51 protein-coding genes, 1 tRNA gene, 3 pseudogenes and 1 riboswitch (2 of these 56 cut by a window edge) are annotated in these 57,671 nt (G+C 64.3%); of the genes and pseudogenes, 9 read left to right on the top strand and 46 right to left on the bottom strand.

All coding sequences use genetic code 11. The features are described 5' to 3' along the window. The 4 genes from MSTE_RS11545 to MSTE_RS11530 form a co-directional block, all read left to right on the top strand. Positions 1–320, top strand: partial view of a hemolysin family protein gene (locus MSTE_RS11545; RefSeq protein ID WP_057963447.1) — the 3' portion only. It extends 1,030 nt beyond the left edge of the window; the window shows 320 of its 1,350 coding nt (coding positions 1,031–1,350); its start codon lies off the left edge, out of view; its stop codon occupies positions 318–320. Positions 321–325: 5 nt separating this feature from the next. After that, the gene (locus tag MSTE_RS11540; protein WP_096505757.1) at positions 326–1,381 is read left to right on the top strand and encodes a hemolysin family protein; all 1,056 of its coding nucleotides are present in this window, start codon (positions 326–328) and stop codon (positions 1,379–1,381) included. Positions 1,382–1,481: 100 nt separating this feature from the next. After that, positions 1,482–3,677 carry a malate synthase G gene (locus MSTE_RS11535; protein ID WP_096501317.1) on the top strand — a complete coding sequence of 732 codons (2,196 nt, stop codon included), beginning with the start codon at positions 1,482–1,484 and terminating at the stop codon, positions 3,675–3,677. 201 nt (positions 3,678–3,878) lie between these two features. Next, a complete protein-coding gene (locus tag MSTE_RS11530; RefSeq protein ID WP_096501315.1) occupies positions 3,879–5,747 on the top strand; it encodes a vWA domain-containing protein in 1,869 nt (622 codons plus the stop codon). A 55-nt stretch (positions 5,748–5,802) separates the two neighbouring features. On the opposite strand, the gene gcvP is transcribed toward MSTE_RS11530, so the two are convergent. The 14 genes from gcvP to MSTE_RS11460 form a co-directional block, all read right to left on the bottom strand. Then, complete coding sequence (gene gcvP, locus MSTE_RS11525) at positions 5,803–8,631, bottom strand: aminomethyl-transferring glycine dehydrogenase (protein WP_096505756.1); 2,829 nt, start codon at positions 8,629–8,631, stop codon at positions 5,803–5,805. 185 nt (positions 8,632–8,816) lie between these two features. Continuing rightward, positions 8,817–8,914, bottom strand: a riboswitch (glycine riboswitch). 62 nt (positions 8,915–8,976) lie between these two features. Continuing rightward, positions 8,977–9,600, bottom strand: coding sequence for a MerR family transcriptional regulator (locus MSTE_RS11520; RefSeq protein WP_096501313.1), 624 nt, complete (start codon positions 9,598–9,600; stop codon positions 8,977–8,979). Positions 9,601–9,824: 224 nt separating this feature from the next. Continuing rightward, entirely contained in the window at positions 9,825–10,328 is a 504-nt protein-coding gene (locus MSTE_RS11515; RefSeq protein WP_030097968.1) for a bifunctional nuclease family protein, read from the bottom strand. Between the two features lie 45 nt (positions 10,329–10,373). Beyond that, entirely contained in the window at positions 10,374–11,117 is a 744-nt protein-coding gene (ftsR, locus tag MSTE_RS11510; RefSeq protein WP_096501311.1) for a transcriptional regulator FtsR, read from the bottom strand. Beyond that, on the bottom strand, positions 11,114–11,587 hold the full coding sequence (gene garA / locus MSTE_RS11505; protein ID WP_030097970.1) for a glycogen accumulation regulator GarA: 474 nt from the start codon (positions 11,585–11,587) through the stop codon (positions 11,114–11,116). The genes ftsR and garA overlap by 4 nt, the downstream gene beginning before the upstream one ends. A gap of 227 nt (positions 11,588–11,814) precedes the next feature. Beyond that, the gene (gene gcvH / locus MSTE_RS11500; protein WP_030097971.1) at positions 11,815–12,210 is read right to left on the bottom strand and encodes a glycine cleavage system protein GcvH; all 396 of its coding nucleotides are present in this window, start codon (positions 12,208–12,210) and stop codon (positions 11,815–11,817) included. Between the two features lie 53 nt (positions 12,211–12,263). Beyond that, positions 12,264–13,043: a DUF881 domain-containing protein gene (locus MSTE_RS11495; protein ID WP_096501309.1), complete on the bottom strand. Its 780-nt coding sequence runs from the start codon at positions 13,041–13,043 to the stop codon at positions 12,264–12,266. Positions 13,044–13,047: 4 nt separating this feature from the next. Continuing rightward, a complete protein-coding gene (locus tag MSTE_RS11490) occupies positions 13,048–13,380 on the bottom strand; it encodes a small basic family protein (protein WP_005058551.1) in 333 nt (110 codons plus the stop codon). A 36-nt stretch (positions 13,381–13,416) separates the two neighbouring features. Beyond that, positions 13,417–14,361, bottom strand: coding sequence for a DUF881 domain-containing protein (locus MSTE_RS11485; RefSeq protein ID WP_096501307.1), 945 nt, complete (start codon positions 14,359–14,361; stop codon positions 13,417–13,419). Position 14,362: 1 nt separating this feature from the next. After that, on the bottom strand, positions 14,363–14,959 hold the full coding sequence (locus MSTE_RS11480; protein WP_096501305.1) for a CDP-alcohol phosphatidyltransferase family protein: 597 nt from the start codon (positions 14,957–14,959) through the stop codon (positions 14,363–14,365). Between the two features lie 56 nt (positions 14,960–15,015). After that, positions 15,016–17,340 carry an accessory Sec system translocase SecA2 gene (gene secA2 / locus MSTE_RS11475; protein WP_162291411.1) on the bottom strand — a complete coding sequence of 775 codons (2,325 nt, stop codon included), beginning with the start codon at positions 17,338–17,340 and terminating at the stop codon, positions 15,016–15,018. A 59-nt stretch (positions 17,341–17,399) separates the two neighbouring features. Further along, positions 17,400–18,233 (bottom strand): GNAT family N-acetyltransferase, encoded by an 834-nt coding sequence (locus MSTE_RS11470; RefSeq protein ID WP_096501303.1) that lies wholly within the window; start codon positions 18,231–18,233, stop codon positions 17,400–17,402. Between the two features lie 40 nt (positions 18,234–18,273). Beyond that, positions 18,274–19,545, bottom strand: coding sequence for an acyl-CoA dehydrogenase family protein (locus MSTE_RS11465; RefSeq protein ID WP_096501301.1), 1,272 nt, complete (start codon positions 19,543–19,545; stop codon positions 18,274–18,276). Between the two features lie 46 nt (positions 19,546–19,591). After that, on the bottom strand, positions 19,592–20,068 hold the full coding sequence (locus MSTE_RS11460; RefSeq protein WP_030097979.1) for a type II toxin-antitoxin system Rv0910 family toxin: 477 nt from the start codon (positions 20,066–20,068) through the stop codon (positions 19,592–19,594). A gap of 248 nt (positions 20,069–20,316) precedes the next feature. On the opposite strand from MSTE_RS11460, the gene MSTE_RS11455 reads away from it, so the two are divergent. Then, positions 20,317–21,843 (top strand): ABC1 kinase family protein, encoded by a 1,527-nt coding sequence (locus MSTE_RS11455; protein WP_096505752.1) that lies wholly within the window; start codon positions 20,317–20,319, stop codon positions 21,841–21,843. Here MSTE_RS11455 and MSTE_RS11450 read toward each other — a convergent pair. The 13 genes from MSTE_RS11450 to MSTE_RS11390 all read right to left on the bottom strand — a co-directional run bounded on the left by MSTE_RS11450 (position 21,827) and on the right by MSTE_RS11390 (position 36,249). Beyond that, the gene (locus MSTE_RS11450; protein WP_162291628.1) at positions 21,827–22,456 is read right to left on the bottom strand and encodes a TetR/AcrR family transcriptional regulator; all 630 of its coding nucleotides are present in this window, start codon (positions 22,454–22,456) and stop codon (positions 21,827–21,829) included. The genes MSTE_RS11455 and MSTE_RS11450 overlap by 17 nt on opposite strands. Positions 22,457–22,539: 83 nt before the next feature. After that, positions 22,540–23,898 carry an ABC1 kinase family protein gene (locus tag MSTE_RS11445; RefSeq protein ID WP_096501297.1) on the bottom strand — a complete coding sequence of 453 codons (1,359 nt, stop codon included), beginning with the start codon at positions 23,896–23,898 and terminating at the stop codon, positions 22,540–22,542. A gap of 109 nt (positions 23,899–24,007) precedes the next feature. Next, entirely contained in the window at positions 24,008–24,406 is a 399-nt protein-coding gene (locus MSTE_RS11440) for a hypothetical protein (RefSeq protein ID WP_096501295.1), read from the bottom strand. A gap of 122 nt (positions 24,407–24,528) precedes the next feature. Further along, positions 24,529–25,992 carry an FAD-binding protein gene (locus MSTE_RS11435; RefSeq protein WP_096501294.1) on the bottom strand — a complete coding sequence of 488 codons (1,464 nt, stop codon included), beginning with the start codon at positions 25,990–25,992 and terminating at the stop codon, positions 24,529–24,531. Beyond that, entirely contained in the window at positions 25,989–26,504 is a 516-nt protein-coding gene (locus tag MSTE_RS11430) for a VOC family protein (RefSeq protein ID WP_096501292.1), read from the bottom strand. Before MSTE_RS11430 ends, MSTE_RS11435 begins: the two co-directional genes overlap by 4 nt. 36 nt (positions 26,505–26,540) lie before the next feature. Further along, positions 26,541–27,179, bottom strand: coding sequence for an SRPBCC family protein (locus MSTE_RS11425; RefSeq protein ID WP_096501290.1), 639 nt, complete (start codon positions 27,177–27,179; stop codon positions 26,541–26,543). Beyond that, the gene (locus tag MSTE_RS11420; RefSeq protein ID WP_096501289.1) at positions 27,176–27,538 is read right to left on the bottom strand and encodes an ArsR/SmtB family transcription factor; all 363 of its coding nucleotides are present in this window, start codon (positions 27,536–27,538) and stop codon (positions 27,176–27,178) included. The genes MSTE_RS11425 and MSTE_RS11420 overlap by 4 nt, the downstream gene beginning before the upstream one ends. Positions 27,539–27,584: 46 nt before the next feature. Then, positions 27,585–28,361, bottom strand: a complete 777-nt coding sequence (locus tag MSTE_RS11415) for an APH(3'') family aminoglycoside O-phosphotransferase (protein WP_096501287.1) — start codon at positions 28,359–28,361, stop codon at positions 27,585–27,587. Next, the gene (locus MSTE_RS11410; protein WP_046253635.1) at positions 28,346–28,921 is read right to left on the bottom strand and encodes a hypothetical protein; all 576 of its coding nucleotides are present in this window, start codon (positions 28,919–28,921) and stop codon (positions 28,346–28,348) included. The genes MSTE_RS11415 and MSTE_RS11410 overlap by 16 nt, the downstream gene beginning before the upstream one ends. 228 nt (positions 28,922–29,149) lie before the next feature. Then, positions 29,150–30,571, bottom strand: coding sequence for a mechanosensitive ion channel domain-containing protein (locus tag MSTE_RS11405; RefSeq protein WP_096501285.1), 1,422 nt, complete (start codon positions 30,569–30,571; stop codon positions 29,150–29,152). Further along, complete coding sequence (locus MSTE_RS11400) at positions 30,571–32,637, bottom strand: adenylate/guanylate cyclase domain-containing protein (protein ID WP_096505751.1); 2,067 nt, start codon at positions 32,635–32,637, stop codon at positions 30,571–30,573. Before MSTE_RS11400 ends, MSTE_RS11405 begins: the two co-directional genes overlap by 1 nt. 328 nt (positions 32,638–32,965) lie before the next feature. Continuing rightward, a complete protein-coding gene (locus tag MSTE_RS11395) occupies positions 32,966–35,068 on the bottom strand; it encodes a glutamine synthetase III family protein (protein ID WP_096501284.1) in 2,103 nt (700 codons plus the stop codon). 3 nt (positions 35,069–35,071) lie between these two features. Continuing rightward, positions 35,072–36,249, bottom strand: a protein-coding gene (locus tag MSTE_RS11390; RefSeq protein ID WP_408645809.1) for an IS3 family transposase whose coding sequence is annotated in 2 segments (ribosomal slippage) — positions 35,072–35,980 and positions 35,983–36,249 — 1,176 coding nt in all. Because the reading frame shifts where the segments join, the coding sequence is not laid out codon by codon here. Positions 36,250–36,616: 367 nt separating this feature from the next. On the opposite strand from MSTE_RS11390, the pseudogene MSTE_RS11385 reads away from it, so the two are divergent. Then, a pseudogene (locus tag MSTE_RS11385) lies at positions 36,617–36,706 on the top strand (P-II family nitrogen regulator); the annotation flags it as partial. Positions 36,707–36,784: 78 nt separating this feature from the next. Next, a complete protein-coding gene (locus MSTE_RS11380) occupies positions 36,785–37,753 on the top strand; it encodes an NAD-dependent epimerase/dehydratase family protein (protein ID WP_096501283.1) in 969 nt (322 codons plus the stop codon). Between the two features lie 34 nt (positions 37,754–37,787). On the opposite strand, the gene MSTE_RS11375 is transcribed toward MSTE_RS11380, so the two are convergent. Then, positions 37,788–37,861 (bottom strand) — tRNA-Pro (locus MSTE_RS11375). A gap of 162 nt (positions 37,862–38,023) precedes the next feature. Here MSTE_RS11375 and MSTE_RS11370 point away from each other — a divergent pair. Beyond that, positions 38,024–39,388, top strand: a complete 1,365-nt coding sequence (locus MSTE_RS11370) for an HNH endonuclease signature motif containing protein (protein ID WP_096501282.1) — start codon at positions 38,024–38,026, stop codon at positions 39,386–39,388. An 87-nt stretch (positions 39,389–39,475) separates the two neighbouring features. Here MSTE_RS11370 and MSTE_RS11365 read toward each other — a convergent pair whose 3' ends face one another. The 18 genes and pseudogenes from MSTE_RS11365 to MSTE_RS11280 all read right to left on the bottom strand — a co-directional run bounded on the left by MSTE_RS11365 (position 39,476) and on the right by MSTE_RS11280 (position 56,769). Next, complete coding sequence (locus MSTE_RS11365; RefSeq protein ID WP_046253634.1) at positions 39,476–40,039, bottom strand: LysM peptidoglycan-binding domain-containing protein; 564 nt, start codon at positions 40,037–40,039, stop codon at positions 39,476–39,478. A gap of 200 nt (positions 40,040–40,239) precedes the next feature. Further along, positions 40,240–41,649: a ribosome biogenesis GTPase Der gene (gene der, locus MSTE_RS11360; RefSeq protein WP_096501281.1), complete on the bottom strand. Its 1,410-nt coding sequence runs from the start codon at positions 41,647–41,649 to the stop codon at positions 40,240–40,242. Next, a complete protein-coding gene (gene cmk / locus MSTE_RS11355) occupies positions 41,646–42,320 on the bottom strand; it encodes a (d)CMP kinase (protein ID WP_096505750.1) in 675 nt (224 codons plus the stop codon). The genes der and cmk overlap by 4 nt, the downstream gene beginning before the upstream one ends. 8 nt (positions 42,321–42,328) lie before the next feature. Further along, positions 42,329–43,069: a pseudouridine synthase gene (locus MSTE_RS11350; protein WP_096501279.1), complete on the bottom strand. Its 741-nt coding sequence runs from the start codon at positions 43,067–43,069 to the stop codon at positions 42,329–42,331. A gap of 3 nt (positions 43,070–43,072) precedes the next feature. Next, positions 43,073–43,813 carry an SMC-Scp complex subunit ScpB gene (scpB, locus tag MSTE_RS11345; protein ID WP_096501277.1) on the bottom strand — a complete coding sequence of 247 codons (741 nt, stop codon included), beginning with the start codon at positions 43,811–43,813 and terminating at the stop codon, positions 43,073–43,075. Further along, complete coding sequence (locus tag MSTE_RS11340) at positions 43,810–44,670, bottom strand: segregation and condensation protein A (protein WP_408645917.1); 861 nt, start codon at positions 44,668–44,670, stop codon at positions 43,810–43,812. Before MSTE_RS11340 ends, scpB begins: the two co-directional genes overlap by 4 nt. Before the next feature lie 26 nt (positions 44,671–44,696). Then, positions 44,697–45,578, bottom strand: a complete 882-nt coding sequence (locus tag MSTE_RS11335) for a ParA family protein (protein WP_096501273.1) — start codon at positions 45,576–45,578, stop codon at positions 44,697–44,699. Positions 45,579–45,694: 116 nt separating this feature from the next. Further along, on the bottom strand, positions 45,695–46,642 hold the full coding sequence (xerD, locus tag MSTE_RS11330) for a site-specific tyrosine recombinase XerD (RefSeq protein ID WP_096501271.1): 948 nt from the start codon (positions 46,640–46,642) through the stop codon (positions 45,695–45,697). Further along, positions 46,639–47,283 (bottom strand): NUDIX domain-containing protein, encoded by a 645-nt coding sequence (locus tag MSTE_RS11325; RefSeq protein ID WP_096501269.1) that lies wholly within the window; start codon positions 47,281–47,283, stop codon positions 46,639–46,641. The genes xerD and MSTE_RS11325 overlap by 4 nt, the downstream gene beginning before the upstream one ends. 7 nt (positions 47,284–47,290) lie before the next feature. After that, a pseudogene (locus MSTE_RS11320) lies at positions 47,291–48,970 on the bottom strand (CTP synthase); the annotation flags it as partial. A 142-nt stretch (positions 48,971–49,112) separates the two neighbouring features. Continuing rightward, the gene (locus MSTE_RS11315; protein WP_096501265.1) at positions 49,113–50,045 is read right to left on the bottom strand and encodes a copper transporter; all 933 of its coding nucleotides are present in this window, start codon (positions 50,043–50,045) and stop codon (positions 49,113–49,115) included. Between the two features lie 7 nt (positions 50,046–50,052). Continuing rightward, positions 50,053–51,237 carry a putative cytokinetic ring protein SteA gene (steA, locus tag MSTE_RS11310; protein ID WP_162291409.1) on the bottom strand — a complete coding sequence of 395 codons (1,185 nt, stop codon included), beginning with the start codon at positions 51,235–51,237 and terminating at the stop codon, positions 50,053–50,055. A 127-nt stretch (positions 51,238–51,364) separates the two neighbouring features. Continuing rightward, positions 51,365–53,134: a DNA repair protein RecN gene (recN, locus tag MSTE_RS11305; RefSeq protein ID WP_096501261.1), complete on the bottom strand. Its 1,770-nt coding sequence runs from the start codon at positions 53,132–53,134 to the stop codon at positions 51,365–51,367. A 2-nt stretch (positions 53,135–53,136) separates the two neighbouring features. After that, a complete protein-coding gene (locus MSTE_RS11300; protein WP_096501259.1) occupies positions 53,137–54,057 on the bottom strand; it encodes an NAD kinase in 921 nt (306 codons plus the stop codon). After that, on the bottom strand, positions 54,057–54,863 hold the full coding sequence (locus tag MSTE_RS11295) for a TlyA family RNA methyltransferase (RefSeq protein WP_096501257.1): 807 nt from the start codon (positions 54,861–54,863) through the stop codon (positions 54,057–54,059). The genes MSTE_RS11300 and MSTE_RS11295 overlap by 1 nt, the downstream gene beginning before the upstream one ends. Positions 54,864–54,865: 2 nt before the next feature. Next, the gene (locus tag MSTE_RS11290) at positions 54,866–55,075 is read right to left on the bottom strand and encodes a hypothetical protein (protein WP_096505749.1); all 210 of its coding nucleotides are present in this window, start codon (positions 55,073–55,075) and stop codon (positions 54,866–54,868) included. A 49-nt stretch (positions 55,076–55,124) separates the two neighbouring features. Beyond that, entirely contained in the window at positions 55,125–56,129 is a 1,005-nt protein-coding gene (locus tag MSTE_RS11285) for an HAD-IIA family hydrolase (protein ID WP_096505748.1), read from the bottom strand. After that, entirely contained in the window at positions 56,122–56,769 is a 648-nt protein-coding gene (locus tag MSTE_RS11280; protein WP_162291627.1) for a hypothetical protein, read from the bottom strand. The genes MSTE_RS11285 and MSTE_RS11280 overlap by 8 nt, the downstream gene beginning before the upstream one ends. A gap of 340 nt (positions 56,770–57,109) precedes the next feature. On the opposite strand from MSTE_RS11280, the pseudogene MSTE_RS11275 reads away from it, so the two are divergent. Further along, a pseudogene (locus tag MSTE_RS11275) lies at positions 57,110–57,671 on the top strand (ATP-binding cassette domain-containing protein); it runs 1,009 nt beyond the window's last position.

Below are 57,671 nucleotides of genomic sequence, written 5' to 3'. Positions count from 1 at the left end.
AACACGATGACGCCACCCCCGACGTGGTGTCCTCCGGCGGCGGCTGGGTGGTGTCGGGTCTGCTGCGGATCGACGAGGTTGCCGCCGCGACCGGATACCGCGCCCCCGAAGGCGAGTACGAGACGATCGGCGGCCTGGTGCTACAGGAGCTCGGTCACATCCCGACGGTCGGCGAGACCGTCGAGTTGTCCGCGGTGGTGCCGGACCATCCGTTCGCGGAGTTGCCCCGCTGGCGGGCTCGGGTGGCGAGCATGGATGGCCGCCGGATCGACCAGATCGAGCTTGTCGAGCTGACCGACGCCGACGGTCGGGGGGAATGACCGCGATGGGCAGCGACATACTTGGCGTACTCCTCACCGCCGCAATGCTTTTGGCGAACGCCTTCTTCGTCGGCGCCGAATTCGCGCTCATCTCCGCTCGCCGGGATCGACTCGAGGCGCTGGCAGAGGCGGGAAAGAAGCGCGCCGTGACCGTGATGATGGCCGGTCAGAACCTGTCTCTGATGCTCGCCGGAGCCCAGCTCGGTATCACGATCTGTTCAATCCTGTTGGGCCGCATCGGAGAACCGGCCGTGGCACATCTTTTGGAGCGGCCATTCGAGCTGCTGGGCGCGCCACCCGCCCTCACGCACACCATCGCATTCGTCGTCTCGCTGTCCATCGTGGTGTTGTTGCACGTGCTGCTCGGCGAAATGGTGCCCAAGAACATCGCCATCGCGGGGCCAGAATCCGCGGCCATGCTGCTGATTCCGCCGTACCTGGTTTACATCCGGCTGGCACGGCCCCTGATCGCCTTCTACAACTGGTGCGCCAACACCGCCTTGCGGCTGGTCAAGGTGCCGGTAAAGGACGAGCTCGAGGTTACCGTGTCCACCGTGGAGCTTTCCGAGATGATCGCGGAGTCGCTGTCCGAGGGGCTTCTCGACGAGGAGGAACACACCCGGTTGCGTCGCGCGCTACAGATCCAGCACCGTGTGGTCGCGGACGTGGTCGTGCCCGCTAACCAGATTCGATCCATCGCGGTATCGGGTTCAGCGCAGGCGCCTTCGGTGACCGCCGTGGAGCGCGTGGTGGCGGAAACTGGTTACTCACGTTTTCCAGTCATCGGGCCCCACGGGGATTACCTCGGCTATCTGCACATAAAGGACGTCCTGACCATGGGTGACGATCCGGACGCGATTGTCGACCCCGCATTCATTCGACCGCTCCCACGTCTGCACGGCTCGGTTCCACTGCCGGAGGCACTGTCGGCACTACGTCGCAGCAACAGTCATCTGGCCCTCATGTCGACCACCGACGGCAGCGTAGTGGGCCTCGTCACACTCGAGGATTTGGTGGAGGATCTCGTCGGCACCGTGCGTGACGGAACTCACCGCATATAGAGCGGTTTCGGGGTACATGGCTACCAGTGAGTAGGATCAATGTTCACCGAATCGCAAGAGCGTCCGGTCCCAGACCCCCTAACAACACAGAGGAGTTGCGATGAGTGATCGCGTCGATGTGGGCAACCTTCGCGTGGCGCGGGTGCTGTACGACTTCATCACCAACGAGGCCCTTCCGGGCACCGGTGTGGATGCCGACGCTTTCTGGGCCGGGGTCGACAAAGTAGTGACCGATTTGGCTCCGCGGAACCGCGAGCTTCTCGAGCGGCGGGACGACCTGCAAACTCAGATCGATCGCTGGCACCGGCAGCGCGCCATCGAGCCGCTGGACCAGTCGGCGTACCGGGAGTTCCTCACCGAGATCGGGTACCTGGTCCCCGAGCCCGAAGATTTCACCATCACCACCGCCAACGTGGATGACGAGATCACCACGACTGCCGGGCCGCAGCTGGTGGTTCCGATCCTGAACGCTCGCTTCGCACTCAACGCCGCCAACGCGCGCTGGGGCTCCCTGTACGACGCGCTCTACGGCACCGATGTCATCTCCGAGGCCGATGGCGCCGAGAAGGGCTCGTCTTACAACAAGATCCGCGGCGACAAGGTCATCGCCTACGCCCGCGAGGTTCTCGACGGCGCGGCCCCGCTGGCGGGCGGCTCCTGGAAGGACGCCGTCGGCCTGAAGATCGACGACGGTCAGCTGCTCGTCGAGCTGGGCGACGAGCTCTCGGTGGGGCTGCAGAACCCCGATCAGTTCGTCGGCTACACCGGCAAGCTGGGCAAGCCGCAATGGTCGGTGCTGCTCGTCAACCATGGCCTGCACATCGAGGTTCTGATCGACCCCGACTCCCCCATCGGATCCACCGACAAGGCCGGCATCAAGGATGTCGTGCTGGAATCGGCGATCACCACGATCATGGATTTCGAGGACTCCGTGGCTGCTGTGGACGCCGAGGACAAGGTGCTCGGGTACCGAAACTGGCTGGGACTCAACAAGGGTGATCTGTCCGAGGATGTTTCCAAGGGCGGCAAGACATTCACCCGGGTGCTCAACGAGGACCGCGTGTTCAACACCCCGGACGGCAAGGGCGAGCTGACCCTGCCGGGCCGCAGCTTGCTGTTCGTCCGCAACGTCGGTCATCTGATGACCAATGACGCCATCGTCGATGCCGCGGGCAACGAGATGCCCGAGGGCATCCAGGATGCTTTGTTCACCAGCCTGATCGCCATCCACGGTCTGCGTTCCGGCAAGAAGAGCGGCCCACTGAAGAACAGCCGCACCGGGTCCATCTACATCGTGAAGCCCAAGATGCACGGGCCCGAGGAAGTGGCCTTCACCGCCGAGCTGTTCGGCCGTGTCGAAGAGGTGCTCGGACTGCCGCACGCCACCCTCAAGGTCGGCATCATGGACGAGGAGCGCCGCACCACCGTCAACCTCAAGGCCGCCATCAAGGCCGCCTCGGATCGGGTGGTCTTCATCAACACCGGCTTCCTGGACCGCACCGGCGATGAGATCCACACCTCGATGGAAGCCGGCCCGATGTGCCGCAAGGCCGTCATGAAGTCGCAGCCGTGGATCCTGGCGTACGAGGACCACAACGTCGACACCGGACTGGGTGCCGGTTTGGCCGGTAAGGCGCAGATCGGTAAGGGCATGTGGGCCATGCCCGACCTGATGGCGGACATGGTCGCGCAGAAGATCGCGCAGCCCCGCGCGGGAGCCACCACCGCCTGGGTGCCATCGCCCACTGCCGCGACGCTGCACGCGCTGCACTATCACCAGGTCGACGTCAAGGCTGTGGACCAGGAGCTCGCCGGTAAGCACCGCGCCGAACTGGAGTCCCTGCTCACCATTCCGTTGGCCGAATCGCGTCATGACTGGACCGCGGAGGACATCCGCGAGGAAATCGACAACAACTGCCAGTCGATCCTGGGTTACGTGGTCCGCTGGATCGATCAGGGCGTCGGCTGTTCCAAGGTTCCAGACATCCACGACGTGGCGCTCATGGAAGACCGGGCAACCTTGCGTATCTCCAGCCAGCTGCTGGCCAACTGGTTGCGTCACGACGTCATCACCGACGCCGACGTGGTCGAGGGACTCAAGCGGATGGCACCGGTTGTCGATCGGCAGAACGCCGGCGACAAGGACTACCGCCCGATGGCTCCGGACTTCGACAGCAACATCGCCTTCCAGGCCGCCAAGGAGCTGATCCTCGAGGGTAAGGACCAGCCGAACGGATACACCGAACCGATCCTGCACCGGCGTCGCCGCGAGTACAAGGCCGCGGCGGCCAAGTAGCGGACGGATTGCCTGACGTGCCTGGACCTCGTCGGGGGTCGTTGCCGTCCCGGCCTGTTGAGTGTCGGTTTGGCTGCGGTTTGGTGTCGCGTGCCGTGGTTCACGGGGTCTGAGACAGTAGACTCAGGCCGACGCACAGCAGGGCTCTCATGCAGCCGCTGGACAAGTACTTAGACACGATCAGAAGGGTCGCGACAACACATGGGCAGGCACAGCGCATCTGGGTCAGGTAGCCCAAACGATCGCGACGACAACGACGGTTGGGATGCCGATGCGGCGCCGGATTACGAATCGGCCTCCGGCTCCGAGAACTCTGGCTCCGAAACCTCCGGCTCCGAGTTCGACACGGGTAGCTGGCAGCGGTCGCATCGCAGCGGTGGCAGCAACTGGGGTGTCAGCAAGGGGCTGATCGGAGCACTCGCGGCCGTACTGGTGGTCGCGGTATCCATCGGACTGTGGTGGTACTTCGACCGGCGGACCACCGACAACCAGGCAGAGGCATCTGCCACCTGTGTGCACGGCGACAACGCCATCGCCGTGGTCGCCGACCCGTCGATCGCGGACCGTATCGGTGAGCTGTCCGAACGGTTCAACAAGAAGCACGAGGTGATCGGCGACTACTGCTTCACCGTGTCGGTGCGTCCGGCGGACACGACCAACGTGATCAAGGGGCTGACGGGTCAGTGGCCCGCCGAGCTCGGTGATCAGCCGGCCTTGTGGATCCCGGGCAGCTCGATCTCCTCGGCACGTCTGAAGGCCGCTTCCAAGACCAACATCGTCAATGACAGCCGGTCTCTGGTCAGCACCCCCGTCGTCATCGCGACGACACCCCGGCTGCGTCAGGCCATTCCCAGTGACAAGAGCTGGGCGGATGTGCCTGCGCTGCAAAATGTTCCGAACTCGCTCGACGGCGTCGGTCTGCCCGGCTGGGGTTCGCTGCGGTTGGTGCTGCCGTCGAGCGGTAATGGCGATGCGGCGCAGCTCGCCGCCGAGGCGGTGGCCGCGGCCAGCGTTCGCCCCGGCGACTCGCCCGAGCTCGGCGCGGGTGCGGCCGCATCGTTGACCGCCGCAGCTCCCAAGCTGCCCGCGAACAACTTGTCCGACGCCATCGGCGCGCTGCTGGACGGCGGCGAGCAGCCCGGTGCCGCCGTGCACGCGGTGGTGACCACCGAACAGCAGCTCTATGCCCGCACGCGTAGCAATGGCGACGCCAAGAAGGTGATTGCCGCATGGCAGCCCGCCGGAGCGACACCGATCGCCGACTATCCCACCGTTCAACTGGACGGTCCGTGGCTCTCCGAGGAACAGCACACCGCGGCAAGTCAATTCGCACGTTTCCTTGGAGACAAAGAGCAGCTCAAGGATTTGGCGGCCGCCGGTTTCCGCGCCGAGGGCGCGGATCTGCCCAGCAGCGATGTGGTGAGTTTCGCCAAGGTCGACAAGCCGCTGAGCATCGAGGACAAGATTCGGGTCGCGCTCGCCGATGGCACCTCAACCGGCGCCGGGGCCACCACCATCATGCTGGATTCCTCGTTGTCCTCCGACGCGGTGAAGCTGTCCGATGTGACCGGGGCGCTTGCCAACCGGGTACGCACCATCGCCCCGAGCTCGGGAGTCGGGCTCTGGACCTACGACGGCCGGGAAGGCAATACCGTCGTGCGGCTGGGTACCGCCTCCGACGATGTCGAAGGTGTGCCCAGGTCGCAGAGTGTGGCCGACGCGTTGACGGCGCTGCAGCCGACCTCCAACGGTGCGGTGGCGTTCACCACGTTGCGCAACGTGTACCAGGAAGCGGTCAACAGCTTCCGGCCGAATCAGGTCAACTCGGTGCTGATCGTGGCAGGCCGCTCGCATACCGACCAGAGCTTGGACAGTGCCGGCCTCATCGACACGATCAATCGTCAGAAAGATCCGGCGAGACCGGTTCGGATCAATGTGATCGACTTCGGCAACGACTCCGATCAGCAGACCTGGCAGGCGTTAGCTCAGCAGACCGGCGGCGCCTACCAGAACCTGGCGGCCTCGAACAGCCCCGAGCTGGCCGGAGCCATCACCCGCTTCGTGTCGTAACGTCGTCCTCTGCGAGTGGGCCCGCACTCTGGTGGGGCCCACTCGCCAGAGATCGCTACTGGGCGAAGGCCTCGATCGGTGGGCAGGAGCACACCAGGTTGCGGTCACCGTATGCACCATCGATCCGCCGTACCGGTGGCCACACCTTGGGGCGGAAGCCCTTGCCCAGCGGATATGCGGCCTCGGTCCGGCTGTAGGGATGGTGCCACTCGTCGGCGGTGAGGGACTCGGCGGTGTGCGGCGCCCCGCGCAGCGGGTTGTCCTCCACCGGCCACACCCCGGAGCCGACCTTGTCGATCTCGGCCTTGATCGCGATCATCGCCTCGCAGAAGGCGTCCACCTCGGCCAGGCTCTCACTTTCGGTGGGCTCCACCATGAGCGTGCCGGCCACCGGGAAACTCATCGTTGGCGCGTGGAAACCGTAGTCGGCCAAGCGCTTAGCCACATCGTCGACGGTGACGCCGGTGTTCTTGGTGATCTCCCGTAGGTCCAGGATGCACTCGTGGGCCACCATGCCGTTATCGCCGGTGTAGAGCACCGGGTAGTACTCGTCGAGACGGCGCGCCAGGTAGTTGGCCGAGGCGATCGCCGTGAGCGATGCCGCCCGCAGGCCGTCCGGCCCCATCATCCGGATGTAGGCCCAGGTGATCGGCAAGATCGATGCCGAACCGTAGGGCGCCGCCGACACCGGCGGGCCCGAGGGCAGTTCCGGGGCGTACGGGTGCCCCGGCAGATACTGCGCGAGATGGCTGCGCACCGCGACGGGGCCAACACCGGGCCCGCCGCCACCGTGCGGGATGCAGAAGGTCTTGTGCAGGTTCAGGTGACTCACATCGCCGCCGAAGTGCCCGGGGCGGGCAAGTCCGACAAGGGCATTCAGGTTCGCGCCGTCGACGTACACCTGTCCCCCGGCGTCGTGCACGGCCGCGCAGATGTCGGCGATGTCGTGCTCGTAGACACCGTGGGTGGACGGGTAGGTGATCATGATCGCCGAGAGGGCGCTGGCATTCGCCGCGATCTTGGCGCGCAGGTCGTCCAGGTCGACATCGCCGTTCTCGCGACAGGCCACCACGACAACCCGCATGCCTGCCAGCGCAGCCGAGGCGGCGTTGGTGCCGTGGGCACTTGACGGGATCAGGCAGACATCGCGAGCGCTCTCGCCGCGGTCTATGTGGTACTGCCGGATGGCCAGCAGGCCCGCGTATTCGCCCTGGGATCCCGCGTTGGGCTGCAGACTCACGCTGTCGTAGCCGGTGATATCGGCCAGCCAGCCCTCGAGGTCGGCGATCAGCGTGCGCAGACCGCGTGAGTCGCTTGCCGGGGCGAACGGGTGTTGTGCGGCGAACTGCGGCCAGGTGATGGGTTCCATCTCGGCGGCGGCGTTGAGTTTCATGGTGCACGAACCGAGCGGAATCATGCTGCGGTCCAAGGCAATGTCCTTGTCGGACAGCGCACGCAGGTAGCGCATCATCTCGGTTTCGCTGTGGTAGCGGTTGAACGCCGGGTGCGTCAGGTAGTCGGAGTCGCGGGTCGCGATATCCGAGGTGTCGGACGTTCCGCCACCGAAATCGGACCCAAACGCCCGTAGCACCGAGACCAGGTGCGGCAGCGTTGTCGCCTCATCACAGGCGATCGAGACGTGGTCGCCGTCGGGACTCCAGATGTTGACACCCTCGGCCTTGGCGGCGGCCTGGATCTCGGCGGCCTTGCCCGGAACGTGCACCAAAACGGTGTCGAAGAACTGGTCGTGCACCACGGTGTGGCCGCCGCGAGTCAGCCCGGAGGCCAACAGCTGCGCGTTGCGGTGCACCCGGGTGGCGATGGCACGCAAGCCTTCCGGGCCGTGGTAGCTCGCGTACATGGCGGCCATCACGGCCAACAGCACCTGCGCGGTACAGATATTGCTGGTGGCCTTGTCGCGGCGGATGTGCTGCTCACGGGTCTGCAAGGAGAGCCGGTAGGCGGGTGCGCCATCGGCATCCACCGATACCCCGACGAGGCGCCCGGGCAGCTGCCGGGCGTGGGCGGTGTGCACGGCCAGGTAGCCGGCGTGCGGTCCACCGAATCCCATCGGCACGCCAAAACGTTGCGTGGTGCCGAAGGCGACGTCGGCACCGATGTCTCCGGGCGGGGCGATGAGGGTCAGGGCCAGCAGGTCGGCGCCCACCGCTACCAGCGCACCGCGCTGATGTGCCTCGGAGATGAGCGCTGACCAGTCGCGTACCACTCCGGACGCACCGGGCAATTGCACGACGACGCCGAAGAACTCGCCGTCAGGCAGTCCCCGGGCGAGATCGGCGGTCACCACCTCGATGCCGAGTGGTTGAGCGCGGGTGTCGATCACGGCGGCGGTCTGTGCGTACACGTCGGCGTCGACGATCAGACGGTTGGACGCAGACTTCACGGCGCGGTGCATGAGTGTCATCGCCTCGGCGGCGGCAGTGCCCTCGTCCAGCATCGAGGCATTCGCGATGTCCAGGCCGGTGAGCTCGGAAACCATGGTCTGGAAGTTCAGCAGCGCTTCCAGGCGTCCCTGACTGATTTCCGGCTGGTACGGCGTGTAGGCGGTGTACCAGGCCGGATTCTCCAGAATATGCCGACGCAGCACGGGCGGAGTCAGCGTTTCGAAGTAGCCCTGCCCGATCATCGATACGGCAATCGTGTTGTGGCTGGCCAGTTTCCGTAACGCATCGAGAGCCTCGTGCTCGGATGCCGCTGCGGGGAGCGCGTCGAGGCCGGTGGCGAGGCCGCCGTGCAGCTCATCCAGGATGCTGGCCGGAACCGCCTTCTCGGCGAGCTGGTCGAGGCTGGCCACGCCGATGGTGGCGAGCATGGTGTCGATATCGGCGGCGGTGGGACCGATATGGCGATCGGCGAAAGACATGACACTCCCGAAGGGCCGAGTCGCGCGGCGGGCACACGACAGCATCTCCCCTCCCTCTGTCATCAACCCGGTGTGGGCGCCTGAGAGATTCGGTCGTCTCACCGGGCAGTTTCCCGGATGAGAGCCTTTCCCCGTCGGCGGGTGATCCGGTCACAAGGTCGGATCACCGCTTTTCAGAGGCATCGGGGCCGAGAGCGGTTCGGGGGCCTGAGAGATTGACGGAGAGGTGTTGCTCCTTCGGCGGCCATGACTGGCGGTCATGACACTCTCCCGCCCACGGGCGATGCCTGACCAGCTTACGCGAGTTAACCCACGGGTCCAGACAGCCGAGTTGGTACGGGTGAATCAGCCGATCTTGCGAGCACGATCCTTGCGGCGGGAGGCCAGCTCGTCCTCGGGCGCCTCGATGGTCTCGCCGCCGTCGGCGCGCTCCCCCGGGAACTCGGCGATGGCGCCGGTCAGTTCGCGCATGGCACCGCTGACCGCGATGCCGAACACACCTTGCCCGCCCTGGAGCAGGTCGACGACCTCTTCGGCCGACGTGCATTCGTACACGGTGGTGCCATCGGAGAACAGCGTGATGTTAGCGAGATCCTCGACTCCACGCTGACGCAGGTGCTCGACGGCGACCCGGATGTTCTGCAGCGAAATTCCGGTGTCCAGCAGTCGCTTGACGATCTTGAGAACCAGGATGTCCTTGAAGGAGTACAGGCGCTGGCTGCCGGAACCGGCGGCGCCACGGATCGAGGGAACCACGAGCGAGGTACGGGCCCAGTAGTCCAGTTGGCGGTAGGTGATACCAGCAACCTGGCAGGCACTGGGTCCGCGGTAGCCGACGAGCTGGTCGGGAACGGAGTCATCCGGGAAAAGACCCGGCTGGACAGGCCCGGTAGACGCGGAGTCGACGGAACCGGTGGCGCCGTTGTCCAATGTCATCTCCAGCTGCCCCTGCTGCGGCTCTTCAACCACTTCTGCTCCCTCTCGCGATCGCTTCTCCGGCTACCGTCCTGTGGTTCTCAGTTCGCCGGTAGTGCGTTCGTCCAAGCACGAATCCTCCGAGCATACGCCCTTTGCGCTGCCCCGTGCCGGCCGCTGAGTCAAATTATGGCCCCCGGGAAATCACGGTCAATGCGACGCGCCCGGGCCGTGACCGTAAAGCTCAGGTTGAGACTTACTCGTTACTTAAGGCCCTGTTACGGGCCTTCCGTGGCCTTGAAGTCGTCGGGCGACACGCTGTCGAGGAATTCCTTGAACTTCTCCACCTCGTCTTCTCGCAACGCTCCGCCAGAATCCTCATCGTCCTCATCGGGAATGATCAGCCCTGCCTCGGCCAACACGGCTTCCTCGACGTAGATCGGAACTCCCACGCGCAGCGCGATTGCCACCGAATCCGATGGGCGTGCCGACACCCGGATATCGCTGTCGAAAACCAGGTCCGCGTAGAACGTCCCCTCCTGAAGATCCACGATCCGCACCTCCTTGAGCGAATGCCCAAGGGCGGCAATGAGATCACGAATCAGGTCATGGGTGAGCGGCCGCGCCGGTTCTACCCCCTGTTGTTCCAGGGCGATGGCCGCGGCCTCGGACTGACCGATCCATATCGGCAGGTAACGATCGCCGGCAGACTCCCGCAGCAACAACACCGGCTGGTTCTGGGGCTGTTCCACGCGGATTCCCACGACTCGAACTTCGCTCATCGGGCCTCCAACACCAGTACTTCTGTCGTACCGCGAGTCTAGTCCTCAGCGATCGAGGACGCCGCGCACCGCGGACTTGATCATCGCGCCGTGGAGCGCGATCGACAGCGCCGCCACCTCCCGGATCAGGTCATCGGCGCGGTCGCGGGCTCCTGCCTTGTTGGCTTTGACGGTTGGGCCCACAATCTGGGCGATCAGATCGGTCTCTCGGTCGACCGCGGAGCGGAACGTGCGCAGATGACGCGGCTCGACGCCGTAATCGGCCAGCTCGGCGGCGCACTGAACGATCAGGACCGTGTACTCGTCGAAGAAACCGCCGGGTCCGGCGGTGATGATCCCCGCCTTGATGAGCGAGGTCAGCAGCACCTCATCGGCACCGGAACGCGACAACAGGTCTTCACGGCTGAGCCGTGTGGGGCGCGTAGATGGAATTCCTTGACGGGCAACACTGTTGGCGCTGTCGCCATCGGTGATGGCAAAGAGACGCGGGCCGCCGGTGAAACCCGCCACATCGGGCAGCGCTCCGTCGGGCTGCGCATCAAGCTGCTCCTTGATCACCTTCAGCGGCAGGTAGTGATCACGTTGCGCGGTGAGGATGAACCGAAGCCGTTCGGCGTCATAGGCCGAAAACCGGCGATACCCCGACGCGCTACGCGACGGGGTAACCAGTCCCTCTGATTCGAGGAATCGAATCTTCGAGATCGTGACGTCCGGAAACTCCGGACGCAACAGGTCGAGTACCGACCCGATCGACATTCCGGTGAGAGCCGGCCGGTCGGGAGCTGTCACTGGCCACCCGGGGCGGTGTCATCGCCTGCCGACTTCGGCCCGGTCAGGAAGACCAGACGGAACTTTCCGATCTGCACTTCGTCGCCGTTGGCGAGCACCGCCGAATCCACCGGCTCGCGGTTGACATAGGTCCCGTTGAGGCTGCCCACGTCGACTACCTGGAATTCATCACTGTCAAGCCGGAATTCGGCGTGACGGCGGCTCACCGTGACGTCATCGAGAAAAATATCGCTGTCGGGGTGCCGTCCGGCGGACGTGGTTGCTTGATCGAGCAGAAAACGCGATCCCGCGTTGGGTCCACGCTTGACCACCAACAGTGCCGAACCGGCAGGCAATCCCTCGACACCCGACACATCGTTACCGGCCTGCGCGGGCGCTTCCAGCTCGGTGGCGAAATCGGCGCGGAACACCGAGGTCGTCTCCGCGGTGACCTCGCCTGACGTGTCGTCCTTGTCGTTATCGGTCACCATCGCTCCTTCTTCCTCGCCCCTGGAGGATTCGATTGTCAGTGCGGATCTCGTTGAGCATGACGCCCTTCGCGACCCTCATCTGCCCTCATGCTCTTCGCGGCGAGCGCTCATCGTCGCTCATTTCCGACCGTACCGTCTGACTGCCCGTAACGGGCCACCTCTGCCGTATCCGCCAGTGGTCCACCCGAAATTGTGGTCATCGGACTGTTTGGAGAACTGGTGCCCTCCTAATCGGTGGCGTCACCATATCCCGATGCGTCTAAGAGGTCATTAAGAGCCGCGTCGAGATCGGCCTCGCTGGCGACCTCAAGATCGACCAACCAGCCCTCGCCGTACGGATCAGAATTGACCAGCTGCGGGTTGGAATCCAAATCGCCATTCGCGGCAACAACTTTCGCGGTGATCGGCGCGAAAAGGTCCGACACCGACTTGGTGGACTCCACCTCGCCGAACGTCGAGCCGGCACTCAGGTCCGAGCCCACATCCGGCAGCTGAACAAACACCACATCACCGAGCTGCGACTGTGCGTAGTCGGTGATTCCGATACGCACGGTGCGCTCACCGGTGCGCCGCACCCATTCGTGTTCCTCGGTGTAGTGCAGGTCGGCAGGAATTTCGGTCACGGTGAATCATCCTTGCTCTCGGTCAGTGGTCTGCGTGGTCGCTGGCCTGGGGGCTACTTGCCGGGCTGAGCGTATTGGCGCGGTTTCGGTTCCCGCAAGGTGGTGATGTCTACGCGCGCCGGCTGGTCGATAGTAACGCCGCCGCCAACCCGCGAGACGGTGTCGACGGCACCGCCCGGAATGTTCATCGCCGCCGCGAGTGTCGGTGGATCGCCTATCGCCAGAACCGAATACGGAGGTGTGAGCAGCACGCCGTCGACGATGAGCTGTCCCGCGGCCCCGGTGACCCAGGAATCGGCCCCGATGCGCACCGACTGGTCGCCCGACTTGATCTCGATGGCCTCGGCGCCGGCGGCCCGCAGCTCGTTGATGATGTCCAGTAGGGCTTCCGCACCCAGGCCCTGCCCCGGATCGTCAATGGTGAGGATCACACCGGGACCGGTCGCCCCGACGGTCCCCGCCATGATGGACAGCGCGGACAGTCGAGCCTTCGCGTCGTTGATCACGGCCTGGTTGCCGGTTCCGCTGGCGCGCATCGTGATAAGGCTCTGCTGCAGATCCGCGATCTCCTTGTTCAGGTTGGCGTCGCGCTGTTGCAAGGAGTCCAGCAGCACCAGCAGGTCGGCGGGTCGCGCGGCGTCCAGGCCATCACCGGATTCGGTTTGGCGGACCTGGGTGGTGATGGCCAGGCCCAGCAGCGCGCACAGCGCGACGCCCAACACTCCAAAGATGACCTGGGTACGCGTCGGCGGCCGGCGCGTTTTGGGCATCTCGTGCTTGCCGGGGTGCGGTTCGGGCCGTGGATCCGGCTGTGCGGGATGGGATTGGTTCACTGGCTTATGCCCCAAACAACCTGCGTCGCAGGGCGGCTGCGTTTCCGAAGATCCGAATGCCGAGAACGACGATGATGGCCGTGGACAGCTGCGTACCCACTCCGAGCTGGTCGCCCACGAACACGATCAGCGCCGCCACCAGCACGTTGAACACGAAGGAGACCACGAACACCTTCGAATCGAAAATCTGGTCCAGATAGGCCCGGGCGCCGCCGAAAAGGGCATCGAGCGCCGCGACCACCGCGATCGGCAAGTATGGGGCGACCGCGTCGGGCACGTTCGGGTGAAACACCAGCCCCAAAACCACGCCGATCGCCAGCGCGACTATGCCGATCATCGATTACTTCCTCTCCTGTTCACCGTCCGGGTCACCTCAACGGCCTCCTGCTGGAATTTCTTTGGCGTACTTGACGTCCCGATTGACTGCGGGAGCCAATTGGACGTTCTCCTGGGTGCCCAGGGTTAGTCTGATGCCGTACGACTTCTGCAGAAGCCGCATCCTAGCCATTCCCGGGCTGCGCTCGAATGAGGCTTTCATCGTATTCGCGGGGCCGACGGCGACGATCCGGTACGGCGAACTGATGGGCTGGTTGTCCACCAGGATCGCTCCCCCGGCCTGACGCATCGTGACGTTCGGGCCTATCCGGACATCCGATACCGAAATCGCCTCTGCACCACTGTTCCACAGCGAGTTCACGACGAGCTGCATGTCGCGGTCGAGAATGACCTGCTGGCTGCGCGGGATGCGTTCCTTCGAGACGTCCGAGAGGTCGCCCGCGCTGCCCGGGTCGGCCAGCGTAACGATCAGCGCGGGTCCGCGTACCTCGGTGCTCGCCGCCGCAAGACCCAACTGGTCCAACCGATTCAGCAGTTCCTTACCCTGCTCGTTGCCTTCCAGCTGACTACGCCGAGCTCCGGCCACCTCTGCCGCCAGCTGGTCTCGCGTCGACTCCAGGGCTCCCGAGTCACGCTGTTCACTGCGGATACTCGCCAGCAGTCCCTGCTTTTCCTGCATGACGCCGGGCGCGATACGGGTGGTTTGGGCGATCGCCGCCGCGAAGACCGCGGCAATGGCGACGGCAGCGACTGCCTGCCAACCCCATTCGGCCAGGCGTGAGCGCGGTGCGGCCCCGTCGCGGCGCGCTGCGGCCGCCTCGGCGTATCCGGCGTCCAGGTGATCGGAAAGCAAGGTGCGCAACAGCGACGGCACCGGGTTGCGCTTGGGCCGGTTCGCACTGTGGTGGCCCAGACCCTCCTCGGGTTCGAAACCACCCATGAGATGCGGCCCGTTGCCGTGTATCGGGTCCTCGGCACTCATGTCAGATGCTGACCTTCGGCAGCTGCCGGACCACCATCACGATCTGGGCGACGTAGAGCACGAAAGTCCAGAGATACATGCCCAGACCCCAAATGAGGAATGCCCATCCACAGGGTCCGATTATCCTGCCCCACAACGAGTCCCATTCACCGACGAGAATCAGCGGAAATGCCGACATCAACGCGAAGGTCGCGGCCTTGCCGATGTACATGACCGGCAGCGCCTCGATTCCGCGACTGCGCACGATGGGCAGTCCGAGCGTGAGAATGAGGTCGCGGGCCAGCAGGGTGAGGACGATCCACCACGGAACGATGTCCCGGATCGCGAAGGCGATCGGTGTGGTCACCATGTACAGCCGGTCGGCAGCCGGGTCCAGGAGCGTGCCCAGGTGCGACGACTGGTTCATCAGCCGCGCGATCTTGCCGTCGGCCCAGTCGGTGAAGCCGCTGAGCATCAGAATGGCGACGGCCCAGCCATCGGCGTGTCTTACCAAGAGCAGGTACAGAAACAGCGGGATGAACGCCAACCGAATGACGCTCAGCACGTTGGGGACCGTCAGTATCCGGTCGTCTCCGGAGGGCGGCTCATCGGTTCCCATCCGGCCAGCCTCTCATATTCGCGGGGGTACACCCCGCGCAAATGGACGGTCTGTCGTCAGCTGAAGACGCCGGGCAGGTTCAAGATCGACAGGCTGTCGTTCTTGCGCGGGTCGTCGTGAATCATGTACGTCCACGTCGACGTCGGCCGGGCAAGTTTCGACAGATCCAATCCCTGTTCCTCGTCAACCAGATTCGCGGTGTCGAAGGTCTGCTGCGCTGCTTCCACGGCGTCAGCGGCCAGCGAAGCGAAGGCGTCGACGGCGAGCCGGTGGAACTCGTCGATCGGGTTCTGCCGCCCGAGCGCGCGCAGGTGGATGCTCTCGCGCACATCGGAGAGGTACGCCAGGTGGTCGGCCCAGCCCCGATCGAGGTGGTACAGCATGATCTCCCGTGAGATGCGCTCCAGGCGTTCTTCCGAAAGCTCCTCGGCCAGCTCGTCATAGCGCTCTGCCGAGCGCTCCTGAAGCTCCTTACGGGCGGTGTCGGTGCGTAGCAGGGTGTCGCGGCGCTCGGAGATGATGGCGCGCTGCTGGGCGATCAGCTGGTTGTACCGCCACGTGTTGGCATGCAGGTCGAGCATCGCACCCTCGGCGACGCGCTGGGCGTGGTCGATGAGCCCCCCGGCCTTGGTGCTGACAATCTGCCCGTTCTCGTCTGTCTCGGTGGGCAGCTTGGCCGAATCCAGATATGCGACAACGACCTCGTCCTCCCAGCTGGAGAAGAAGACCGACGACCCGGGGTCGCCCTGGCGTCCCGCGCGTCCGCGCAGCTGGTTGTCGAGTCGTTCGGTGCGGTGGCGTCCGGTGCCCACGACGTGTAGTCCACCCGCTTCGACGACGGCGTCGTAATCGGTCTCGTCGGAGCCTCCCAGACGGATATCGGTACCGCGGCCGGCCATCTGCGTGGAGACCGTGACTGCCTTGAGCGCGCCGGCCTCGGCGATCACGCGGGCCTCCTCGGCGTCGTTCTTGGCGTTCAGCACGACAGCCGGAACCCCTGCACGCACCAAACGGTGATGCAGTGCCTCGGATTCGGCGACGTCGTGGGTACCCACCAGTACCGGCTGTCCGGTGGCATGGATCTCGGCGATATGCGCGACGATCGCGTCGTTCTTACTTGCCTCGGTGATGTAGACGCGGTCGGGCTGATCTTCGCGAATGTTTGGGGTGTTGGGCGGGATCGGCGAGACACCGAGCTTGTAGAACTGCCGTAGCTGCTCACCGGCCGCCAGGGCGGTGCCGGTCATTCCGCTGACGCGGGGGTAGCGGTTGATCAGTGCCTGCACGGTGATGGTGTCGAGAACCTCACCGGTGTCGGTGGTTTCGATTCCTTCCTTGGCTTCGACGGCTGCCTGTAGACCATCGGGCCAGCGCTGCAGCGTGGCGATGCGGCCACGTGAGGAGTTGATGAGGTGCACCGCGCCATCACGCACGATGTAGTGCACATCGCGCTCCAGGAGCACATGTGCGTGCAGGGCCACGTTGACCTCGGTGAGGGTGGTTCCGACATGGTGTTCGGAGTACAGGTCGATGTTCCCCAGCTGCTTTTCCAGCTTCCGGGCTCCGGTATCGGTCAGGAAGATATTGCGGCGATCGTTATCGGCCTCGTAGTCCTCACCGGCGATCAGCTCACGGACCGCCTCGATGACCTCCGAGCTCGGCGCTTCACGATGGCTGGTCCCGGCCAGCACCAGAGGCACCAGGGCCTCGTCGACGAGCACCGAGTCGGCCTCGTCGACGACGGCGACATCGGGGCTCGGCGAGACCAGGGCATCGACATCGATCGCCAGCTGGTCGCGCAACACGTCGAAGCCGATCTCGTTGACCGACCCGTAGGTGACGTCACAGGCGTAGGCCTTGCGGCGTTCGTCTGCGGTGGATTCCTCGGTGATCCAGCCGACCGTCAGCCCCAGACGCTCCAGGAACGGTCCCATCCACTCGGCATCACGGCGGGCCAGGTAGTCGTTGACCGAGATGACGTGCACGCTGCGTCCGCCCAGCGCGTAGCCGGCGGCGGTGATCGCACCGGTGAGAGTCTTGCCCTCACCGGTGGCCATCTCGATGACGTCGCCGTCGAGCATGCGCAGGGCGCCCAGCAGCTGAACATCGAACGGGCGCTCGTCAATGGTCCGCTCGGCGGCCTCACGCACGATCGCCAGGAACTGGCCGATGTCCTTGGACTCGATGCCCTCGGACAGGTCGAGTTTCTTGGCCGCCTTGGTGAGCTGTTCGTCGGTGAGGTCCTTGGCCTTCTCGTCGTACTTCTTCGAGGCATCCACGAGCTCTAGCGACTGGCTCTGGTTCTTGTCGGTAGCGGCACCGAGGAGCTTCCAGAACTTCCCGGTGAACCGTGAGGCGGTGTTCGACTTGCGCACATGCACACGGTACGTCAGGGAGCTAGGAGCGCCTTCGCGACGATCGTTAAGTCCAGTGAGCGCCCTCAGGCGAATTCCACGATCACCGAATCGGCGACGGCCCGGAATCCGAGCTTGCGGTAGATGGAATTGGAGGTGGGGTTGGCCAGATCAGTGGTCAGTACGATCTCGCGGGCACCTGCCTGACGCGCCCATTCGCAGGCCGCCGCGGTCACGGCGCTGCCGTAGCCGTGGCCCCGGTGCGGCGGTGGCGTGTAGACGGGGCCCACTCGTGACACCCCTTCGATGGGGGCCCGGACGCCCGCCATCGCGACAGGGATCCCGCCGCGGTCCCAGCACAGGTAGACGTCCCCCAATCGGTAGGAGCCAGTCAGCCGGCGCCGCGCTTCGTCGGCGGGCTTGTCGACGCCGAAGGTTTCCCTGCCGTATTCGATGCTCCACGGCACCAAGGCCTCGATGTCCCCTGCCGCGACCAGCACGGCCTCGCCCGCTGTCCCTGGCGGTATGAGATCGGCGAGGCGGTAGAGCCGCTCGTCGGTGGTGCCGCAGACCGTGGCGCCGGTCTTGGACAACCAGGCGTCGGCCACCGCCAATGTCACCGCACGCGACCCCCGCACCGATGGCAGCGATATCGCGTTGTCGGCCAGCATGTTCACCGCGGGAGTGATCCCGGCCGTGGGAATGGCATTGCAGACGAGCCCCTGGTTGGTCCCCAGAGCCGCTCCCGCCAGATGATCCAGATCGGTAAAGGTGATCAGTGCCGCCGCAGGATCGGAGTCCGGCTGCCGCAGGCGCGCCGCGAGATGGAGTTCAAAGGTGTGCAGCACGGGATCGGCGGAGTACAGCGGCCCCGCCAGGGCCCAGTACTCCGCCAGATCCTCGTGAAGGTGCGCCCGCATCGACTCAGCGTGATACGGCGACGCGAATGTGTCGAGCCGATTATCCCGCCAGCAGCCCCTTGGCGATGTGCGTGATCTGAACCTCGTTGCTGCCTGCGTAGATCATGAGCGACTTGGCGTCGCGCGCCAGCTGTTCGACGCGGTACTCGGTCATGTAGCCATTGCCGCCGAAGAGCTGCACGGCGTCCATCGCGACATCGGTGGCGGCCTCCGAGCAATACAGCTTGATGGCCGAGGCCTCCGCCAGGGAGGGCGTCTTGTTCTCCGAGAGGCTCTCGATGGCGTGAAACAGCATGTTCCGCACGTTGAGCCGGGCCACTTCCATCTTGGCCAGCTTGAGCTGGATCAGTTGGAACTGGGCGATCTCCTTGCCCCACAGGGTGCGTGTCTTGGCGTAGTCCAGCGAGAGCCGCAGGCACTCTTCGATGACACCGAGTGCGAGCGCCGCCACGCCGATACGTTCCATCGAGAAGTTCGCGCGGGCGCTGTCGCGGCCGTCGCCCTGATCGTTGGCCTCGGATTCGCCGAGGAGCCGGTCTTTGCCCAGACGGACATTCTCGAAGAACAACTGGCCGGTGCGGGAACTGTGAATACCCATCTTGCGGAAGGGTTTCGACTGAGTAAAGCCCTCCATGCCCTTGTCGAGAACGAAGGTCAGCACCGTGCGGTCCCGCTTGTCGACAGAAGGGTCCTTCTCATCCAGCTTGGCGTAGACCACGATCACATCGGCATCGGGCCCGTTGGTGATGAAGGTCTTCTGACCGTTGAGGATGTAGTCTTCGCCGTCGCGGGTGACATATGTCTTCATTCCGCCGAATGCGTCCGAGCCCGAATCGGGTTCGGTGATGGCCCACGCACCCACCTTTTCGTAGGCGACCAGCTCGGGCAGCCAGCGCTCCATCTGCGCGGCGGTGCCGCGGGAGGCGATGGTCGGGACGGTCAGGCCCATACTGACGCCCATGCCCGTCACCAAACCCATACAGACACGCGAGATTTCGCTGGTAAGCACGAATCCCATACCGGCCGACCCGCCTGCGAGCCCCATGACTCCCCCGCCGTCGGACTTCTTGGAGTCCTCTAGCGGTTGACCGGCCGCCAGTGCGGCCTCCCGGGTCTTCTTCTTCTCAATCTGCTTCTGCAGCGCCTCTTTGGCAAGAGCGTCGATGCCGAAGGTTGCGAACATCTTTCGGATGATGGGGTACGGCTCCATCTCGCCGGACTCCAGCGCATCGACGTGAGGCCTGACCTCCTTGTCGATGAACTGGCGAACGGCGTCACGCACCGCAAGGTCAATGGGTGACCAGTCGAGCATGTCTCCTGCTTTCTCCTGTGAAAGTGATCGACGTCGGCGGACTCGGTTAGCCGAGTTCCTTGGCCAGCAACTCCTTGAGGCGGGCGACGGAGTTTTCGAGCTCTTCTTGCACGGCCTTGTCGATCGCAGTGCCGATTGCCCCGGTGAGCATCTGCCCGGTGAAGGACGAGTCCACGTTCACCCGGGTGTTGTCGGCATCGATTTCCTCGACACTCGACTTGATGATGGCCTCGACCCCGGCCATACCGGTCCCGCCCAGCTTGAATGCGCCCTTCTTCGCGGACAGCACCTCATCTGCCGGGGTGAATTCCTGCACGGTCCACTCGACCGTGTTGGCCATGCCCATAAGGGTGACGATTTCGGAGAACTTGGTGCCGACCTTGATGTCCTCGATCGCCGGGACGTCGCCCTTGAATCCGGTGTGGATGGTCATCCACTCGTCGTACTTGTTGAGGTCCGGCAACACCGACCAGAGTTTGTCGATGCTGTACGGGAGGTCGATGCTGGAGTGCAGCTCGGACATGGGCGGAAGACTCCTTTGTCAATGGTCTGGCACGGATTGGTACCAGCGGTTCCGAACGTAACATACATACCCTCGTGTATGTAAGATGCAATTACCGCTGATCTCGCACTGCGAGCCGACTAAATGCAGGTGTACTGCCGTCAAATACCGACAGACCTGTGGGTGGATGAACCCGATTCGGCGGCTACCCGGCAGTAGCTCGGCGCACGTTACATACAACTGTGCTCGTATGTATTACAGTGGCGCTCATGACCACCCCCGAGGGCGCGGGCAACGACGCGGCGCCCCTCGCCACTGGATTGTCCGAGAGTGGGACACAACAGCCCGGCACCCCGGAATCTACCTCGGAATTCGCCGCGGCAACGGCGAATTCGCAACCGGCCAAGGCGGCAATCGATATCGAGATCACCCGCCCCAGAGTCACGCTGTATCCACCCCCGCTAAGAGTGGAAGTCGGGCGCGTCGGTATCGCCGCGTCCCGACTGGCCAGTTCGGGAGCCCGCCTGCTGGTGCGGCCCCGTCGCGGGAAGTCGCTGGAGGTGCGTGCGGCGCACGAGTTGCGTCGGACCTTCGCGCTGATGGGCCCCACCTACGTGAAGCTGGGACAGCTCATCGCCTCCTCCCCCGGCGTCTTCCCCGAAGCGCTGTCCAACGAATTTCGCACGCTGCTCGACAGAGTTCCGCCAGCATCATCGGAGCTGATCCACCAGACCGTGCGGGAGCAGTTAGGCGCAGATCCGGCAACGATATTCGCAACATTCGATGAGCACCCCTTCGCCTCGGCGTCCATAGCCCAGGTGCACCACGCCACCTTGAAGACGGGTGAACGGGTGGTGGTGAAGATTCAGCGGCCGAAGATCCGCACCCGATTGGCCGCCGATATCCGAATCTGGGGACGGCTGGCGCGAGTCGTCGTGAAAACCGATCTGGGCCGCGCCACCAACGCGACCGAAATCGTCGAGGATTTCGAGCAAAACCTCAACGAGGAATTGGATTTCGCGGCCGAAGGCCACGCCATGGAACAGTGGATCGCCAGTTTGGCCGACACCGAGTACGGCGACAAGGTGCGGGTCCCCAAGGTGTTCTGGCAGTACAGCACCGAACGGGTACTCACGATGGAGTATGTCGAGGGAATCCGGATCGACAACGTCTCCGAACTCGCCGCGGCCGGTTTCGACGGGGTCGGCTTGGTCAAGGCCATCGTCTACTCACTGTTCGAGACGGGATTTCATAAGGGGCTCTTTCACGGAGACCTACATGCGGGCAATCTCTTGGTCGATTCCAACGGTCGAATCGTCTTCCTGGATTTCGGGATCGTCGGTCGTATCGACGAACGCAGCCGCAAGATCTTCACCGAGATCATGGTCGATCTGTTCGTCAAAAACGATCATGCGGCAGTGGCCCGGGGCATCTACAAACTCGGCGCCATCGGCGATCGAGGCAAGCCGGCCGACTCCACAACTGCCGCCAAGACCATCTCCGATTTCACCAATCCCTTACAGCAGTCGAAGCTTTCGGCGATCTCTTACGGACAGCTGGGTAAGCAGCTCGCGATGATGGCCAAGGAATACGACGTGCGACTCCCCCGAGAGCTGGTGCTGATCTCCAAGCAGCTGCTGTACGTGGAGCGCTACATGAAGCTGCTGGCGCCCGACTGGGCCATACTCTCGGATCCGTCATTCATCGGATACTTCGGAAATATGGTCATCCAGGCCGAGCAGTCACGCATCGAGGAAGCGGCGGCGCGAGAGTCCGAGGTTAGTCGGAAAGACTGAGCTTTCCGGTGTCGATGGTGCGCAACGCGGAATCCAGCGGTGCACCGACCGTGGGTGACTCGACGATGTTCAGCAGCATCGACTTGGCGCGCGCCCAGCGTTGATCACGAGCTTCCTGCGGCGCTGTCATGCTGTTGACCAGGATCCCGCGAACGGCGTCCATGGCGGTGAGTGTGATGTTGCGAATGACCCGCAGCTCCTCGTCGGTCTGACTCACCGATTGACCCAGCGTCGAGAACTGCTGCATCACAATGAATTCGAACTGGTCCATCTGGGCCGATAGCTCGGGATCGGTTCGCGCGGCAATCCACAGTTCCATGGTGGCGACGAACATCGACCCTTGATGCATCCGCCAGAGCGCGTCCAGACAACGGCTCACAAAGTCGGTGCCACTCTCGCTGTCCAGCGCTATCAGCTCGGAAAGAATTTCCTGGCCTTGCTTGAACGCCAAGTGCCGCACCGATTCTCCGAGGAGCTCGGATTTCGACTGGAAATGGTGCACGAGTGCACCGCGGGTGACGCCAGCACGTTGCGCCACTCGTGTTGTGGTGGTGCCCGCGTATCCATACTTGACCAGGCAATCCACCGTGGCGTCCAGGAGCCTGCTGCGCATGGCGGCGCTGCGTTCCTCCTGGGTCCGTCGCCCGGCGCGATGATCGCGGGTAGAAGGCCGTGCTGGGGTTCCAGCGGTGCGTGTCATTCTCCGACCTCATCCTGGATTTCTTCGCGGGCCTGTTGGTACTCCGATATCAAGGTGCCGAAGTAGCTGAGTATTTCCGGATCGCCCACCGGCTGCCAGTCCGGCGCAAGCAGTTTGGTGTACCGCTCGACGTAGAGAAGCTGCTTGCCCACCAGGATGAATTCCTTCGGGAGGATGGCGTCGTGCTCGCGTCCTAGTGCGGTGAGCTGTCGGCCGATCGTGTCGTAGGAGATCTTGCCCAATGAGGTACCCATGGGACGGGTGACCTTCCGCAGCGACTCGGCGACCTTGGCCGGGTCGGCGCCGGGATCGATGGCCCCCAGTTTGATCAGGGTGCGTGCGGCTGCCTCGTCATCGGGCTCGATGATGAGTGCGCCTATCAACTCGCGCAGTGTTTTGCGGGTGCGCTGATCGAGTCGACCGACAATTCCGAAGTCCAGGAATACGATTCGGCCTTCCGGGTCCACCATCAGGTTTCCGGCATGCAAATCGCCATGGAAGGTGCCCGCGGCGAACGCCGAATCGAAAAGGGTGAGCATGAGGGTCTTGACCACCTCGGGGCCGTCGAACCCGGCCGCACGAATCTCATCGGCGTTGTCGATCCTGATGCCCTCGACGTACTCCATGGTGAGCACTTTGTCGGTACACAGCTCCGAATAGAGTTGGGGTACTCGCACCTTCGGTGCGTACTCGGAGCCCGCAAGGCCAGCGGTCCAGTCCCGCATGGCCTGGGCTTCCAGGGTGAAGTCGAGTTCCTCGGCGAGGTTGGCCTCGAAATCCTGCATCACCTCGTAGATGTTCGACATGCGGCCCATCTCGGTGAGTTCCAGGCCCCGGGCGATTTGTTTGAGGATCTGCAGATCAGCTGCGAGTCGGGTGCGGATCGCGGGGCGCTGGATCTTGACGACGACCGCGGTGCCGTCCTTCAGTGTGGCCTTGTGCACCTGGGCGATGGACGCCGAGGCGAAGGGAACCTCGTCGAAGGAGCCGAACACGTCCTCGGGTGGTGCGCCGAGCTCGTCGGTGAGCATGGAACGAATGGTCTGCGGGTTCGCCGGTGGCACCTGATCGAGCAGCGACCGAAACTCCGCGGAGAGGTCCTCGGGGAACATCCCCGGCGATGACGCGATGAGCTGGCCGAACTTGACGTAGGCGGGGCCGAGCTCGGCAAATGAACGACGCATCTCCTTGGCGACCACCTGGCGCAGATCGCGTTCGGTGGGGCGTTGGCTCAGGATGCGCGATCCGGCCTTGAGGAGCTGACCGGCCGTGGCGGCCAACCGGTCGAACTGAATCTCGGCGGAAACCGGATCAAGCTTCCGGGGTCGCCGGGGCTGATCGGATGAATCGCTCACCGCGACTCCCTTCGTCCTCATCACCTACGTCGATGAGACATTACCGACAATCCGGTATGTATGTTAATCGAACGCCAGGAGTATCCGGGGATGACCAGGGAAGGAACCCCTACCGGCGCAGGACGCGTTCGACTTGGGCGATCCGGTCGTCAGCGAAATCCAGCACGATCTTCGTGGGGTAGAGCGCGACCTTCAGTACGCGGATGAGCGGATTGACGACGTCGATGAGGGTCTCGAGGCTCGTCATCGTGTTAGCCAGGGTTGTGGTGGTCTCGGCCAGATTGTTCAACGTGAGGTTCAGCGAATCGAGCGAGTCGTCGAGCCGCTCCAGGCTGGAGTCCAGGTGGTCGAGCATCGAACCCACCCGATCGGTGAGGTCGTGCACCTCGACAGCCATCGATTCTATATGCCCGACGGTGCCATCGATGTTCAGTGCGACGTTGGCCAGCTTGCGGATCTTACGAGCCGGCGCGGGCCGGTTCCCGTTGCTGGTATAGACCTCCGCCATTGGAGTCACCTTTCCGTTGCGCCCAGCCTAAGCGACATGTTCATGGTCACCCATCGGCTACCCCACCGGACGACCATTTGATGCACGTTTGTGACCGGCCTCACATAGCGTGCCAGATTGGCTTAGCCGACGGATACCCGTGCTGACGCGTGCGAACCCGCGCGCCGGCCGAAGAACGACGCTTCGCCAAGCCGAGTTCCGCTGCTGTAGCCCTTCCCGTCCTGAGCAATGTTCGACGCGCTGGCACCCGCCGCATAGAGACCCGAGATCGGCTCCCCGGATTCGGCGAGAACACGTCCGTCCGCATCCGTGCGAAGTCCACCCAGCGTGAATCCCGCATAGATCGCCTTACCGAGGGTCAGATCGAACGCACCCCACGGGCCGGTTCCCTGCGCGGCAAGGTATTTCGGGTACTTATGGAAGTCGGGGTCCTCTCCCCTGGCGGCATGTTCGTTGTACCGCTGCAAGGTCCTCTCAAGGTTTCCCGCCGGGATGCCAAGCGCCTCTTCCATTTCCGCGACGGTCTCCCAGCCATCGATGAACGGCGTCAACGGCAGCGTTGGCCGATCCATGTGCTCGGAGTCGACGATCAAGTACGCGGCGCTGTCGGGCTGATCCATCACGAATCCGGAGGTCCGGGAATGGTAGGAATCTTCGGCGACGAATCGTTCGCCGTTCTTGTTGACGATGATTCCGGTGAGCAGTCCCGATGGTGGATACACCGGAGCCGTCACGAAGATCTGGTTCATGTTGCGGGTGCCTGCGCCCGCGGAGACCCCGAGTCTGATGCCGAGTCCGTCGTCGTAGGTACTGCCGAGCACAAATGGTTTCTCGGCGAGCTTGGGGGTGTACTCGGCCACCATGGCGGGGTTCATGACGAATCCGCCCGCCGCGATGATCACCGACTTCGCGCGTATCGCACCGGTTTCCGCGAAACGTTTCCACGTAGCGCCCACAACCGCACCCTCGTCGTCGAGGATGAGCGCCGTGGCGCCGGTCTCATAGCGGATGGGTACACCCAGCTCGTCGGCACGCCGCGCGAGCAGGTCCACGACCATGCCCGCACCACCGGTGTCACCGGGTTTGGGCACCTTGTGTCCGCGTGGCGCCGGAACGGCCTGATCGCGGTACGGCCACACCAGCTCGTTCCCCGTGAACATCAACCCTTCGGTGTTGGGCTGGATGACCGCCTTCTCCGGATAGAAGCTGCGTTCGAATTGAAAACCCAACGCCTCAAGCCAATTGAAATGATCGACACTTCCGTCGCAGTACAGACGGATCTTCTCCGGATCGGGATCCGGCGATACCGCCATGAGGTACTTGTACATTTCATCCGCGCTGTCGGCATGTCCGGTGGCCTCCTGAACGGCCGTACCGCCGCCGAGGTAGAAATGCCCGCCGGCCATGGCGGTGGTCCCGCCCGCGGAGGCGGCACGCTCAAGCGCGAGTACGCGTGCACCAGCCTCGGCAGCCGAGACAGCGGCACAGCCGCCGCCCATGCCGAATCCGATGACCAGTACGTCTACCTCATCAGACCACTCCGTGACGTCCTGGACCGCTACGGTTTCCGGTATCGCTGCGCTCATGCCTGCTCACTCTTGATGTAGTCGTAGAACGCCCGGATTTCAGGCGGGACATGGGCCAGTTCCATGTACGGCAGCGCGGCCTCAGGTGCCGAGAGGTAGGCAAAGCGCATACCGCCGGGCATCACACCGTCCTGGACCACTTCCATGCCGCGTGTCGCGGCATGTTGGACCGCAACGTCGATGTCGGGCGGTTCCACGCATACGTGGTGCAGCCCCGGGGCATGTTGTTCCAGAAACTCCGAATAGATGCTTACGCCGCTGACCGGGCGGATCAGCTCGAGTTGCATGTCGTCGAGATAGCTCAGCGAGATGGTCGCGGTGAAGTCGGCCGGTGCGCCGCGATAGGTGCACGAGTCGGGGCCGAAGTGCACATCTGGAATTCGCGTCCATTTCTTGACCCCGAATACGGCACTGAGCATGCCCTCCGTGGCATCGAGATCATCAGTAACCCAAGCAATTTGGGTGACGCGTCCAAATCCAGAAACATCCGGCGGCATTGCCGATGTGGTCATGGGCCGATAGTAGCGTCCGCTGTGGCGCCGGCCACTTCAGCCCGCGGTATAGGCCTGCGTGGTGCGATCGGCCATGCCGCGGGCCTGCGCCGGATCCATGCCGGAGGCGACGGCCGCCTCGTACCACCGTTCGCTGGAGCCGGCCATGAATGCGCGCCCCTCATCGCCGGCCGCCCAGGCCGCTCCCTCTTCGGGAGTGATCCGATCCTGCGGTGACGCGAGGTATCCGGCCAGGCCGAGAATCCCGGAGTCCCAACCGACTCCGACGGCGCCCGGACCGAACTGCAGCCAGTGTTCGTCGTCGTCGCCGATATCGGAGATGTGTTCCAGGGTGAAGGTGGCCCGGTCGCCGGACTCGGGAGTGATCGTCACCTCGATCCAGCTAGTGGTGCCCATGGCTTCCCAGGACGCGGTGAACGAATGCGGTGCATCGCAGGCGAGCACGGTTCCAGATGCGTTGCCCTCCAATGAGTAATGACCTCCGAGGCGCAGATCTCCGGCGATCGGCAGAAACCATCGCGGGATGCGTTCGACATCGGTACAGGCATCCCATAGGTCTTCGACGCTGGTGTCGTAGGTCTGACTGACCGTCACAACGCGCGCCTCTCGGGCCTGGAATGTCCTGGTGCCGACCGTGCGGCGGACGGCGTTGAGCTGATGCTGAACATCGATCACGAGATGTTCTCCTTGTCGCTTCGGGGGCTTGCGGATGCGCGGTGCCGCTTGCCGCGGGAGATCTCGGTGGCCAGCGCATCCAAATGCGGAGTCCAGTTGCGGCGAAAGGTGTCGAGCCAGCGGTCCACTTCCCGGAGCGGCGCGGCGTCCAGGCTGTAGAGACGCCGGGTTCCTTCGGTACGTACCGTCGCGAACCCGTTGTCGCGCAGCACCTTCAGGTGCTGTGATACGGCAGGCTGGCTTATCGCAAACTCCGAACGGATCACCTCGGCAACGGCACCCGAGGACATCTCCCCCGCGTGGATCAGCTCCAGAATGCGCCGACGCACCGAGTCTCCGAGTATGTCGAAAGCGTGCACTCCCCGATATTAAAAGTGCTTACTTATATAAGTCAATGATGAAGTATCAACCCCAGGTCAGTGGATCGAGATGCAGATAGAACTCCAACCGCTCCGGGTCCGCAGCTTTTCCATATACGTCCAGGAACCGCGCACGAGCGGCGGTCGCACGCATGTTCCCCGGCCAGGTCTCCCGTGAATTGGCGAAGAGCAATGCAAGATCCGCATGCCGATCCGCCAGTCCGAGCCTGCCGAGGTCGATGAATCCGGCGACCGCGAAGCCTTCCGGAGCGATGACGATATTCGGCAGACACAAGTCGCCGTGACACACTGCCAGGTCGTCGGCTTCCTGGGCGAGACGCTCGGGTACGTCGGCTGCGACACGGGCCAGGAGCTCCACGACGGGAACATCACGGTCCTCATCGGGCAGGAAGTCCGGATTGACGGCATCGCGAGCCAACACGTCATGCGCCAGCGCCATCATCGCGTCCAGATTCCGCGTGAAAGGGCACTGTGCCGTCGGCAGTGCGTGCAGTCGGCGCACGGCCTCGGCGATGGCGGGCCACGCCCTGTCCAGATCGTCCGCGTCCAGCTGATCGGCGGGCGTGCCCTGGACCGCTGAGGTGATCAACACGGGGCCGCTGGGCCCCGGTGTCCATTCAAGGACCTTCGGGCCCGGGACGCCCTGAGCGCTAAGCCATTCGATGCGATCTCGCTCGGCCTCGAGGTCGGCACCGCCCGTTTTCGCGTAGCGAGTGCGGTCCGCCGACCGGTAGACCACGGCGCCGGACTCCCCCGCCGTGACAGGTTCCCAGGCCGAGAGGTCGATCAAACGCCCGTCCAGGCCGAATCGAGCCGGTGTGCGACGTCGATGGTGCGTGCCGCCATAGCCTTGGGGTTATCGACCTCGTCGGCGACATATTTGGCGATGAACCGGCTGATCAACTGATCGACGCCCGCCAGGATGCGCAACAGCTCCCCACGGATGGTGTTCGAGGACACGTCGACGGTGATGTCTGACGGGCCGGGCGGTGCGACGTCGATGATCAGCTGCAGCGGGGCGGCGGCGCGCGCAGTTGCCTTGAGGTTGATGTTGCCCGCAACGTTGAATCGGCTCTTGTCGAGCTTCAGGTCGATCAACAGGTCGATGGCCAACGGCACCTGAATGTCGAAGGTGATGGTCTCGCCGGCGTTCCGGGTGACGATCGGGTCCAGGATCTGAACCTTCGCAGTGACCTTGGCGATCTTTCCGGGCCCTTGAGCCATGGGCCCGACTTCGAACGGTTCGCCGGCGATCGACGCGACCGCCGCCCGTACGCGGGCCTCGCTGACGGCTATCTCGAAGAACGCCCTGCCGAATTCCTCATACGAGAGGTATTGGTGGCCACTCGCCTCGCTATCCATAGTGAGAGATACGGTCTCATGGACGGGGCCCGAAGTGTGAACTGTCGGAGTGTCCGTGTGTCAGAAACCCAGAATCCGCACCAATCGATGCGACCGTCGCATCAGTAGCAAACATGTGATGATCATTACGTACCATGTAGGTGGCCGGATGACACATTCGCGGCTATGCGCCGATCTCAACAGGCCATCGGTGCAAGCAACTGCTGGTGGCGCCGGGGCCGATGGGCCTCAACCGCTCTGGCTCTCCGCGAGGGCATCGCTGGTGATCGCCCGGCGGACATTAGCCCTTCGTTCTTCGATCGTGCGGCCGAACTCCTGCATGAGCAAGGGGTTCCGATGCACAAGTGTCTCGACCTGCTCGCGTTCGATTTGCACGACGGTGACTTCGCCAACGGCATACGCGCAACCGATCACGGGCTGACGGGTGAGCGTGCTCTGCCCGAGAAAGGAACCTTCGTCGAGAGTGCCGACCGATATCTCCGCGCCGTCCGCGGTGACCGCGGTGAGACGTACGCAGCCCGCGACGATGAACAGCATGTGGTTCGGCACCTCGCCTGAGCCCTGGATTTTTTCGTCGGCCCCGTAACGCTGGACTGTCGAATGCGAGATCAGCGCCTGCTGGTCGTCCAGCCCTATCCGCAATGTTGGTGCGACCACAGTCTGTATCGCATCTGCGACGCGTTCAGGTGTGGAGAACGTCTCGGCGGCGTGATCGAGGTGAAGTCCTTCCCGGCGAGCGGCATACCAAATCCAACGCAGGAAGGTCGCCTTCGCCTCGCCATCATCGTCAAAGGACAGCAGCGGGATGGTGGTGCGATACTCCATGCCGCCCAATGGGATTGATAATGGCGGTGCATCCATGCGGAGCTGGGGCAGCTCGGCCGCCACCCTCAGTAACATGGCGCACACTTGATCTGGTGGGTCTTCGACGGAGAACACGCTGATGATCGCGATCTTGTGCTTGCCGACGGGGCGGCTCACATTGGTGAACGACGAGGTGGCCAGCACGGAGTTCGGGGTGATCTGTAGCCCGGTGTCGGTCTGCAGATGCACGGCGCGCCAATTGACTTCGACGACGTGGCCGTGCGCGGTCGGGGTATCGAGCCAGTCCCCTATCCGAAACGGCTGCTCGAAGAGCATCAACAGTCCGGAGACGATCTGGCCGACGGACTGCTGCAGCGCCAGTCCCATCACGATGGATGTCACGCCGAGTGCGGTGAACAGCCCCCGCACGTTTGCGCCCCAGATGTAGGAAAAGATCATCGCGAGGCCGACCACGATCACGACGAACCGTGCGACGTCGACGAAGATGGCCGGCACCCGTTTGCGCCATGTCCCCTCGGGAGCACCGTGGAAAAGCGTGGCGCTCACGCCCGATAGCACCAGCACCAATACCACGAATGCGAAAAGAGTGCCCACGAGTCGCACCGACGTTGCCTCGGGCGGAATCTGTTTCGCCTCGATCAGCAGCAGTAGGAGTGCACCGAGCGGTAGCAGATAGTTGCGCAGGACGCTCACCGGCCGCACCAGGACGCTGTGCTTGCGGCGCAACGCCTGTTGCCACTCGGTCAGCGCGATCAACCCCAGGGGCAGCCCGAAGGCGATGCCAACAGACCAGAAGAACCAGGGAGACGTGAGGATGTCGGTCATCACTGACTCTCCGACAGCCGCCAGATCGGTTGTTCTTCTCCGTCGACCGTAACGGCTCCGGCCGATGTGAACTCGAAGGTTTCCCGAAGCGCATCGTGCACGCGCGAGGTGACGTAAATACCCTGCTGCGGCGAACCACTCTTCACCTGGTGCGCGAGATTGACTGCCGCTCCCCACATTTCGTAGACCATCGTGGGGCGTCCGACAAGCCCACTGCTCACTGTGCCGGTGTCGACGCCCGCCCTCAGGCTCAGTTCATGCCCGGTTTCGCTGTTGAATCGCCCGATGATTCCCTGGCATGCGAGAGCGAAGTCGACGATCCTGCGCACGTTGTCCAGCCGCGGAGTGTTGAGACCGCAACTTCCGAGGTAACCGTTGTGTGCGGTTCGCACCCGCTCGATTCCGAGATCATCGGATGCGGCATCGAGTTGGCGAACCAGATCATTGACGAGCGCCAGCGAATCCTCGGAGGCCAGCTCGGCCTGGAGCCGATCCAGGCCGACGATGTCGGCGAAGATGACCGACACGTCATGACGTTCGGTGGCAATAAGCTCTTCGCCTTGCCGGTACCGCTCCGCGAAGGGCTCGGGCATCAACGATCGCAGCAGGCGGTCATTCTCCTGGCGCTGTTCGGTGAGCAGATCCTCCTTGATGGTCAGGCTTCTGCTCATTTCATTGAATGCTTTTGTCAGATCCGCGATTTCATCGCGCGTTTCGATCGGTATGGCAACGGTGTAGTCGCCTGCACTGATTCTCCGGGCCCCTTCTTCCAGCCGCCTGATGGGCCGGACGAAGAGCTGGGCGAAGAACGCGGCCGCCAGACAAACGGCGAAGATGATGCCGGTGGTCGACACCACGATGGTCTTGGTGAACGACACCTCGTGTTCGAACGCCTCCGTGGTGTCGACCGTCGCGATCACGGACCAGTGCACATCGGAGTCCGGCAGCACCAGCGGCGCGTACGCCTGTAACGTCTCCTGCCCAAGGTAATTGGTGGCGATCAGAGTTCCCGATTGGCCACGTTGCGCTGCTTGGGTGGCGTCGGAGTCCACCGGCTGCACCAGTGTGGTCCCACCGAGCCGGATGGCCCTGTCTGCGACATCGGCGGGAGTTCCGGCCGCGACGACATCGCGCTTGTAGCGCTGCGGATCTTCCAGGAACAGACGGGAATCCGAACGCATCAGACCGTCCGGACCGGCCAGGTAGGATTCGCCGGTTTTGCCGATACCGGCTGCCTGCCAACGTTTATCGAACGTCATCAGGCTGTTGATCTTCGACACCGGGAACTGCAAGGCAAGCACACCGGTTGCCCTGTCGTTGGGAATGACCGGTGCCACGATCCAGGCGGTGGGCTCATTCTCGGCCGGCTGATAGATCTCGAAGTCGGTGAACAGCACAAAGTCTGAATCGTTGGACGTCAGCGCTCTCTGATACGCGTCGTGCAGTTTGGATCCGCTGTACGGGCCGGTCAGTATGTTGGTGCCCAAGTCGACATCTTTGAACGCCGTGTAGACGATGTTTCCGCGAGTGTCGAGCAGCAGCGCATCCTGAAACTGGAAACGGTTGGCGATTTCGCGAAAGTACTCCTGATACCGGGCGTTGGCCGCCGACCAGGCACTGCCGTCATGGGCATCGTTGAGACCTATCGCCACATCATCGGATTTGCGCTGAGCGGTGTAAATGGCCTGCAGGTAGCGCTGTGCGTTCGATGTGGGCAGCACCGCTGCCGCGTCGAGTTTGACCCCGCTGTTCTGCTCGGTCTGCTTGAGGAAGTTGCTGTTGTAGTAGTTGACGACCGATTGCCACTGCGCCGGGTCGACGGTCGCATTGGACAGCTGATCAAAGCCGTTGGTGAACGCATCAAGTGCGCCCGAGACGGTCGTCCCGTGGGAATAGATGACCAGCGAATTCTTCAGATCCGAAAGCTGTCCTGCGAGTGCGCGTGATTGAGACTCCCGTACCTCCGTCAGCCGGGTGAACACCGCCGTGCGCAGTCCGTTGCGGCCGACCTGAAAGGCGATGATGCCGACCACGGCGGCCCCCACGATGGTGCACACCACCATCATCGCGATCAGTTTGGATTGAATACTGACCCTGGACAACGGGCGGAAGCGCAGCAGCCGGAACCTCTTGACTCCACCGGCATCCGGTGCGGTCCCCTCGGCTTCACGTGTAACTTGCACCCTCGGCGTCCCTTCGACAGCCCAGCTCGACGACTGATCAGTGTGACAGAGCGAGAGCGGACTCTGACCAAGATTGGTGAGAACGCATAGAGGGGTGACAGGTTTCGGCCCGCAACTCGGCGGCCGACTTTCCCTCGCTGGCGACTAACCCTTTGGACACCAACGGATGAACAAGGAATCGCGGTGTATTGGCCGCCGGTCGGCACTGGCCTTACAGGATGTAGAGCATCTCCTGGTACGTCGGCAGCGGCCACAGGTCGTCGGCCACTATCCCCTCGAGCTTGTCGGCAGCAGCACGCACCGCATCCATGGCGGGCAGCAGGCTCTGCGCGTGCTCTGCCTCTTCCAGCGCGGTGGTCGCGAAATCACTCTCGACACCCTTTTTCAGATCGGCGAGCGCATTGACCAGATCGGAGATCGGAGCCGACACGTCCTCCAGCAGGGTGGTGCTGGGTTCAACTCCGGCGGCCTTCAATGCGGCGACATTCTGCGCGATCTCGGTCTGATACCGCACCGCCGCGGGCAGCACCACCGTCGAACCTAGCTCCAAGGAGAGCTTCGCCTCGACGTGAATGGTCAGTGCGTACTGCTCAAGGCCGATCTCGTAGCGGCTGTGCATCTCGCGATCGTTGAATACCTTGTATTTGTCGAACAGTTCGAGGGCGTCCGGCTTGATCAGCTCGGGCAGCGCGTCCAGGGTGGTCTTCAGATTCGGCAGCCCACGAACGGCCGCCTCAGTCTGCCACTCCTCCGAGTAGCCGTCTCCGTTGAACACCACGGCACCGTGTTCGGTGATGATGTCGGTGAGGAGCTGCTGCACAGCCTGGTCGAAGTCGGTGCCGTCGGCGACTTCCTTCTCCAATACGGTCGCAATGTAGTCCAGCGATTCAGCCATGATCGTGTTGATCGTGACCATCGGTGCGGCCACGGTCTGCATCGAGCCGGGGGCACGAAATTCGAAACGGTTCCCGGTGAACGCAAAGGGGCTGGTGCGGTTGCGGTCGCCTGGATCGGTAGGCAGGACCGGCAATGTATCGACGCCGATAATCATGCTGCCCTTGCCTTTTGATGACGTCGCCGCACCCTTGGCAATCTGCTCGAAGACATCGGCCAGCTGATCGCCGAGGAAGATCGAAATAATGGCCGGCGGAGCCTCGTTCGCACCGAGACGGTGATCATTGGTCGCCGATGCCACTGAAACCCGCAGCAGCCCCCCGAATTTATGCACGGCCCGGATTACCGCAGCGCAGAAGACCAGGAACTGCGCGTTCTCGTGCGGTGTGTCGCCCGGCACCAGCAGGCTGCCGAACTGCGAGTTCCCCAACGAGAAGTTGACATGCTTGCCGGAACCGTTAACACCGGCGAAGGGCTTCTCGTGGAACAGGCACTCCATCCCGTGCTTCTTGGCGATCGTCTTGAACGTCGTCATGAGTAACTGCTGATGGTCCGAAGCGATGTTGGCCCGTTCGAACATCGGAGCGATCTCGAACTGCCCGGGCGCAACCTCGTTATGCCGGGTCTTAGCCGGGATGCCGAGCTTGAACAGCTCACGCTCGGTATCCATCATGAAACCGAGAACACGCTCAGGCACCGCTCCGAAGTAGTGGTCGTCGAACTCCTGCCCCTTCGGCGGCTTGGCGCCAAACAGAGTGCGGCCCGCGTTGATCAGATCCGGGCGGGCCAGGAAGAAGTGACGGTCCACCAGAAAATACTCCTGCTCCGGACCGCAGAATGACACGATGTGATCAAAGTTGCTGTGGCCGAACAGTTTAAGAATGCGCTCGGCATGCTCCCCCATCGCCTGCTGACTGCGCAGCAGCGGGGTCTTGTGATCCAGAGCCTCACCGGTCATCGACACGAACACAGTCGGGATGCACAGCGTGTTGCCGTTGGGGTTTTCGAGGATGTACGCGGGGCTGGTGACATCCCAGCCCGTGTACCCCCGGGCCTCAAAGGTGTTACGCAGGCCGCCGCTGGGAAAACTGGACGCGTCCGGCTCGCCCTGGATCAGGGTCTTGCCTGCGAACTCGGCCAGAGTCGCGCCATCACTGACTGGTTCAAGAAAGCTGTCGTGCTTTTCCGCGGTCAGACCGGTCAACGGGTAGAAGACGTGCGCGTAGTGCGTCGCACCCTTCTCAAGTGCCCAGTCCTTCATCGCTGAGGCGACGGCATCGGCCACGGCCGGGTCCAGCTTGGCGCCCTGCTCGATGGTGGCGGTCACCGACTTGTAGACCGATTTAGGAAGCCGCTGTTGCATGACGGCCTTGCTAAAGACGTTCGCGCCGAACGGGTCTGCTGCACGGATAGGTGACAGTCTTTAGGCGGCCTGATTGGCCGGTGTGGTCATGATGGTCTCGTATTCGATGGGGGTCAACTTGCCGAGGGCGGGTTGGCGTCGGCGGCGGTGGTAGGTGCGTTCGATCCAGGTCACGATCGCTGTCCGTAGTTCGTCGCGGGTGTTCCATCGGCGCCGATTCAGGACGTTCTTTTGCAGCAGGGAAAAGAAGGACTCCATCGCGGCGTTATCACCGGCGGCGCCAATCCGGCCCATGGAGCCAATCATGTTGTGCCGGTTGAGGGTATGCACGAATTTTCGGGACCGAAATTGGCTGCCCCGGTCGCTGTGGACGATGCACCCACTCACATCGCCACGGCGGGCCACCGCATTGTTGAGCGCGGTCACCGCTAGGGCAGCTTTCATGCGGTTACTGATGGAATAGCCGACGATGCGGTTGGAGAACACGTCCTTGATCGCGCACAGATAGAGCTTGCCTTCGCTGGTCCGGTGTTCGGTGATATCGGTCAACCACAACATGTTTGGGGTGGTTGCGGTGAAATTGCGGCATACCAGATCGTTGTGAACAGGTGGGCCTGGTTTCTTGCCGACACGGCTGCGTTTCTTGCCGAATGCCGACCACCAGCGGTTCTCGCGGCAGCGTTTCCACACCGTCCGGTCAGACACAGCGATTCCCGCGGCCCGGACTTCATCAGCGAGGAATCGGTAGCCGAACTCGGGGTCATCACGGTGGGCGTCATAGACCGCGTTCGTCACTGACGCTTGCACCCACTCAGTTCCAGTGACCGGGCCAGCACACCAGCGATAAAATGGCTGACGAGCGATTTTGAGGACCCGGCACGTCACCGTGACGGGAACACCGTCGGCGGCCAGCTCACGAACGAGCGGGTACATCATTTTGGGGACTGACCCAGCTTGAGGTTGGCCTGCGACAAATAGGCCGCCGCCCGCCGCAACACCTCATTTTCCTGCTCCAGCAACCGGACTCGCTTCTTGAGTTCGCGGTTCTCGGCGGACTCAGTGGCGGTCACACCAGGGCGAACCCCCTCATCGACATCGGATTGGCGTATCCATTTCGACAGCGTCATCGGGTGAATACCGAAATCAGCAGCGACCTGCTCCAACGTCACACCAGCATCGCGATCACGGGCAATTCGCACCACATCGGCACGGAACTCTGCAGGAAACGGCTTCGGCACAGCGACATCCTTCCAGGCCCACCCCACAGGGCAAGCCATCTCAGTTGTCACCTATCCGTGCACCAGACCCAACACTTCACCCGGTTCTTCGCCGACCACGAAGCTTATTGCCGGAGGCACGTAGGCCTCGACATTGTTGATCGCCTGCAGCCGAACAGCATTTCCGCTCAATTGACTTCCTATCGCCGTGACGTGCCCGCAGCTGATTAGCGAGCGACCAACGTGGCTACGTTAAGGACAACCAATGGCCGGCATGTTTCGCGTACATCAACAGCAGAATGCGTAGCTGTGGAACTCCCCCCGACTGGCTGCATGGACTTCAGCTCGTGCTGAGCACTTCACAGAGATGCAACACACAGGAGCTGCCGGCAAGATCGGCGACGGCAAAGTCTGGGTAAGCCCCGTTGACTCGGTGGTGCGGGTGCGCACCGGCGAACAGGGCACAGACGCCCTCTAGCCGGGCACGTCCGCAACCTGGCGCGTGGAGACGGACTCCTGTTTGCCCCCAGTACCGCTGTTTGATACTGATGGGGAGGTGACGACTCAACGCGCGTTTATCACCGGCGCAAACGGATTCGTGGGCCGCGCACTCTCGCGGCACCTTCGCGCCTTGGGTTGGGAAATCCGCGGTGTCGATCTGGTGGCGGACCCCGCACACGGCGTCCGCGCCGGAGACATCAACGTTGAGGGGCCGTGGATAGCCGACGCCGCGACGGCGGATGCGATCTTCCACACCGCAGCAATAGTGTCGAACACCGCGGCAGCCGACGCTGCCTGGCGCATCAATGTACTTGGGACGAAAAAGGTTATCGATGCAACGTCACCGGGGGCGGTGTTCATACACCTATCGTCGGTTCGGGCGTTCTCGGACGTCGACTTTCCCGGCATGGTCACCGAAGATCACCCCGTCCGAACCGACGGGAACACGTACGTTGACACCAAGATCGCAAGCGAACAAGTGGTACTACAGGCTCACGCGGCCCACCGGATAGATGCGCGGATCGTACGTCCAGGTGATATCTACGGGCCTGGATCCCGGCCGTGGACACTACTGCCCCTAGAGATGATCCGCGGTAACCAATTCGTGTTGCCGGCGATGGGAAAGGGGATCTTTTCGCCGATCTACATCGATGACATCATCGAAGGCATCACGAGCGTGGCTACATGCGATGCGGCAAGCGGCCAGGTCTTCACCATCTCCGGAGGCGTTGGGGTTACCTGCGCAGAGTTCTTCGGCCACTACTACCGCATGCTCGGTAAGCGCGGCCCCCTGGTGCTGCCGACCGCCGCTGCGGTTGGCTTGGCCAGAGCGAAGTCGTCCATTCTCGCGCTGTCAGGCAGAACAACTGAAGCCAACGCCGCCTCCGTGCGATACCTCACCAGGACCGGAACCTACTCGATTGCCAAAGCGCAGAGCGTTCTGGGATTCAGGCCCCAGTTCACTCTCGAATCCGGCATGCAAGCGACCCGAACCTGGCTAGAGAGCCAAGGGCTCCTGGGATGACAAAAAACCACCTGTAAACAGGTGGTTTTTGTTGTCGGGCTGACAGGATTTGAACCTGCGACCACTTGACCCCCAGTCAAGTGCGCTACCAAGCTGCGCCACAGCCCGCCGCCGCTATGAGCAGCAGACGGAAGCCTACCGTAGGTCTGGCAAGATCCTGAACTCGGATTCCGGTCAACGAACCCGGATTCCTGAAACCACTTGTGTCACCACAAAATCATCCGCAACATTTGTCGGCTGGCTGTCGGAGTGGCGTCGTATTATTCGAACATGCGTTCGATACTGGATGTGGAGGCCGACCAGGTCCTCGCGGAGCTGGCCGGCGCCCTCGACGCATTGTCGGAACTGGATCCGCAGACTCTCACACAGGGTGACCGTCTCGCCGTTCTGCGTGAGGTAGAGGCCTTCGTGCGCAGGATTCCCGCCGCCACCCACGGGCTTGTCAATGAACTTGTGGCCGATCATGTTCCGGGCGCGTTCGGTGGCATCAACCCGCCCGACGTCCTCGCCGATGCGCTTCGGATCACCCGCTCCGACGCCCGACGGCGCATCCGGGACGCCGCGGAACTCGCTCCAAGGGTCGCGCTCAGCGGTGACCGGATCGAGCCGGTACTCGCGGCCACCGCCATGGCGCAACAGGCGGGCACCGCCGGGTGTGATCACATCGCGGTTATCCGCCAGTTCTGGGACCGACTCCCCCGAGCCGTCGATGCGGTAACCCGGGCGGCCACTGAGAGGCAGCTGGCGGAGCTCGCGGGAACGCTGCGACCCGACGAGCTCCGCAAGGCCGCGGACAGACTCCTGGCCTATCTCGATCCCGACGGGAGCTTAACCGGCGATGCCGACCGTGCCCGACGGCGAGGGTTCAGGATGGGGCGTCAGGGTGTTGACCTCATGACGCCCGGGGCATTCGACCTCGACCCCGAGCTGCGTTCTTATCTCGACGCGATCTTCGCCAAGTACGCGGCACCGGGCATGTGCAACCCCGATGACGAAACACCTTGCGTAGGTGATGATTCGGACGTGGATGCGGCGCGGCGGGATGGCCGTTCCGTCGCGCAGCGCCGGCATGATGCACTGAAGGCGGTCTGCCGGTCCGTGTTGTCATCGAGTGAGCTCGGCCGCCACCGCGGATTGCCGGTGACCGCGGTGGTCACCGCAACGCTGCGTGAGCTGGAGGCGGCTTCGGGTAACGCGGTGACCGGCGGAGGCTCACTCGTGCCGATCACCGATCTGATCCGGATGGCCAGTCACGCCCATCATTATCTGGCCATCTTCGATGACGACGGTCGTGCATTGCATCTAGGGCGGGCGAAACGGATCGCCACCGAGGACCAGCGAATCGTGTTGACCGCCAAGGATCGTGGCTGTACGTATCCGGGCTGCGATCAACCTGCGTATCACTGCCAGGTGCACCACATGGACGAGTGGGCTTACGGCGGCAGCACCGATATCGACTCCCTCACCCTGGGCTGCGAAGGGCATCACAAGCTACTGGGAGCCGAGGACCAGCACTGGCGAGCCGTACGTGGGCCGGACGGTCGAACCTGGTGGATCCCACCCGCGCATGTCGATCCGGCGCGCTCGCCGCGTGTCAATTGGTTCCACCATCCGGACGGCTACCTACGGGAGTAACACGACATCGGCCCCGCCGGGGGTTAACCCGACGGGGCCGATGGGGCCAAGAGGCTTAGTTCGAGCCGCTTGCGTGAGCCGGTGCGATTACTCCGGGATGGTCAGAACCTGACCCGGCTGAATCAGATCGGGGTTGGCAACGCCGCTCGCGTCGGCGATCTTCTGGTACTGGTTGCCGTCGCCGTAGAAGCGCTCGGCGATGGCCCACAGGGTGTCACCCGACACGACCGTGTAGGTGCGGGGCTCCGGGGCAGGAGCAGGCTCCTCCACGGCGGCCGGAGCAACCTCGACGGACTCGGCCGGGGCGACCGGGGTGTCGGTCTGGGTGCCCGAGGACCACACGGAGTCGGCGCCTGCGTAGAGCACCAGGTTGCGGTCGTCCTGCAGAACCAGCTTCACGTCCGAACGGCCCTCGGTGTTGCTGCTCCACAGCGCGCCGCCACCGTTGTCGTAGACCACGAAGTTTCCGTCGCTCTGCACCTCTGCGCGGCCCGCGCTGTGCCCGCTGGTGTCGGAGGCCCACACGGGGCTACCGCCATCGGCCAGAACCAGGTTGCCGTCATCCTGCAGAGTCAGCGTGTACGCGCCGTTGTTCGAGGTGAGGCTCTGTCCCGAATCCAGCTTCTGACCCTGGGTAAGTGTGTCCGCCACTGTGTTGCGCCTTTCGTAGGTGGTTTTGCTACCGCCGCAGGATGGTAGACGGTCAAACCAGCCTAGGTCGGCAAACCGAAAAAGTGGGCGATTCGGATCGGGTAGATCTCAACATGAGCGCGAATATTGGGTGAACGGAGCCTGAGAGCGCAATGTGCACAGGGTCCTTTATCTTGTGCCCGTTGCTATCTCGCCGCCAGTTAGCGCTTGGGCCCGCGCTTCTCGCGTACTCGGACATTGACCCTGATGGGAGTGCCTTCGAAGCCGAAACTTTCGCGCAACCGGCGTTCGAGGAACCGGCGGTACCCCGCCTCGAGGAAACCGGTGGTAAATAGCACGAAGGTGGGTGGCCGCGAGGTGGCCTGAGTGGCGAACAACACACGTGGCTGCTTCCCGCCGCGGACCGGCGGCGGCGTCGCGGCAACCACTTCCTTGACCCAGGTATTGAGCTGACCGGTAGAGATACGCGAGTCCCAGGACTGCAGTGCAGACTCCAGCGCGGGCACCAGCTTCTGGATGGCCCGCCCGCTCTTGGCCGAGATGTTCACGCGCTGGGCCCAATTGAGCTGGGCAAGCTGAAGGTCTACCTCACGTTCAAGGAGATCGCGGCGATCCTCGTCCACCAGGTCCCACTTATTGAACGCCAGTACCAATGCGCGCCCAGATTCGACCACCATCGACAGCACCCGCTGGTCTTGTTCGGTGATGGGCTGGGACGCGTCCAGAAGCACGATCGCCACCTCGGCGGCCTCGATGGCTCCATGGGTGCGCAGCGAGGCGTAGTACTCGTGCCCCGAGGCCTGTCCGACCTTCCGGCGCAAACCAGCCGTATCGACGAAACGCCAAGTCTTACCGCCGAGTTCGATCAAGGTATCCACCGGGTCCACGGTGGTTCCGGCAGTATCGTGCACCACCGACCGCTCGTCCCCGGAAAGCTTGTTCAGAAGAGAGCTCTTGCCCACGTTGGGTTTTCCGACGAGGGCCACACGCCGCGGTCCGCCCTCCCCCGATCCTCGCGCTGACACCTGGGGCAGATCGGCGACCACGCGATCGAGCAGATCCGCGACACCGCGCCCGTGCATGGCGCTGATAGCGATGGGCTCGCCCAACCCCAGCGACCACAGTGTTGCGGCGTCCGCCTCGGCACGGTCGCTATCAACCTTGTTGGCCGCCAAGAAAACTGGCTTACCCGAGCGGCGCAGCAGCTTCGCCGCGTCTTCGTCGGTCGAGGTGGGACCCACCGTCGCATCGACCACCAGGATGATCAGATCCGCGGTGGCCATCGCATGCCGCGCCTGTTCGGCCACCAACTGTTGCAGGCCGGTCGCATCGGCCTCCCAGCCACCCGTGTCCTGCACGGTGAATCGGCGATCCAGCCATTCGGCCGGATACGAGACGCGGTCCCTGGTCACCCCGGGAATGTCCTGTACGACCGCTTCGCGCCGCCCGATGATGCGGTTCACCAAGGTTGACTTGCCGACATTCGGGCGACCGACCACCGCCACCACCGCGGGCGGGGCGCTCGGCTCCTCGGTTTCCTCGGTTTCCTCGACTCCATCGAATTCGTCGAGTTCCCACTCGCTTTCGTCGACCCATGTGCCGTCGGTCATCGGGATGCCCCTGCCTTTGTGCGAACGAGGTCCAGCAGGTGGGCCACCACCTCATCCTGTGTCATGTCGCTGGTGTCGACCTCTATCGCGTCCTGGGCAGCACGCAACGGCGACACCGCCCGGGTCGAGTCCAGATGATCGCGGCGTTGCACGTCGGCGAGCACGCGCTCGTACTCATCGGCCCCGCCGCCCGAGACGTTCTGTGCGTTACGGCGCTCAGCCCTGGCCTGTGCCGATGCCGTGAGATAAATCTTCACGTCGGCCTCGGGCAAGACGACCGTACCGATATCGCGGCCCTCCACCACCACGGCGCCGCCGCTGCCCTCGGCCAGCTCACGCTGCCGTCGCACCAACCGCTCGCGTACCTCCGGAACCGCGGACACCGCGGAGACCGCGCCAGTCACCTCGGCCCCCCGGATGGGAGTCGACACATCCTCTCCGCCGAGCAGAGCCGTCTGCACATCCGGATCGGACCCCACCGACATGGGCACCTCACCGGTCGCCGCGGCGATGGCCGCCGGATCGGTGAGGTCGACGCCGGCGCGCAGCACCCATAGCGTCACGATGCGGTACATCGCGCCGGTATCCAGATAGGCGGCGCTCAGTTGTCGGGCCAGTTCCTTTGCCACCGAGGACTTTCCGGTGCCCGATGGACCGTCGATGGCCACCACCACGCGCGTCACAGACCCACCGCCTTGTACAGCGAGCCGATCTCGTCGCGGCCCAGGGCGCGCAGGCTCCCCGGACGTTGATTACCCAACGTCACATCGCCAATCTTGGTGCGCACCAATTCCACCACCGGATGCCCCACGGCATCCAGCAGCCGGCGCACAATGCGATTGCGACCCTCGTGCAGGGTCAGCTGGATCATGGTTTGGCCGTCGGTGGTGCCGAGGAACTTGAAGTCGTCGATCTTGGCGGGGCCGTCGGCGAGTTCCACACCGTCGCGCAGCTGTCTGCCGAGGCCGCGCGGCACGGTACCGGCCACCGTGGCGATGTACGTCTTGGGCACCTCATAGGACGGGTGCATGAGGCGGTGCGTCAGCTCCCCGTCATTGGTCAGCAAGATCAGGCCGACGGTTTCGGCATCGAGACGGCCGACGTTGCGGACGCCCTGGTTGCTGCGCACCCGCTCTTCGATCAGCTTCCCGATGCACGGGCGGCCACGGTCGTCCGACATGGTGGAGAGCATCCCGTACGGCTTGTTGAGTGCCAGATACACCAGTTCGGAGTTCATGATCACGCGTGCACCGTCCACGCGAACCACGTTGACGGCGGGATCGATTCGCCGGCCCTGCTCGGTGACGATCTCGCCGTCTACTTCGACACGGCCGTCGAAAATCATCCGCTCGGCAACCCGGCGTGACGCAATCCCCGCTTGCGACAACACCTTTTGTAGTCGAATTCCTTCTTCGCTCATCGTTCAGTCCTGATCAACAGTAAAGGCGGGCGCGGCATCGGATCCAGCACCGTCGGTGGGCGTCCGGTCGAGTCGCGCAAACCTCGGCTCGTCGCCAAGGTTCTCGGATAGATCATCGATCACGTCCATATCGGGAAGCAGCGGCGCGATATCGGGAAGATCCGACAGCGACGTCAGCCCAAGCCGCTCCAGGAACAGCTCGGTGGTGCGGAACATCACGGCGCCGGACTCGTCATCGGTGCCGGCTTCAGCGATCAACCCGCGCATCAGCAGCGTGCGCATGACGGCATCGACGTTCACACCGCGGACGGCACTGACGCGAGATCGCGTCACCGGTTGCCGGTAGGCCACCACGGCAAGGGTCTCCAACGCCGCTCGGGTCAACTTGGAACGTGCGCCGTCCAGCAGCAGCTTCTCCACGTAGGGGGCGTACTGGGCACGGGTGTACATGCGCCAGCCGTCCGCGGTCTCACGCAGGTCGATACCGCTGGCGCGGTCGGTCAGAATTTCGGAAATCCGTTGCAGCGCTTCGGCTACACGATCCAACGGCTGCGCAACGACGGTAGCCACCGCTGCAGCACCGATGGGTGTGTCCACCACCAGCAACAGCGCTTCGAGCGTGCTGCCGAGTTCCTCGTCGGTCATCGCGACGAACTCGTCCGATTCATCCAGGATGGGTTCTGCCGAGACATCGAGCTCGGTGGACTCCTCCGACCCCTCGACAGAGGTCGTCTGCTCACTCATGTGTAGTCCACTGCCTTTTCTAGATCATCCTGCGCCGGGCGCTCACCGGTCCATGAAACTTGGAGCGGTCCAAGCGGTTCGGATTGCTCGAATAGTACCGCCTTGGAGCGGTAGAGCTCGAGGACGCCCAGGAAACGGGCCACGATCTCGATGGGTACCGTGCACTCGGCCACCAGCTCGGTAAAGGTCATCCACTGCCCCGCGCCGCGTTCAGCCAGCAGTTCAACCATCCGTTTGGCGTGTTCAGGCACCGAAACGCGGGGAATGTGCAGATGGCTGAGCCCCACCGTCGGCACCGGCCGCGGCGTGAACGCACCGGCAGCGAGCTGGGCGAATTGGTCCCCGTCGAGTCCCAGGTGCACCGGCGGCAACAACTCGCTGAACCGCTCCTCGAGCGCCACCGCACGCGGGTATGAACGCAGCGCGGCGGCCTCCAGTTCGGCGAACATCTCCGCCACGTGCTTGAAGGCTCGGTACTGCAGCAGCCGCGCGAACAGCAGGTCCCGGATCTCCAGGAGAGCCAGATCGTCGGCGTCGTCCACCTGCCCCGAGGGCAGTAACCGCGCCGCCTTGAGGTCCAGCAGTGTGGCCGCCACAACCAGGAACGCGGTGACCTCGTCCAGGCTGTAGGTATCGCCCAGCGACTTGGTGTAGGCGATGAACTCGTCGGTCACCTGGTGCAGCGACACCTCGGTGACATCGAGTCGATGCTGCGAAATCAGTTGCAGCAGAAGGTCGAACGGACCCTCGAAGTTTGTGAGGCGAATCCGGAAACCGTGTGATTCGGGAGCAGCCGGTTCCGGGACCGCGGAATCGGGTACCGGGTGCTCCGCGGAGGTCTCGACCGGATGAGGCACAGCCAGCTCTTCCGGTACCTCAACCGTCACGATTCGAACCGGTCGATTACCTCGCGAGCCAACGAGATATACGCCTGGGCACCGGAGGATTTCGGCGCCCATGTGGTGATGGGCTCCCCCGCCACACTGGTCTCCGGGAAGCGGACGGTGCGAGTGATGACGGTGTGGAAGACCTGATCGCCGAACACCTCGATGACCCGGGCCATCACCTCGCGCGCGTGCAAGGTGCGGGCATCGAACATGGTGATGACAATTCCGGACACCGACAGCTTCGGGTTGAGCCGGTCACGCACCTTGGCGACGGTGTCGGTGAGCAACGCCAGACCGCGCAGCGAGAAGAACGCGCATTCCATCGGGATGACGACGCCCTCGGAGCAGGCCAACGCGTTCACCGTCAGCAGGCCCAGCGACGGCTGGCAGTCGATGAGCACGTAGTCGTAGCGGTCGAGCACCGGGTGCAGCGCACGGGCCAGCGAGTGTTCCCGGCCCACCTCGTTGACCAGCTGAATCTCGGCCGCGGACAGGTCGATGTTGCTGGGAATCAGGTCCAGTCCTTCGACCCGCGTGCGCATGAGGACATCGTCCACCGATACCCGCGGCTCGACCAGCAGGTTGTGCACCGTGGTCTCCAGCTCGTGGTGCGCGATGCCCAGACCGGCGGACAGCGCCCCCTGCGGGTCCAGGTCCACCAGCAGGACGCGTCGGCCGTACCCGGCCAGCGCGGCGCCCAGATTGATGGTCGACGTGGTCTTACCCACCCCGCCCTTCTGGTTGCACATCGCGATGACCTTGGCCGGACCATGGCTGGTCAGCGGCCTTGGTTCGGGAATGTCTTTGTGAGGACGACCGGTCAGATCAAGGTCGCCGTCTTCGGCGGGAAAGTCGGAGTCAAGACTGGAGTCCGTCACGTCACCTCCCGATCATCTGTTCGACCCTCTTCGCACGAGCGGCTCATCGAAGGCATTCGCGCAAGTCTAGTGGGGTTACGGCGTGCGGTAGCGGCAACCCGCGCATGGAGTCGGCACTATCGGGCGCGGGGATGTGCACCAGCCCACACTTCGCGCAGCGAACTGACGGTGACCAGCGTGTAGATCTGCGTCGTGGTGACCGAGGCATGGCCGAGCAGTTCCTGCACGACGCGAACGTCGGCACCGCCTTCCAGGAGGTGCGTTGCAAAGGAGTGCCGCAGCGTGTGCGGCGATACGGCCGCGCTGATCTTGGCGCGTTCGGCGGCATCGGCCAGTACCTGCCAGGCGCTTTGACGCGAGAGCCGTCCACCCCTCGAGTTCAGGAAGAGGGCGGGCACACCGCCGCGCCCTCGTCGCGCCAGGTCCGGACGGCCGCGCACCAGGTACGCCTGGAGCGCTTCTACCGCGGGACGCCCCACGGGCACCAGCCGCTGCTTGCCGCCCTTGCCCCAGAGCAAGGCCGAACGAGCCTGAACATCGACATCGTCGACATCGAGCCCCACAGCCTCGGAGATCCGGGCACCGGTCGAATACAGCAGTTCCAGGAGCGCGCGGTTGCGCAGATCGAGCGGGCCGTCCGTGGCGCCTCCGCCCGCGGCGGCCAACAGGGCCTCGACTTGGTCGACGGTGAGACTCTTGGGCAGCCGCCGGTTGGGGGTCGGCGGTTTGACGGCGCGGGCAACGTCCGTCGGCACCAGCCCTTCGATGGCCGCGAACCGGTGCAGACCACGCACGGCGATCAACGCGCGGGCGGCCGAGGACGCGGACAGTTCGGGGACGCCATGCTCGGGGTCACCCCGGCGCAGCGTCACCACGAAATCGCTGACATCGGATTCGGACACGTCGGCAAGGCGGTCGATCTTGCGGTCGGCGAGATGCTGCTGATAGCGGCGCAGATCGCGACGGTATGAGCTCAGCGTGTTCGCGGCGACGCCGCGTTCCACGTCGAGGTGATCCAGATAGGACTGGATCTCACCGTCCAGGAGCCGGACCGCCACCGTCACATTCGCGCCTTACGTTCCGCAAAGGCCGTAGGCCGGTCCGGCCAGGGGGCGTCCGAGGCGCGGGTGTGGTGACCGGCGAGGGCTACATGTGCGGCCAGAATGCCTGCCGCGGCAATAGCATTCACGATCTCGCCGGCGAGCACCATGGACACCGCCTCGGCCAGCGGCACCCAGTGCACCGTCATATCGGCCTCTTCGTCATGACTTTCGCCGCGGCCCGGATGCGACAGTCCCGTGGCAAGAAAGACCCTGACCACCTCGTCGGTGAAGCCGGGTGAGGCGGCGGCGTCCACAAGTACCCGCCAGGTGGTCGCCTCGACGCCCGCTTCTTCCTGCAGCTCGCGTGCGGCCGCCAGTTGGGTGTCCTCCCCCGCTATGTCCAGCAGCCCGGCGGGCAGTTCCCATAGCCGGTGCCCGAGCGGATGGCGGTACTGATGCACCAGTGCGACCCGCCCGACCTCATCCACCGCGGCGACCGCGACGGCCCCGTAGTGCTCGACGACCTCGCGGATCGCGCTTCCGCCGCCGGGCATCGCGACACGGTCGCGGCGCAGCGCCAGAATGCCGCCCATGTACATGGGCTCGGACTCCAGGGTGACGAACTCGTGGCGTTCACCCTCCCCGGAAGCCCCGCTACTCACTGTCAGGATCCAGCGGAAGACGCTCGGCCGCTTTGTATTCCATTGCTGCGCGAATGAATGCGACGAACAGCGGATGCGGACGGGTGGGACGGCTCTTGAGCTCGGGGTGAGCCTGGGTGGCGACCGCGAAGGGATGGACGTCCCTCGGGTACTCGACGAACTCCACCAGGTGCCCGTCCGGCGATGTGCCGGAGAACCGCAGGCCACTCTCGGCGATCTTGTCCCGGTAGGGGTTGTTCACCTCGTAGCGATGCCGGTGCCGCTCGGACACCTCGGTCGTTCCATACGCCTCGGCGACGATGGAATCGGCTTCCAGGATCGCGGGGTAGGCACCCAGGCGCATCGTTCCGCCCAGATCCGCCTCACCGGCGACCGCCCGCACCTGATCGGCCATGGTGGCGATCACCGGACTCGGGGTCTCGGGATCGAACTCGGCCGAGTTGGCGTCGGCCAGACCCGCCGAACGCGCCGCCTCGATCACCATGCACTGCAACCCCAGACACAGGCCCAGCATCGGGATGCGCCGCTTGCGGGCGTAGCGGATGGCGCCGAGCTTGCCCTCGATGCCCCGGATGCCGAAACCGCCGGGGATCAGCACCCCGTCGACATCCCCGAGCGCGGACTGCGCACCTGCCTCGGTCTCGCAATCGTCCGAGGGCACCCACTTAATGTCGACCTTTGTACGGTGCCGGAACCCGCCGGCGCGCAGCGCCTCGGTGACCGACAGATAAGCATCGGGCAGGTCGATGTACTTGCCCACCAAGGCGATTCGTACGGTTTCGCTGGGCTCGTGGACGCGCTGCAGCAGATCGCCCCACTCGATCCAATCGACGTCGCGGAAGGGCAGGTTGAGTCGGCGCACCACGTACGCGTCGAGTTCCTCGCGGTGCAGCACCTTCGGGATGTCGTAGATGGACGGGGCGTCCGGAGTGGAGATGACACCGTCGACGTCGACGTCGCACATGAGCGCGATCTTGTTCTTGAGGGGCTCGGGCACCTCCCGATCGCAGCGCAGGATCAGCGCGTCGGGGGTGATGCCGATGCTGCGCAGCGCGGCGACCGAGTGTTGCGTGGGCTTCGTCTTGAGCTCGCCGGACGGCTTCAAGTACGGCACCAGGGATACGTGCAGGAAGAAGACGTTGTCGCGGCCGACGTCATGCCGGATCTGGCGTGCGGCCTCCAGGAACGGCTGCGACTCGATGTCGCCGACCGTGCCGCCGATCTCGGTGATGACGATGTCGGGCCGCTGTCCCTTTTCGTTGGGTTCGGCCATGGCCAGAATGCGGCTCTTGATCTCATCGGTGATGTGCGGGATCACCTGCACGGTGTCGCCGAGGTACTCGCCACGTCGCTCTTTGGCGATGACAGACGAATAAACCTGCCCAGTAGTGACATTCGCCGACCCGGACAGGTCGCGGTCCAGGAAGCGCTCGTAGTGCCCGACATCGAGATCGGTCTCGGCCCCATCCTCGGTCACGAAAACCTCGCCGTGCTGGAACGGGTTCATGGTGCCCGGATCCACGTTCAGGTACGGGTCGAGTTTCTGCATCGTCACCTGCAAACCACGTGAGGTGAGAAGTTGCCCGAGGCTCGAGGCGGTCAGTCCCTTGCCCAGCGAGGAGGCGACTCCGCCGCTGACGAAGAGGTGCCTGGTGGCGGATTGAGGATGCTTGCGTAGACCTGCCAACTTGGCTCCCGTGACGACTGCGCAGGGCAATTCTGACTAGCTCGGGGCCCTGCTGACCCACGGAACCTCACCCTAACAAACACGCCGACAACCCGCGCTGAACACACCGTGCGGTGTGGGCTAGATCCCCTTTTCGGGCCTTCTATTGCACCGTGATGGAGGTAGCTCCGGGACCCAGCCCGTATCGGCCCGAGCGGCTGTCGGACTGTTCACGCAGCGCCAGGACGGTGGTGATGCGACCCGAGGCCATCTCGATATCGTCGACGGTGCTCGCGGCCGAGGCCATGGAGCTGTCGGCCCGGGTCACGGCGATCGCCGCGATGCCGTCGGCCGATCCGCTGCGTCCGGCGAGCACGGCGCCGGAGCCGCGCCGATCCAGTGCGGCGGCGAATCGCGCGACGGTGGAACCCTTGTTTCCGGCGTCGTTGGGTAGTGCTCCCCCGGTCACGATCACCGCGAGGTTCCCCGCCGACACCTGTCCGTCGGTGTAGGTGATGAACCCGCTCTGACGCAGCGCCGACAGTGCGATGTCGCGCTGCTCGTCGGTCACCGGCGGCGCCGGGTCTTTCGGGACCTGCAGCACGATGCCCACCAGGTCACCCGCCTGCGATCCCTGGTCCACGACATCGGTGCGCAGCGCGGTGCCGGCGGGCAGAATCGATGAGTTCACGATGGTGCGCAGTCGTTCGCCTTGATTGGCATCGGTGAATTGATCGGTCAACCCGATCCGGCCCGATACCGATCCGCCCGCGGTGGCGATCAGCTGCGCGATGCCGTCGACATCGGCGCGGTCCGCCTCCGGAGTGGTGATCAGCACGACCTTGCGATCACCTAGGGCGCCAGAGACCATTCGAGATGCCATCGTGGCATCGAAGTTGCTTGCCGCGTTGAGCTTCTCGCCCAGGGCATTCTTGTCCTGATTCAGGTCCTCGATCTGCCGCTGCTGGGTGCGCTTGTCGTCGCGCAGACCGGACAGCAGCGTGTCGTTGAGCAGACCGGAACCGAGTATGACGCCCACCGCGAGTGCGAGGAAAACCGCGGCGAGGGATATTGCGTGCTGGCGCAGGGTAATCACGGGTAACTCAGCTGACCAGGTTCTGCACCCAGACCGTCAACCGGTTCCAATATGCGAGCAGCCATTCCGCAGCGCTGTCGCCTGCGCTGGTGACCCACAGCATGGTGATCACGGCAACCAGTACCGCGAGGATCAGCAAGGCGATGGCCCCGCCGGAGAACCGGTTGCGGTACAGCGTCGCAACGGCTTTGGAGTCGACCAGCTTGGCGCCGACCTTGAGCCGGGTCAGGAATGTCGATGGATTGGATTGCTGGCGTTCGCGATCGAAGAACTCCTCGATGGAAGCTGTGTGGCCCACGGTGACGATCAACGATGCGCCGTGATGATCGGCCAGCAGGAGCGCCAAGTCCGCCGCCGAACCCGCGGCCGGGAAGGTCACTGCCCCGACTCCCAGGTCCTGGATGCGCTCGAGCCCGGCGGCATGCCCGTCGGCATCCGCGGGAAGCACCACCTGCGCACCGGATTTCAGGACATCGTTGCTCATCAACAGGGGGTCGCCCACCACGATGAGCGGCCGGTACCCGGCCTTGCGCAGGATGTCCGCACCGCCCCCGACCCCGATGAGAACCGGTTGGTACTCCTTGATGAAAGGCTTGAGGTTCTTCAGGTCATACGCCGCACCAGTACCGTCGGACACCACGATGACGTGTCGGTTGCGCAGGTCGATATCGACGTCCGGGATGCCGATGCCGTCGATCAGCAGCGGGCTCTCACTGCGGATGAATTCGATGGTGTTGCCGGAGAAGGCCTCCAGGTGCGCGACCAATCCGGTCTTCGCCTCTGTCATCAGGTCGTGCACGTCCGCATCGGTGCGCGGAGTTCCCGCGATCAGACGGCGATCACCGTTGTAGATGCCGCCGTTGTGCACGCGAACCGTGGAGCCGTCCTTGACCTTTTTGAAGACCTCGGGTCCGATGCTGTCGATGAGGATGATGCCGTTGGCGACGAGCACCTCGGGGCCCAGATTCGGGTACCGGCCGGAGATCGACGGCGAAGCGTTGACGACGGCACTCACCCGCGCGTCCACCAGAGCATCGGCCGTGATGCGATCCAGATCGAGGATGTCGATGACGGCGATATCACCCGGATTGAGGCGTTGCAGCAGCCTGTTGATGTCCCTGTCGGTACGCACTGTTCCGACGATGCCGGGCCTGGAGCTGCTGCTTCGTGTAAGCATCGTGGTCAAGTTCATGAAGGTGATCATGACGCGATGGGCCGTTGAGCCTGTGGAGGCGCGCCGTAACACCTGTCACATTAGTCACTCCAGCACCGCTGGTTTTCCGCGAGTCGTGCCCTGTGATTGTTTGCGGAAAGGGGTCTCAGCCCCGCTCGGAGCGGGCTGCGTCGAGCAACTCGCGGGCATGCGCCCGGCCGGTGTCGGAGTCGCCGAGACCGGCGAGCATGCGGGCCAGTTCGGCAACCCGGTCGTCATCATCCAGACGGCGCACACCGCTGCCCTTGCTGTTCACCCGGTCAACCGTGAGGTGGATATCGGCGAAGGCCGCGACCTGCGGCAGGTGCGTCACCACAATCACCTGATGCGTGTGGGCCAGCTTGGCCAGCCGTCGACCGATCTGCACGGCCGCACGGCCACCTACCCCGGCGTCGACCTCGTCGAACACCATGGTGGTTCCGGCAGTCGAGGCGGCTAGCACCACCTCCAGGGCCAGCATCACCCGCGAGAGCTCACCCCCGGATGCGCTCTTGGCCAGCGGTAGTAATGGGTTATCGCGATGGGCGGCGAATCCGAATTCGACGGCGTCGGTACCCGCTGATCCCGCGTGTACAGTCTGCCCGGCCGACAGCGCCAACGGCGCCGAGTCATCGGCCCGGGCCGCGATGGGCTCCACGGCAATGGTGAACACGGCACGGTCCATCGCCAGACCGGCCAGCTCAGCCGTGACGGCCTTACCGAGTGCCTTCGCGGCCTTCGTGCGCGCCTTACTCAGAGCCGTTGCCGCGACAGCCAGTTCACCGGCGAGCCGATCCACGCGAGCAGCGATGGCATTAAGCGTTTCCTCGGAGGTGTCGACCTCGGCCAGCCTGCCGCGCGCCTCCTGCGCCCAGGCGATCACCCCACCCAGGTCGGCGGCGTACTTACGGGTCAACGTACGCAGCAGCCCCTGGCGTGCCAGCTTCTCTTCGAGTGTGCTTGCATCGCTAGGCAATTCATCGGTAAATGCGGTCAACTCGCGGGCGACGTCGCTGACCACCGCGAGCGCGTCGGCCAATTGTGGCGCCAGGGCCTGCAGAGCCGTGTCATCGGTGGCTTCCAGGAGAACCTTGGCCTTCGCGATGCGGTCAATCGCCGAATCCGAGGCGTCATCGCCGCCCTCGGAGTCCGTGCCCGCCAACGCGCCGCGTGCGGAGCCGGCCGCATCGCGCAGCGCGTCGAGTTCGGACAGGCGATGGATATCGGCGGTGAGCTGGTCGTCCTCACCCGGCTTGGGATCGACGGTGTCGATCTCGTTGAGCGCGAACCCGAGTCGATCGGCCTCCTGCGCGAGCTCACGCGCCCGGTTGGTGCGGTCGATCAGGTCGCGCCGTGCGGTGAGCCACTCCTCGCGCAGCTTGCGATAGGTGGTGAGTAGCGCCTCGATGCCGGCCGGCCCGTCCGAGGCGAACTTGTCCAATGCGGCAAGCTGCTGCTCCGGGCGCATCAGCCGCAGCTGGTCGTTCTGCCCGTGCACGGTGAGCAGTCCCGCGGTGAAGCTGGCCAGCGATTTGGCGGGCACACTGCGTCCACCCAGGTATGCGCGCGAACGGCCGTCGGAGGTCACCGAACGCGCGGCGATCACACTTCCGTCGTCATCCCGTTGCGCCCCTGAGGAATCCAGGATCTCGGTGACGTCGGTGGGCTCGGCGCCCAGCGGATCGGTGGTGAGAAACCGGCCCTCCACCACGGCACGGTCGGCGCCCGCCCGCACCCGATTGGCGTCGGCGCGGGCACCGCCGAGTAGGTGCAGACTGGTGACCACCATGGTTTTACCGGCTCCGGTCTCGCCGGTCAGCACGGTCAGCCCACTGTCGAACTCCGCAGTCGCAGCGGGTATGGCGCCAAGGGACTCGATGCGAATCTCGGTGAGCACGATTACCTTCCCCGCCAGCCCTTAACGGGCAACTGGAATTTACGCACGACCCGGTCGGCGAATGGCTTGCTGTCCAGGCGTGCCCATAGCACCGGCTGATGGCCGCGCACCACCTCGACCCGCCCGCCCGGCGGTACCCGGCTCTCACGACGGCCATCGCAAAAGAGCAGCGCGTCGTGCCCGTCGGACTCGATCTCCACAGCGACGGTAGCGGCGGGGCTGGTCACCATGGGGCGGGCGAACAAGGCATGAGCGTTGTTGGGTACCACGAGAATTGCGTCTAGATCCGGCCACACAACCGGCCCGCCCGCGGAGAACGCGTAGGCCGTTGACCCGGTGGGTGTCGAGACCAGCACCCCGTCACATCCGAAGGCGGACACGGGGCGGGCGTCGATCTCCAGCACCACTCCCAGCACCCCCAGCCGGGGGCCCTTTTCGATACTGACCTCATTGAGCGCCCAGCCGCGCTCGACGACCTCGCCGCCGATACGAACCAGGACGTCCAGCGTCATCCGGGTCTCGACGCGGTAGGTGCCCTCGACCACATGGGTGAGCACGGCGTCGAGCGCCTCAGCCTCCACCTCGGCGAGAAACCCGATGCGGCCCAGGTTGACTCCGAGCACCGGTGCGGTTGCACTACGTGCCAGATCGGCGGCCCGCAGAAATGTGCCGTCCCCGCCCAGTACCAGCACCAGTTCGCACCCGGTGGCCGCATTCTCGTCTGCGTCGACAACCTCGACATCGACACCAAGGGAGCGGAACTCGGTGGGGTCCAGATGCACGGGGCCACGATCGATGGCCTCGGCGGACAGCACACGCAAGGCGATACCGTTCTCCCCCAGCTTTTTCGCGACACGCTGGGCAGTTTCGGTAACCTCGTCGCGTCCGGTGTGCGCGACGAGCAGGATCTTGCGTTCGCTCATTACTGGGGTCCCCTCGATACTGCATCGGCGACGGCTGTTTCGATATCCAGGCCGGAATCTGTGTTCCGCAGCCATAGAAAGTATTCGACGTTTCCGGACGGCCCGGGCAGCGGGCTGGCCGTCACGCCCGCGGTATGCCAACCCTGCGTCTGCGCGCGACGGGCGACGGAGACCACGGCATCGGTGCGCAGTTGCGGGTCACGCACCACTCCTCCCGCGCCGACGAGTTCCTTCCCCACCTCGAACTGAGGTTTGACCATCGGCACGATATCGGCATCGTCTGTGGCACAGGCGATCAGCGCATCAAGTACCAATCCGAGCGATATGAAGGACAGGTCGGCCACGATCAGCTGCGCCGGTCCGCCGATCAGTTCGGGTGTCAGGGCACGCACATTGGTGCGGTCCAACACGGTGACCCGATCGTCGGACTGCAGAGACCAGGCCAGTTGCCCATACCCGACGTCGGCGGCGACCACTTCACGAGCGCCCGAACGCAACAGCACCTCGGTGAAGCCGCCCGTCGAGGCACCGGCATCCAGGCAGCGCTTGTCCTCCACGGAAAGTCCCTGTGGGCCAAAGACGTCGAGTGCCCCAAGGAGTTTGTGGGCGCCACGCGAGACCCACTTGTCTTCGGCCTCCCCCTGCACCACAAGCGAAGCCGTCGCAGGCACGGCTGTCGCGGCTTTCGCGGCGGGTATGCCGTCGATACGGACACGTCCCGCGTCGATCAGTTCAGCCGCCTGCTGACGCGACCGCGCGAGCCCGCGACGCACCAACTCGGCGTCGACCCTGGCGTGCCGGGCCATTGCTATCCCTGCTCCGCGGATTCCAGCGCTCGGACCAACACGTCGTGTGCCTGCTCCAAGACCTGGGCTTGGGTTTCGAGATCCAGCTCGGCGTCGGTTTCACCCAGGCCGGCAGGCGGGTCGAGCTGACCCAGCAGCGCCTGCACCTGGGACTTGACCTCAGCGGGATCAGGTCCGGCAGCGTGACGGGCGACATCGTTCGGGGTGGTCATCGCGCTCAAGGCTAGTGGATCGTCCCCGAGCGGCAGGGGCGACGACACACTAACCGGCAGAAAGCCGCTGCAAGGCCTGTTCTGCCAGGTCATCGGCGGACACGATGGGCCTGATCGCCGGGGCCGAGCCTGTTGCCCACACCGCGGCTGCCAGTGCCTGTGCCAGCGACAGGGGCGTTCCGGTGCCATCGACGGAGTCGACCGACACGTGGTCGGCATCCACCGTTACCCGCCATGACGGCTTCGGTTCGATACGTACCTCGGTCTGCGGGAGGTGCAATGCACCCAGATCGGCGCCCAGGAAGGTGGGCCGGTGCGAGGTGTGCGCCCAGATCGCGTCGACGGCACTGTTTACGCCGGTGAGCACCATGAGGCTGGGTAAATCCGCGGCGTTGGCTCCGGAGATGTCGGTATCGAGACGGTCGCCGACGACGAGCGGCCGCGCGAAGCTGCCACGCGCCAGCGCGTCCTCGATGAGTGCACGTCCCGGCTTGCCCGCCACGATCGGATCGGCGTCGGTGGCGGTGCGCAGTGCGGCGACCATGGACCCGTTTCCGGGCAGCAGACCGCGTTCGGTCGGCAGCGTCGCGTCGACATTGGCCGCCACCCAATAGGCGCCTGCCCGAATCGCGAGTGCCGCCTCGGCAAGGGTGGTCCAGCAGGTATCCGGTGAGTGCCCCTGCACGACTGCACGTGGAGCCGCATCGAAGCTGCGCACCGGGGTGAGGCCAACGGCGGCTATCTCGGCGGCCAGCGCCTCGGTGCCGACCACGAGTACCGCATCGTCACGCTTGAGTGCCTCGGCGAGCAGTCTGGCCGCACTCTGGGCGCTGGTGACAACGTCACCAGGGGTCGCCGTGAAGCCCAGGGAGGTGAGGTGTTCGGCGACCTCGGGTGCGGACCGGCTGGCGTTGTTGGTGACGTACAGCTGCCGCGCGTCGCCGGCGGCCGACAACGCAGCAATGGCGTTCGGAGTGGGTTCGGCACCCCGGAACACCGTGCCGTCGAGGTCCAGCAGCAGGCAGTCGTAGGCGCCGGCGAGTGTGTCAGGCAAGTTCGGCTGCCCGATCCTCAGCGTCCGTGTGGCCTTCGACATCGGCGTTGGCCGCGTGCAGGAACCATTGCACTGCTTCGGGTTTGCGATCCAGTGCCAAGAGAATGTCGGCGTAGGCATAGAACAGCCGTGCCGCGACCACGCCGACACGCTTCGGATCGGGTGCGGGAGTCGACAGCACCGCCAACGCCTGATCGAGCTGCCCCATGTCGGCGCGCGCTCCGGCGGTGACAATGCGCAGTTCGTCGGCGGCATCGCCGGTGAGCGCCTTGGCCTCGTCTCCGCGGGCGAGTTCAAGAGCACGTTCGGGCCGATCCACTCCCCGTTCGCAATCGGCGATGAGCGCCAGCAGTGGCGAGCGGGTGCCCATACGCTTGGCCGCCCGCAGTTCGGACAACGCGAGCGCCCAGTCTCCGCAGTGATAGGCGGCGATACCGAGCGCTTCGCGGACGCCCGCGATGCGAGCCGCGCGGCTCTTGGCGGCCTTGGCGTGCTCCAGCGCCGCTTCCGGGTCTTCGTCGAGCAGATTGCCCGCCACGACCAGATGCCGGGCCACCGTGTCGGCGGTGTTCTTGTCGAGGCTGAGCAGCTCGGCTCGGACATCGGGCGCAAGCTGCTTGGCCTCGACCTCGTCAGGAATGTGTGGGCCGAAGTTTCGTGGCGCCTGGCGGTCATCCGTGCGCCGGGGCCCGGCCCCTTGAGTGCGCTGCGGGCGATCGCCGCCGCGCTCTTCCGACCGGCGCGGACGTGCCGCGCCGCCACCGCGGTCGTCGCGCCGCGCGCCTGAATCGCGTGCGGGGCGACTCAGGCCTTGTTTTCTGGGCCCCTGCTGCCTGGGTCCTCGCTGGTCCACGGGCACCTCCTTTACAGCGCGAGTATGCCGGTAACAGGCCCTTCGCCGGAAATTCGGTGGCGATCCACATGTTCCGTTGCGCAGACTGAACGCCATGTCCGCTGGTCTTCGCGCAAGCGGCTCATCCATGGGCCATGTGCAGCTCGATGCCATCGGCTACCACCTCCCGGACGGCCGAGCGCTTCTCCACGACGTCAGCCTGCGGGTCGGCGAAGGCAGCAAAACCGCGCTGATCGGCCCCAACGGGACCGGAAAGACAACGTTGTTACGCATCATCGCCGGCGACACCGATCCGCATGACGGGGCCGTCACCCGGGGCGGACAGCTCGGCGTGATGCGGCAATTCATCGGTTCCGTTCGTGACGACTCGACCGTCCGCGATCTGCTGCTGTCGGTGGCGCCGGATCGCATCAGAGCGACCGCCGAACGGTTGGACCGCGCCGAACTGGCACTGATGGAGCATGACAGCGAACGCGATCAGCTCAGGTACGCCCAGGCACTGGCCGACTGGGCCGATGTGGGCGGGTATGAATTCGAGACCGAATGTGACGTACACACCACCGCGGCCTTGGGAATTCCGTTCGAGCTGGCGAGATTTCGCGGGGTCAACACCCTGTCGGGCGGGCAGCAGAAACGTCTGGTGCTCGAATCGTTGCTGCGCGGTCCACACCAGGTGCTGCTGCTCGACG

This window comes from [Mycobacterium] stephanolepidis, assembly GCF_002356335.1.
Lineage (GTDB): Bacteria > Actinomycetota > Actinomycetes > Mycobacteriales > Mycobacteriaceae > Mycobacterium > Mycobacterium stephanolepidis.
This window is presented reverse-complemented; position numbering and strand designations above follow the sequence as displayed.

Coding starts and splice junctions, on each gene's coding strand:
- MSTE_RS11540 (WP_096505757.1), top strand. CDS start 326: ATGGGCAGCGACATACTTGGCGTACTCCTCACCGCCGCAATGCTTTTG.
- MSTE_RS11535 (WP_096501317.1), top strand. CDS start 1,482: ATGAGTGATCGCGTCGATGTGGGCAACCTTCGCGTGGCGCGGGTGCTG.
- MSTE_RS11530 (WP_096501315.1), top strand. CDS start 3,879: ATGGGCAGGCACAGCGCATCTGGGTCAGGTAGCCCAAACGATCGCGAC.
- gcvP (WP_096505756.1), bottom strand. CDS start 8,631: ATGTCTTTCGCCGATCGCCATATCGGTCCCACCGCCGCCGATATCGAC.
- MSTE_RS11515 (WP_030097968.1), bottom strand. CDS start 10,328: ATGAGCGAAGTTCGAGTCGTGGGAATCCGCGTGGAACAGCCCCAGAAC.
- garA (WP_030097970.1), bottom strand. CDS start 11,587: ATGGTGACCGATAACGACAAGGACGACACGTCAGGCGAGGTCACCGCG.
- MSTE_RS11490 (WP_005058551.1), bottom strand. CDS start 13,380: ATGATCGGCATAGTCGCGCTGGCGATCGGCGTGGTTTTGGGGCTGGTG.
- MSTE_RS11485 (WP_096501307.1), bottom strand. CDS start 14,361: ATGAGTGCCGAGGACCCGATACACGGCAACGGGCCGCATCTCATGGGT.
- MSTE_RS11480 (WP_096501305.1), bottom strand. CDS start 14,959: ATGGGAACCGATGAGCCGCCCTCCGGAGACGACCGGATACTGACGGTC.
- MSTE_RS11470 (WP_096501303.1), bottom strand. CDS start 18,233: ATGCGGGCGCACCTTCACGAGGATCTGGCGGAGTACTGGGCCCTGGCG.
- MSTE_RS11465 (WP_096501301.1), bottom strand. CDS start 19,545: ATGCTCGACTGGTCACCCATTGACCTTGCGGTGCGTGACGCCGTTCGC.
- MSTE_RS11460 (WP_030097979.1), bottom strand. CDS start 20,068: ATGTCCGAGCTGCACTCCAGCATCGACCTCCCGTACAGCATCGACAAA.
- MSTE_RS11455 (WP_096505752.1), top strand. CDS start 20,317: ATGACCACCCCCGAGGGCGCGGGCAACGACGCGGCGCCCCTCGCCACT.
- MSTE_RS11450 (WP_162291628.1), bottom strand. CDS start 22,456: ATGCGCAGCAGGCTCCTGGACGCCACGGTGGATTGCCTGGTCAAGTAT.
- MSTE_RS11440 (WP_096501295.1), bottom strand. CDS start 24,406: ATGGCGGAGGTCTATACCAGCAACGGGAACCGGCCCGCGCCGGCTCGT.
- MSTE_RS11435 (WP_096501294.1), bottom strand. CDS start 25,992: ATGAGCGCAGCGATACCGGAAACCGTAGCGGTCCAGGACGTCACGGAG.
- MSTE_RS11430 (WP_096501292.1), bottom strand. CDS start 26,504: ATGACCACATCGGCAATGCCGCCGGATGTTTCTGGATTTGGACGCGTC.
- MSTE_RS11410 (WP_046253635.1), bottom strand. CDS start 28,921: ATGGATAGCGAGGCGAGTGGCCACCAATACCTCTCGTATGAGGAATTC.
- MSTE_RS11405 (WP_096501285.1), bottom strand. CDS start 30,571: ATGACCGACATCCTCACGTCTCCCTGGTTCTTCTGGTCTGTTGGCATC.
- MSTE_RS11400 (WP_096505751.1), bottom strand. CDS start 32,637: ATGATGGTGGTGTGCACCATCGTGGGGGCCGCCGTGGTCGGCATCATC.
- MSTE_RS11370 (WP_096501282.1), top strand. CDS start 38,024: ATGCGTTCGATACTGGATGTGGAGGCCGACCAGGTCCTCGCGGAGCTG.
- der (WP_096501281.1), bottom strand. CDS start 41,649: ATGACCGACGGCACATGGGTCGACGAAAGCGAGTGGGAACTCGACGAA.
- MSTE_RS11350 (WP_096501279.1), bottom strand. CDS start 43,069: ATGAGCGAAGAAGGAATTCGACTACAAAAGGTGTTGTCGCAAGCGGGG.
- scpB (WP_096501277.1), bottom strand. CDS start 43,813: ATGAGTGAGCAGACGACCTCTGTCGAGGGGTCGGAGGAGTCCACCGAG.
- steA (WP_162291409.1), bottom strand. CDS start 51,237: ATGAACTTGACCACGATGCTTACACGAAGCAGCAGCTCCAGGCCCGGC.
- MSTE_RS11300 (WP_096501259.1), bottom strand. CDS start 54,057: ATGAGCGAACGCAAGATCCTGCTCGTCGCGCACACCGGACGCGACGAG.
- MSTE_RS11295 (WP_096501257.1), bottom strand. CDS start 54,863: ATGGCCCGGCACGCCAGGGTCGACGCCGAGTTGGTGCGTCGCGGGCTC.
- MSTE_RS11290 (WP_096505749.1), bottom strand. CDS start 55,075: ATGACCACCCCGAACGATGTCGCCCGTCACGCTGCCGGACCTGATCCC.